Source organism: Neoroseomonas rubea, from assembly GCF_016106015.1.
Taxonomy (GTDB): Bacteria; Pseudomonadota; Alphaproteobacteria; order Acetobacterales; family Acetobacteraceae; genus Neoroseomonas; species Neoroseomonas rubea.
Genome location: NZ_JACADQ010000005.1, coordinates 1 through 56,584, shown reverse-complemented (window position 1 = coordinate 56,584; position 56,584 = coordinate 1). Strand labels below are relative to the sequence as shown.

Genomic DNA, 56,584 nt, shown 5'->3' with positions numbered 1-56,584 from the left:
CCGTGCAGCGCGCGCTGCGCGGCGAAGCGCCGGTGGCGCCCGTGCATGGCCAGGCGCCGGCGCCGGACTGCCCGGCGCTGCTCGCGCTTGCCGTGGCCGCGCGCGCATCACCGCAGCGCTTCGCCCATGCGCGCGGGGCGGGCTTTCCCGACATCGGCGCGGTACCCTGCCCGCAGGTGTTCCTCGACCATCCGGACCTGCCGGTGTTCCTGATCGACCAGGCGGTGGTGCTGACCGGGGAGGCACGGCGGCCGGGACTGTTCCCGATCGTCGAGGATACCGGGCTTGACCTGCTGATCGCCGCCGCCGGCGGGCTGTCGGATGCCGCCGACCTGCGCGTGGTGGAGTTCGCGCGCGAACCGCCGGAACCCTCGGGCGCCATTCCGCTGGCGCGCACGCGGCTCGACCTGGCCAGCCGCAATTTCGCCGCGATCCGGCTTTCGCCGCGCGACACGGTGCGCATCCCGCGCGGCTTCGGCGACCGGGACGCCGGGCCCGTGACGCTGGTGGGCGAATTCCTCCGCCCCGGCACCTACGACATCCGCCGCGGGGAGAGGCTGTCGGAAGTCATCGCCCGCGCCGGCGGGCTGACGCCGCAGGCCTATCCCTACGGCGCCGTCTTCACGCGCGACAGCGTGCGGCTGCGCCAGCAGGAGGGCTTCCAGCGCACGGCACGCGAGTTGGAAACGAGCCTGATCCAGACCGCGGCGGGGCAGGCCGTGGCGGGTACGCGCGGATCGACCGTCGATCTCGGCTCCGCCATCACCGCCGGGCGCGAGCTGGCGAACTCGCTGCGCGAAGCCCGCGCCTCCGGGCGCATGGTGGTGGAGGCCAATCCGGTCATCCTCGCCGCGCGGCCCGAACTCGACGTGCTGCTCGAGCCCGGCGACCTGATCGCCATGCCGAAGCGGCCGAGCGAGATCACCGTCGTCGGCGCGGTGCTGAACCCGGGCTCGCTGCAATTCCGCACGGGGTGGCGGGCCTCGGACTACGTGCGCGCTTCCGGCGGCGCGCAGCGCTTCGCCGACCCGCCGCGCGCCTTCATCGTGCTGCCGAACGGGCAGTCCACCGCCGCGGGGCTGTCCGCCTGGCAACAGGGCGGGCCGCCCGTGCCGCCGGGCAGCCTCGTCGTCGTGCCGCAGGACCCGAGCCCCTACGAGACCTGGGGCTTTGTGCGCGACCTGACGCAGGTGCTGGGACAGGTCTCGGTCTCCGCCGCCGCGCTAGCCGTGATCGCGCGCGAGGCGAACCGGTAGGGCGTGGACGGTGGCGACGCGACGGGGAGGGCGCTGCCCTCCCCGAACCCCACCCGCCAAGGGCCGAAAGGCCCTTGGAACCCAATACATGGGCGGGCGGTGGGAGAGGCTCAGAGCGCGCGCGGTGCCCGGTGGTCGCGCCACGCCCCTCCCACTGCCCGCCCATCTGATGGTGTCCAGAGGCCTTTCGGCCTCTGGCGGGGGGTGCAGGGGGGCGGCGCTCCCCTGCTGCTGTCCGCCGCCCTCCTCGCCTTCCCGCTACCCGCCCGTGCGCAGGACGGCACCGGCTCGAACTGGGGCGGGGTCGGCCTGGTCGAGATGCGCAATGCGCGCTTCCGCGCCGATGGCGTGGTGGAGGCGGGCGGGTCCTTCCGCCACCAGCGGCGCTTCTGGTTCCTCGGTTTCCAGGCGCTGCCCTGGCTCGAGACGACCTTCCGCGTGGCCGAGCGGCTGAACGGCACGACCGGGGAGGGGATCGTCTCCGACCGCGCCTTCGACGTGAAGTTCCGCCTGTGGGAGGAGAATGACTGGCGGCCCGCGCTCGCTATCGGCATCCAGGACATCGCCGGCACGGGCCTGTATGGCGGCGAGTACATCGTCGTCTCGAAGCGCTTGTGGGATGTGGACCTGACGCTCGGTCTCGGCTGGGGCCGGCTGGGCACGCGGGTGGATGGGAACAATCCCTTCCTCGACATCTCGCCGCGCTTCGGGGAGCGGGCGCGCGATGTCGGCCAGGGCGGCACGCTGCGCACCGGCAGCTATTTCCGTGGTGAGGATGTCGCGCTGTTCGGCGGCATCGAATGGAGCATGCCCGCCTTCGAGACGCCCTTCGGCTGGGTCGAGGGGCTGCGCGCCAAGGTCGAGATCAGCGGCGACGCGCTGCGCGACGAGCGCGGCGGCTACCCCGCGCGCACGACGAACCTGCGCGGGGAGGCGCGGTCGCGCGTGAATGCCGGGCTGCAATGGTCGAATGACTGGCTCGAGCTCGGCGTGCATTGGGTGCACGGGACCGACCTGGTGCTGCGCGCCTCGGTGCGGATGGACCCGGCCGATCCGCCGCGCGCGCCGCTGGCGCCGCCGCCGGCCATGGCCCCGCGCGGCGGCGTCGCGTTACCGGCCGATCGCGTGTTTGCCGCGCTGGAGGAGGCCGGGCTGCGCGGCATGGCCTTCGGCGTGGCGGGGCAGGAAGCGCGCATCGCCGTCGCCGGCGGGCCGTATCGCACGCTCGCGCAGGTGGTGGGGCGCGTCGGGCGCGCCGTGCAGCCGCATCTGCCGCGCGAGGTCGAACGCCTCGTCATCGCCTGGCAGCGGGAAGGGGTGGAGATTGCGCGCGTGCTGGTCCCACGCGCGGCGCTGGAAGCCGCCGCCCGCGGCCATGGCAGCGCGGAGGAGGTCTTCGCCACCGCCATCCTGATGCCGCCGGAGGACGGGTTCGAGGGTGCGGCGTCGGCGCGTGGCCCCTTCCTCGATTGGTCGCTGGAACCGCGCCTCCGCGTCGTGCTCGGCGATCCGTCGCGCACGCTGCGCTGGCAGGCGGCACTGGTGGCCGGCGGGCGGCTCGGCTTCGGACATGGGCTGGCGCTGGGCGGCAGCGTCTCGCAGGTGGTGGTGCAGAACCTCGATGGCGCGGCGGCGTCCGATTCCGTGCTGCCGCGCGTGCGGTCGGATTATGCGCGCTATGCGGATGAGGGGCGGGACCTCGCCCTGCCGACGCTCTATGCTGAGCGCCTCTGGTCGCCGGCGCCGGATGTCTTCGCGCGCGTCACCACGGGCTATCTGGAGCCGATGTTTGCGGGCTTGTCCGCGGAGGTGCTGTGGCGGCCGCATGATGGGCCCTTCGCGCTTGGACTCGATGTCGCGCATGTCGCGCAGCGGGAATTCGACCAACGCTTCGGCCTGCGCGACTACAGGGTCACCACGGGGCATGTCTCGCTGTATGCCGACCTGCCCTGGTGGAACCTGACGGCGCTGGTCCGTGGCGGGCGGTATCTCGCGGGGGACTGGGGCGGCACCGTCGAGGTGGCGCGGCGCTTCGACAGCGGCATCGAGGTCGGCGCCTTCGCGACGCTGACCGACGTGCCCTTCGCACGCTTTGGCGAAGGATCCTTCGACAAGGGGCTGTTCATCCGCGTGCCGCTCGACCTGTTCGGGGCGCGATCGCGGTCCTCGGTGGGCGCGGTGATCCGCCCGACGCAGCGCGATGGCGGGCAGCGCCTGGCGGTGGACAATCCGCTGTGGGAGGTGACGCGCGACGGGCGGGCGGAGGCGCTGGCGCGCGGCGCCTCCTGGTTCATCAGATAGGCGTCACACGGTCAGCAGGGGCCGGACGGCGTCTTCCTGCAACTGGTCGGCCGGGCCGTCCAGCACGACTTCCCCGCGCACCATGACGGCGATGCGGTCGGCGAGTTCGCGGGCAAAGTCGTAGTACTGCTCGACGAGCACCACCGCCATGCCGCGGTCGCGCGAGAGGTGCCGGATGACGCGGGCGATGTCCTTGATGACGGAGGGCTGGATGCCCTCGGTCGGCTCATCCAGGATCAGCAGGCGCGGCCTGGCGCAGAGCGCCCGCCCGATCGCCAGCTGCTGCTGCTGCCCGCCGGAGAGGTCGCCGCCGCGCCGGCGCAGGAAGTCGCGCAGGATGGGAAACAGGTCGAAGATCTCGCCCGGCACCTTCGAGCCGCGCGGGGCGGCGGCCAGCGCGGTCTCGAGGTTTTCCTGCACCGTGAGGAAGGGGAAGATCTCCCGCCCCTGCGGCACGTAGCCGATGCCGGCGCGGGCGCGTTCGGCCGGCGGCAGGCGCGTCACGTCCCGCCCTTCCCAGGTGATGGTGCCGCCCTGCACGCGTTCGAGCCCCATGATGGCGCGCAGCAGCGAGGATTTTCCGACGCCGTTGCGGCCGAGCACGGCGGTGACCTTGCCCGGTTCGGCAACCAGCGAGACGCCGCGCAGGCAGCGCGACGCGCCGTAGGAGAGGTCGATGGAGGCGACGGTCAGCATGGTTCAGCGCCCGAGATAGACCTCGACCACGCGCGGGTCGTTCTGCACATGGTCGATCGAGCCTTCCGAGAGCACGCTGCCTTCGTGCAGCACCGTGACGCGGCAGCCGAGCGCGCGGACGAATTCGAGGTCGTGTTCCACCACCACGACGCTGTGCTTGCCGGCGATGCGCGCGAGGAGTGCCGCGGTGTGCTCGGTCTCGGCATCCGTCATGCCGGCGACGGGTTCGTCCACCAGCAGCAGTTCCGGGTCCTGCATCATCAGCATGCCGATCTCGAGCCACTGGCGCTGGCCGTGGGAGAGGATGCCCGCCGGGTCCTGCGCGCGGTCGGCGAGGCCCGTTTCCTCCATCACCTCCTCGACCCGCGCGCGGCCTTCGCCGGAGAGGATCCAGCGCAGGCAGGCGATTGGGCCGCGCGGGGCCTTGAGGGCGAGCTCCAGGTTCTCGAACACCGTCAGCGCGTCGAAGACGGTCGGCTTCTGGAACTTGCGGCCGATGCCGAGATTGGCGATCGCGGCCTCGTCCATCCGGGTCAGGTCCGCATCGCCGAAGCTGGCGACGCCGGCGGTCGGGCGCGTCTTTCCGGTGATGACGTCCATCATCGTCGTCTTGCCGGCGCCGTTGGGGCCGATGACGGCGCGCATCTCGCCCGGTTCCACGACCAGGGCCAGGTTGTTCAGCGCGCGGAAGCCGTCGAAGACGACCGAGACGCCGTCGAGATACAGCCGCCGCCCCTTCACTTGCCGCGCCCCTGCAGCAGGCCAATCAGCCCCTTCGGCAGAAACAGCGTGACGGCGACAAACAGCCCGCCGAGCACGAAGAGCCAGAGGTCTGGCGCGGCGCTGGTCAGCCAGGTCTTGAGCCCGTTAACGGAGAAGGCGCCGAGCACCGCACCGACCAGCGTCCCGCGGCCGCCGACCGCGACCCACACCACGGCCTCGATCGAGTTGCCGGGGCTGAACTCGCCAGGGTTGATGATGCCGACCTGCGGCACATACAGCGCGCCGGCGAGCCCGGCCATCATGGCGGAGGCGACGAAGGCGAAGAGCTTGTGCCGCGTCACGTCGTAGCCGAGGAAGCGGACCCGGCTTTCGGCGTCGCGGATCGCGGTCAGCACGCGGCCGTACTTCGTGGCCGTCATCCAGCGGCACAGCAGGTAGCAGACGACGAGCGAGACAAGGGACGCGTAGAACAGCGTCGCGCGCGCCGCGCCCGTGTTCAGCGGCATCCCGAGCAGCTCCTTGAAGTCGGTGAAGCCGTTGTTGCCGCCGAATCCCATGTCGTTGCGGAAGAAGGCGAGCATCAGCGCATAGGTCATGGCCTGGGTGATGATCGAGAGATAGACGCCGGTGATGCGGCTGCGAAAGCACAGCCAGCCCAGCACCAGCGCGAGCATCCCCGGCACCAGCAGCACCATCAGCATGGCGAAAGCGAAACTGTCGAAGCCGAGCCAGTACCAGGGTAGTTCCCGGTAGCCGAGGAAGACCATGAAGTCTGGCAGCACCGGGTGGCCATAGACCCCGCGCGGCCCGATCAGCCGCATCAGGTGCATGCCCATCGCATAGCCGCCGAGGGCGAAGAAGGCCCCATGGCCGAGCGAGAGGATCCCCGCATAGCCCCAGGCGAGGTCGAGCGAGAGGGCGAGGATGGCGTAGCAGATCCACTTGCCCGAGACCGAGACGAGGAAGTCCGACACATGCAGCGCATGCGTCTCCGGCAGCTGGTTCAGCACCGGGAAGGCGGCGAGCAGGCAGACCGCGCCGATCATGCCCGCGCGCAGGCCAAGCCGCAGGCGGGACGGCGCGGCGTCGAGCGTGGTCGCGCTCATGCTTCCGCCGCCCGGCCCTTCTGCGGGAACAGCCCGCGCGGGCGCCGCTGGATGAAGACCATCACGGCCACCAGCACGAAGACCTTCGCCAGCACCGCCCCCGCCCAGGGTTCCAGCACCTTGTTGATCAGCCCCAGCCCGAAGGACGCGATCAGCGTTCCCGCCAGGCTGCCGACCCCGCCGAACACCACCACCAGGAAGCTGTCGATGATGTAGCCGGTGCCGAGATTGGGGGAGACGTTGTCGATCTGGCTCAGTGCCACGCCGGCGATGCCCGCGATGCCTGATCCGAAGGCGAAGGTGAGCGCATCGACGCGCCCGGTGCGGATGCCCATGGCCGCGGCGATCGGGCGGCGTTGCGTGACTGCCCGCATCTCCAGCCCGAAGCGGGTGAAGCGGATGGCCGCGACGATCAGGACGAAGAAGGCCAGGCTGAACAGCAGGATCCACAGCCGATTGGCGGTGACGGGAATGTCGAAGGGCAGCAGCAGCGTGCCCTGCATCCAGGGCGGGCTCGTGACCTCCCGGTTCTGCGCGCCGAAGGCGAGCCGCACCGCCTGCTGGATCATCATGCCGACGCCGAAGGTCAGCAGCAGGGTTTCCAGCGGCCGGCCATAGAGGTGCCGGATCAGCCCGCGTTCCATCAGCAGGCCGCCCAGGCCCGCGACGAGGAAGGCGGCCGGGATCGAGAGCGGCAGCGCGAAGGGTGCGAGGCCGGGGATGTCCCGCAGCGCCTGCTGCACTAGGAAGGTCGTGTAGGCGCCGAGCATGACGAACTCGCCATGCGCCATGTTGATCACGCCCATCACGCCGAAGGTGACGGCGAGCCCAAGGGCGGCGAGCAGCAGCACGGAGCCGAGCGAGAGCCCCTGGAAGAAGGTTTCCGCCGCGCGGCGGACGGCGAGCCGCCGGTCAATTGCCGCGACGGCGGCCTCGATCTCGGCCAGCAGGTCGGCGTTCTGGGCGCGGGCCTCGAGCAGGATCGCGCGCGCCTCGGGGGAGGAGGAGGCGCCGAGCGTGGCGATCCCCGCGCGCTTCTGCGCCGCATCCGTCGCGACGAGGCGCGAGGCGGCGAGCGCGAGTTCCATCCTTTCGCGGATGCGCGGCTGCGTCTCCCGCGCCAGCGCGGCGTCCAGCAGCGGGACGTTCTCCGCCGAAGGGCTGCGGAAGACTGCCTCGGCCGCGGCCAGCCGTTCCCCGGCATCGGGCGAGACGAGCTGCAGCTTGCCAAGCGCGCCGCGCAGCGCCACCCGGACGCGGTTGTTGATGCGCACCGTCTCGGCGCCGGTGGCGTCGGCGGGCGCGCCCGTCGCGGCCTCGATCGCGCCGCCATCGGTGCGGATGATCAGCGTCCCGTCGGCGCGGCGCAGCAGCCGCCCATCGGACAGTGCGCGCATCGGCGCGATGGCGCGCGGGTCGCCGAGCGTGCCGAGCCGGTCGGCTGCCTCGGCCTGCGCGCCGAAGCCGCCACCGAGCCCGGCCAGCGCATCAATGAAGGCATCCTGCGCCCGCGCCGGCAAAGCTAGCGCGAGCATCAGGAGAATGGCGAGGAGCCTTGCCATGTCAGTCGGCGGCGGGGCGGCGCGGGGCCGCCCCGGTCGCGTCACCCACGACGCCGGTTGGCGTTCTCGGGGATGAAGGGGGACCAGTTCTCGGCCACGATCGGGCCAGGCGTCTTCCAGACCGTGTTGAACTGCCCGTCGGCCTGCACCTCGCCGATCATGACCGGCTTGGACAGATGGTGGTTGCGGTGCATCTCCAGCGTGAAGCCGGACGGCGCATCCACCTTCTGCCCGTACATCGCCGTGCGCACGGCATCGACGCCCGTGGTGCCGGCCGCTGCCACCGCCTGTGCCCACATCTTGAAGCCGACATAGGTCGCTTCCATCGGGTCGTTGGTGACGCGGCGCGGGTTGTTGATGTAGGCGCGCCAGAGGTTCAGGAACTCGGTGTTCGCCGGCGACTGCACCGACATGAAGTAGTTCCAGGCCGCCAGGTGGCCAACCAGCGGGCGGGTGTCGATGCCCGCGAGCTCCTCCTCACCCACCGAGAAGGCGACCGAGGGGATGTCCTCCGCCTTGATGCCCTGGTTGCCGAGCTCCCGGTAGAAGGGAACGTTCGCGTCGCCGTTGATGGTGGAGACGATGGCGGTCTTCTTGCCCTCGCCCGCGAAGCGCTTCACCCGCGCGACGATGCCCTGCCAGTCGCTGTGGCCGAAGGGGGTGTATTCCTCGAGGATGTCGGCATCGGCGATCCCCTTCGAATTGAGGAAGGCGCGCAGGATGCGGTTGGTCGTGCGCGGATACACGTAGTCCGTGCCGAGCAGCGCGATGCGGCGCGCGCCGCCGCCATCGGCGGACATCAGGTATTCCACCGCCGGGATCGCCTGCTGATTCGGCGCGGCGCCGGTGTAGAAGATGTTCCGGCTCTCCTCCTCGCCCTCGTACTGGACGGGGTAGAAGAGCATGCCGTTCAGCTCCTCGAACACCGGCAGGACGGACTTGCGGGACACCGAGGTCCAGCAGCCGAAGGTCACGTCCACGCGGTGCACCTGGAGCAGTTCGCGCGCCTTCTCGGCGAACAAGGGCCAGTTGGAAGCGGGGTCGACAACCACCGCCTCGACCCGCCGGCCAAGCAGGCCGCCGCGGCCATTGATCCAGTTCACCATCATCAGGACGGTGTCGCGCAGCGCCGTCTCGCTGATCGCCATGGTGCCGGACAGCGAGTGCAGAACGCCGACCTTGATCGGCGCGCCCTGGCCGAAGGCCGGGCCGATCGCCGGGGCAGCGAGCGTCGCGCCGAAGCCCATCAGCGCAGCGCGGCGCGAGATCCTTGTCACGTCGGTCATGGGGCTTCGCCCTCCTCCTGCGGCGCAGGATGCACCCCGGCGCGACCGGGGATCGGCGCGCCACGTCCTGCACGGGGGGTGGGCAAAGCGAACCGCGTGCCATGGACAAGCCGGGCATTCCGCGGCCGGAGCGGGCGCTGCTGCCCGCCGGCGCGGCAGACTTCGCGTGCCGGCGGGTCGTTCTGCGTGGTGAATGGGCACATGACGTTCCGGCCATGGCCCGTCCATCGTCACTTCACCGAGGAAAAGCCCGTCGGCTGCAGGATGGCGTTCGTCACTTGCGCAACGATCGCGCCGTCCTTTTCGGTTTCCGCCCGCGCCTTGAGCCATTCGGGATCGGCGGCGAAGGCGTTCCACTTTTCCTCCCGCTCCGCCAGCGACTCCCACGCCAGCAGGTAGTGCAGGTCCTGGTTCGATTCGCCGATCAGCGTCGTCCAGAAGCCGGCCTGGCGGATGCCGTGCTTCTCCCAAAGCTTCAGGGTGATGGTCTCGAACCGGTTGAGCAGCGCGGGCAGGCGGCCCGGCACGCAGCGATAGATGCGCAATTCGTGGATCATGTCTCGTCTCCTCCCGCCCGCGTGGCGGCGAGGCCAGCATGGCTCGCGCGTCGCCACGCGCAAGGCCGCGCCCTGGACGGGCGCGCGCCGTCGCCGTCTACTGAAGGCCGATGAGGAAACGCCCATGACCCAAGATGTGCTCGCGGCCCTGGCGCCGCGCGGCGTGCTGCGCGCCGGGATCAACCTCGGCAATTTCCTGCTGGTGAATGGCCGCGGCCCGCATGGCGATCCGGAAGGCGTGGCGCCGGGCATGGCGCGCGCCATCGCCCACCGTCTCGGCGTGCCGCTGCGCTGCGTGCCTTATCCGCGGCCCGGCGACGTGGCGGATGCGGTCGGCACCGATGCCTGGGACATCGCGCTGATCGGCGCCGAGCCGCAGCGCGCCGAGCACATCGCCTTCACCGCCGCCTATGCCGAGATCGAGTCGACCTACATGGTCCCGCCCGGCTCCCCCATCACGGCGATCGACCAGGTGGACCGGCCCGGCGTGCGCATCGCCGTCACGGCGCGCGCCGCCTACGACCTCTGGCTCGAGCGCAACATCCGTCAGGCGACGCTGGTGCGGGCCGAAGGGCTCGACGGCGCCGCGAAGCTGTTCGCGGAGCAGGGCCTGGAAGCACTGGCCGGGCTTCGTCCGCGGCTGATCGCCGATGCCGCCGCCATGCCCGGCGCGCGCATCCTGGATGGCCAGTTCACGGCCGTGCAGCAGGCGGTCGGCATGGCGCGCGGACACGACGCGGCGGCGCGCTTCCTGGCCGACTTTGTCGAGGAGGCGAAGGCGTCGGGCCTCGTCGCGAGCCTCATCGCGCGCCACGGCGTCCAGGGCCTGAGCGTCGCCGGGCCGGCGGAGCGCGCCGCATGATCGAATCCACCAAGGACATCCCGACCCGCGACGGAGCGATGGAGACCTTCGTCGTTCGTCCCGATCGCGGCCTGCATCCGGCCGTGCTGATGCTGATGGACGCGCCCGGCATCCGCGAGGAGTTGCACGACATGGCGCGGCGGCTCGCCACCGCCGGGTACTGCGTGCTGCTGCCGAACCTGTACTACCGCGCGGGGCGCGACACGAAGTTCGGCCCCGGCGTCATGACCGAGGGCGATCCGGAGCGCGCTCGGATGCGCGCCATCCGCACCCGCATGACGATCCCGCCGGCGATGGAGGATGTGGGTGCGATGCTTGCCTTCCTCGACCGCGCGGGCATCGCGCGGCATGGGCCGGTCGGCGTGCATGGCTATTGCATGAGCGGCCCCTACGCGCTCGCCGCCGCCGTGCGCTATCCGGGGCGCATCGCCGCCGCGGCCTCGATCTACGGCACCTGGCTGGTCAGCGAGGCGGAGGAAAGCCCGCATGCCACGCTCGGCCACGGACGCGCGGAACTCTACATCTGCTGCGCCGAGCATGACGACCTTGCGCCCCTGCCCATGGTCGCCGAACTGCGCACGCTGTTCGAGGCCTCGGGCGCCGAGGGCGAACTCGAGATCCATCCCGGCGTCCATCACGGCTTCGCCTTCCCCGGTCGGTGGTGCTACGACAAGCCAGCCGCGGAGCGGCATTGGGAGAGGCTGATCGCGCTCTATCGCCGGCGGCTCTGAGCGGATGAAGCCGATGCCGCCCATGCCCTGGGCGCTGCTGGCGGCGGGATGCTTCGCGATGTTCGCGGCCTCCTCCTCCGGCACCACGCGCGCGCCCTTCCTGCTCGACATGGCGCGCGACCTGGCGTCCTCGCTGCCGATGGTCGCGAACCTGATGGCGGCGACGTCGATCTCCTGGGGCGTGGCGTCGATCCTGGCGGGGGCTGGATCGGACCGCTGGGGGCGGCGGCCCTTCCTCGTGCTCGGCCCGCCGGGGCTGGCGCTGAGCCTGGTCGGCGTGGCGATGGCGGAGGGCTACTGGGCAGTCGCGCTCTGGGTCACGCTGGGCGGCTTCTGCGCCGGCGGCTTCACCGGGGTGATCATGGCCGAGGCCTCCGCGCGCACCGTCGATCGCCAGCGCGGGCGCGCGCTGGGGTGGATCATGGCGGGGCAGTCCGTGACGCTGCTGGTCGGCGTGCCGATGGCGGCCTGGATCGGGGCGCATGTCGGCTGGCGCGGCGTGCATGTGGCGACCGCGGGACTCGCGCTGCTGGCCGGCCTGTTGCTGTTCCTCGCCACGCTGCGCCCGGCGGGCGATGGCGGCGGCGGGGGGGGCGCGCGGCCGAGCCTTGCGGGGGCGATGTCCGGCCCGGTGCTGCGGCTGCTCTCGATGGGTGTGGCGGAACGCGTCTGCTACGGGCTGACGGCGGTCTACTACGCGACCTTCCTGCAGGCGACGCACGGGCTGTCGGCCGCGGGCGTCGCGCTGCCGCTGTTGGTCTTCGCGCTCGGCCACATCCTCGGCACGGTGATCGGCGGGCAGCTGGCGGACCGGTTGCCGGACCGGCGGAGGACCTTCGGAGTCACGCTGGTCCTGTCCGCCGCGGCGGCGCTGCTGCTGTTCGGCTGGACGCCGTCCCTGCCCGTGACGGTGGCGGCGGGGTTTGCCTATGCGCTCGTGATCGCGGTGGCGCGGCCCTGCCTGATGGCCGCGCTGGCCGAGGTGCCGGAGCATGTGCGCGGCACCGTGCTCGGGCTGAACGTGACGTCGGCGAGCGTCGGCTGGCTCGCTGCGGCGGCGCTTGGCGGCGCGGTGGTGGGCGCCTTCGGATTCGCGGGATTCGGGCCCTTCGCGGCGGGCTTCGCGCTGCTCGGCGCGGTGCTCGCGCTGCGGCGCTGACCTACGCGGCCCGCGCCGACTCCCGCGCGATCACGGCGGCCAGCATCCGCCGCATCAGCACGCCCGGGCGGTCGGAGGGCATGTTGAACTCGATGCCCGCCTGGTCGAGCGGCACGTCCGGGTCGGTGCTTTCCAGGATGTCGCGATCCTCGTTCGTCACGATGCGGTCGAAGGCGATCACGTCCTCCGCCTTCGCATCGGCCTCGGTATCGTTGCGGAAGACGAACTGCACCACCTGGCTGGTGGCGTCGTCGATGGGCGTCGCGCAGGTGACGATGCTGTGGGACAGGCCGTTGGGGTAGCGGATGCGCAGCTTGCGCAGGAAGGGCATGTACCAGCGGCCGCGCATGGAGCGGACGGTCTCGTCATGGTCCATCCGCAGCACCTTCTTCTGGATCTCCGGGTTGCGCACCGGCACCTCGGTGATCATCAGGAAGCCGTCCAGATGCTCCTCGATCTCGAGCTTCGCGGGTTCCGGATGTCCCTGGTCGCCGAAGGAGGCGCGGTGGACGAAGGAGAAATGCGCGTTGTCGAAGGAATTCTCCATCAGCCGCAGCCCGGCGCAATTCCACGGCTCGTAGAATTCGTCGATGCGGCGGAAGCCTTCGGCCTCTTCCTCGAAATCCGGGATCGGAAATAGAGGATCGTCGAGCGCGACCCAGAGATAGCCGTAGCGCGCCGCCGCGCGATAGGCGGGCGTGCCCATGCGGATCGCGCCCTGGCGTTCGGGCGGGCGCTGCGGAATGCGCAGCACAGTGCCGTCGCGGCCGAATTCCCAGCCATGATAGCCGCAGGCGAGCCGCCCTTCCGTGTAGAAGCCCTTCGAGAGCTTCGCGGTGCGGTGGCAGCAGCGATCATCCATCGCCGCGGGCTCTCCATCCCCATCCACCCACAGCACCAGGTCGCGGCCGAGCAGGCGGAAGGGCTTTGGCCCGTCGGCCAGCATCGCCATGGGCATGACAGGGTACCAGAAGCGGGTGAGCAGCGGCGTGGCGGTGGCAAGCATGGGCGGGCTCCGGTCCTGCATGGGGCGGAGCAAATCGTGGGCCGAGCCGCCGCCGGGCGTTCGTGGTCGGACTGCCTTCCGCTGCGGCAGGCCTCGATCATTCTCCGCACAGAAAGCGGGCAGCGGCACGGCCGGCCGGCGGGTCCCCGGCTGGTCCGCCGCTTGCAGGCCCGCGCGCAACCTGTCCGGGACGCTCCGGACATATGCCGGAGACACGCCATGGAACGTCGCCTCGCGCTCAAGACCCTTGCCGCCGCGACCGTCGGCCTCGCCGCGCCGGCGGTGCAGGCCCAGGCCCTGCTGCCTGTCCGCTTCTCCCTGGACTGGGCGCTGCAAGGGCCCCAGGCGGCCTTCCTGCTGGCACTCGAACGCGGATACTTCCGACGCGAAGGCCTGGCGGTGACCATGGACCGCGGCTTCGGGTCCGGCGACGTGCCGGTGAAGATCGCGGGGGGCGCCTACGATGTCGGCGTCGCCGACCTCAACCCCACCATCCGCATGAAGCTGGAGCGGCCGGAGGTCGACCTCTTCACCCCCTTCATCGTCTATGACGCGACGGCGGCCGCGGTAATGACGCTGCGGCGGGAGAACATCACGCGCCCGGCCGACCTCATGGACAAGATCGTGGCAGCCCCCGAATCCGATGCGGGCCGCCAGCTCTTTCCCGCCTTCGCCAAGGCGACCGGCATCGACGCCACGCGCATCCGCTGGCAGACGGTGACGCCCCAACTGCGCGAGACGATGCTCGCCCAGGGACGTGTCAACGCCATCACCGGGTTCATCACCTCCGGTGTCTTTTCGCTCCGCGGCCTCGGCGTACGGGCGGAAGACATCGTGACGATGCGCTTCAGCGAGGTGGGCGCCAATTTCTACGCCACCTCCCTCATCACCTCCCGCCGCTGGGCGGAGGCGAACCCCGCCGCGGTCACCGCCCTGATCCGCGGCCTGGTGCGTGCCCAGTACGACAGCCTGGCCGATCCGTCCGTCGCGATCGCCGCGCTGCGTGCGCGCGAACCGCTCACCGACGTGCCGCTCGAGACCGAGCGGCTGCGCATGGCGTTGAACGAGCTGACCTTCACCCCGCATGTCCGCACCAGCGGCTTCGGCCAGATCGACACCGCGCGGCTGCAGCGCGGCATCGACATGGTGCGGGACGCCTTCGCCATCGCCCGCCCGATGCCCTGGGGCGAGGTGTACGATCCGCGCTACCTTCCGCCCGCCACCGACATGAGGCTCGCCTGACGCATGCCGCTTCCCACGCGCTACTGGCAGGACCTGCCCTGGCCAGCCTTCCGCACCCTGCCGGCCAACACCGTCGCCGTCCTGCCTGTGGCGAGCATCGAGCAGCACGGGCCGCATCTGCCCGTCTCGGTCGACACCACCATCAACCAGGGCGTGGTGGGACGCACGCTGAAGGTCATCCCGGCCGACCTTCCCGTGCTGGTGCTGCCGACGCAGTCGGTCGCGCTGTCGGTGGAACACCTGCGCTATCCCGGCACGCTGACGACCAGCGCGGAGACGCTGCTCGCCCTGGTCTACGACATCGGCGCATCTGTCGCGCGCGCGGGCGTGAAGCGGCTGGTCTTCGTCAACAGCCATGGCGGCAACGTCTCCTGCCTCGACATCGCGGCGCGGCGGCTGCGGATCGAGCACGGGATCTTCGCCGTCAACGCCATGTGGGCGCGGATGGGCAAGCCGGAGGCGCTGCGCGACCCGGTCGAATCGCGCTTCGGCATCCATGCCGGGCGGGACGAGACATCTGTGATGCTCGCGCTGACGCCGCACCTGGTTCACATGGACAAGGCACGGAACTTCGTCAGCCGCTGGCAGGGCGTGTCGAACGCGACGCCCGCCATGGCACCCGATTTCGGCGCCCCGCTCGCGTGGCAGGCGCAGGACCTGCACCCCGCGGGCGCGGTGGGCGATGCCTCCGCCGCCACGGCGGAGATCGGCGAGATGCTGCTCGACCATGCCGCGCAGAAGATGGCCGCGCTCTGGGCGCAGGTGGCGGCGATGGATGTGGAGGCGTTCCTGGCCGGCGCACCTGACCCCGATGCCTGACGTCACGGCTTTCGCGGCCGCGCTCGACGGCATCGAGCAATCGGCCGACCCCGCCCTGCTGCGCCAGAAAAGCCGCGACTTCTACTGGTACAGCCCCATCCTGAAGGCGCAACTGGACGGCAAGCGCGCCGACCTGTGGCTGCGGCCGAAAGATGAAGGCGAGGTGCTGCGGATCCTCGCCGCGGCGCGCGCGCAGGGCGTGCCCGTCACGGTGCGCGGCGGCGCGACCGGCAATTACGGGCAATGCGTGCCGCTGGCCGGCGGCGCAGTGCTCGACACCACGGCCATGACGGCGCCGATCGCGCTCGAGGACGGCGTGCTGGAAGCCGAGGCCGGGGCGCGGATGATCGACCTCGACCTCTGGGCGCGTGAGCGGGGCTGGGAGCTGCGGCTGTGGCCCTCGACCAAGCGCACCGCGACGATCGCGGGTTTCGTCGCCGGCGGCGGCGCGGGGGTGGGCGGCATCGTCCACGGCACGATGCGCGAGCGCGGCAACCTCAACGGCGTGCGCGTGGCGACGCTGCAGGACCCGCCCGCCTTGCTCGACCTGTCGGGCGACGAGGCCGCGCCGGTCAACCGCACCTACGGCACCACGGGCGTCATCACCCGCGTGCGCATTCCTCTGGCGCCGGCCCAGGCCTGGCGAGACATGGCGGTGACCTTTCCGGACTTCCCCGCCGCGGCGCGCTGCGCCCTGGCGCTGGCCTTCGCCGACGGCATCCCGAAGAAGATGGCGGCGGTGTTCGACGACCGGCTGCCACCCTTCTTCCGCGGCCTGGCCGATGCGGTGCCGGCGGGCCACGCGCTGCTGCTCGCGATGATCGCGCCCGCGGGCCTTGTCGGCTTCCGCGACCTGGTGCGGGAGCATGGCGGGACGATCGTCGCGGACCAGGACACGGTGGCGGCCGAACGCGACCCGGATGAGACGCCCTTCTACGAATACTGCTGGAATCATACGACGCTGCAGGTGCTCAAGCGCGACCGCGGCGTCACCTACCTGCAATGCCGCTTCCCCTTCGAGGACACGCTGCGCGCGGTCGAGGCGGTGCGTGAAAAGTTCCGCGAGGAGGTCTGGATGCACACCGAATGCGTCCGCTTCGGCGGCCGCACGACCATGACCGCGCTGCCGGTCATCCGCTGGACGGACGAGGCACGGCTCGCCGCTATCGTAGCGGGCTTCGAGGCCGAGGGCATCGGCATCGCCAACCCGCATGTCTTCACCATCGAAGGTGGCTCGGGCTATCGCCGCGTGCCGGGCGACCAGCTCGGCTTCAAGCGCCGCGTCGATCCGCTCGGCCTGTTCAACCCCGGCAAGATGGCGAGTTTCGACGCCCCGGAGACCGACGCCGCATGATCGCCGAGCTGATCGCCGCCCTGCCGGGCATCGAGTTCCTGACGGATGCCGCGCTGGTGCGCCAGCGCAGCCGCGACTTCTTCTGGTATTCGCCCGTGCTGAAGCGGCAGCTGAACGGCGTGACGGCGGATGCGGTCGCCGTCCCGAAGGATGAGGCGGAGGTGATCCGCATCCTGGCCGCCTGCCATGCGCGGCGCATTCCCGTCACACCGCGCGGCGCGGGTACGGGCAATTACGGCCAAGCCATGCCGCTCAACGGCGGGATCGTGCTGGACCTCTCCACCATGGATCGCGTGCTCTGGGCGAAGCCCGGCGTGCTGCGCGCGCAGGCGGGCGCGAAGCTGATCGTGATCGACGAGCAGGTGCGCCGCGAGGTCGGCGGCGAGTTGCGCTTCCATCCCTCCACCAAGCGCACCGCGACGATCGGCGGCTTCATCGCCGGCGGGTCGGCCGGCGCGGGGTCCTGCATGTGGGGCTCGTTGCGGGAACCGGGGAACATCCTCGGCCTGCGCGTGGTGACGATGGAGGCCCAGCCCCGCGTGCTGGAACTGCGCGGTGCTGAGATCGACAAGGCAAACCACGCCTACGGCACCAACGGCGTGATCACAGAGGTCGAGGTCCCGCTTGCCCCCGCCCATGAGTGGGTGGACGTAATGCTCGGCTTCCCGACGCTGATGGAGGCGGCGCGCTTCGCCGACGCGCTGACGCGCGCGGACGGCATCGTGAAGAAGCTCGCCTGCGTCGTGGCCGCGCCCGTCCCGCAGCAGTATTTCCGGCACTCCGAGGGCGTGATCCCGACGGGGACGCATGTGGTGCTGGCGATGGTCGCTGCACCCTTCCTCGAAGCGCTCCCGCCCTATGTCGAACGCCACAACGGAAGCGAGCTGTATCGCTGCCCGACCGAGCAGGCTTCGGTGCCGCTCTACGAGCATTCCTGGAACCATACGACGCTGCAGGCGCTGAAGGTCGACCGGTCCATCACCTATTTGCAGACCCTCTTCCCGCCGCCGGGGCACCTCGCGCTGGTCGAGAAGATGGCGGCGCTGTTCGGCGACGAGGTGCCGATGCACCTGGAATTCGTGCGCTTCGGCGGTGAGGTGGCCTGCTTCGGCCTTCAGATCGTGCGCTACACCACCGAGGAGCGGCTGGCCGAGATCATCCGCTTGCATGAGGAGAATGGCTGTCCGATCTTCAACCCGCATGCCTTCACGCTCGAGGAAGGCGGGATGAAGCGCGTCGATGCGCGGCAGCTGGCCTTCAAGAAGGAAGCAGATCCGCTCGGCCTGCTGAATCCGGGAAAGATGCTGGCCTGGGACAATCCCGCTTGGTCGCCGGACGCGCCGCGCACCCACTACATGTTCGGCGACCCGGATGCGCCGGAGATGGAGGAAGCGCTCGAATAGCGCCTCAGCCGAAGCGCGCCATGCGGTCGCGGACTCGCGCGACGAAGGCTTCGCGCCGCGCCTGAGTCGCGCGGTTCATGTCGTACAGCGCGAGGTACTCGGCCTTGGCCTTCCAGCCCGTCAGCACGCGCAGGTAGCGGGTGACCGCCATGCGCGGCGGGTCGCCCATCAGCAGCGCGGTCCACCAGGGGCGGCCATAGGTGACGATGCCGGCGATGCGGCGGATGTTGGTCAGCGCCGGCTTCGCTACGCCATTCTCCAGCCGGAAGGAGACGCCGGGCAGGAACACCCGGTCAAAGAAGCCCTTGAGGATCGCCGGCGGGCCGAAGCACCAGGTCGGGAAGACGCAGACGATCGCCTCGGCCTTCTGCACCCGTTCCACCCAGGGCGCGACGAGGCGGCTGTTCAGCGCGGGGTCGTGGTAGTTCCGGCGCTCCTCCGCGGAGAGCACTGGGTCGAAGCCTTCGGCATAGAGGTCGCAATCGTCGATTTCGTGCCCCGCCCGCGCCAGCCCTCCGAGCGCCGCCGCGTGCAGCGCAGCGTGAAAGGAATCGGCCAGCGGATGGGCAAAGAGCACGAGCACACGCATCAGGCGCGGCCCGTCAGCACGGCGATGTCCTCAGGCGCGAGGTCGACCGCCGTGCCGTTGCGGATCAACTCGGCGAAGCCCTCGTTCGGCGTCATGAGCGTAAGGCAGTAGAGCTTCGTCGCGCCGGTGTTCTCCACCACATGCTCGACGCCGGGGCGCAGCACGAAGCAGTCGCCGGGCCCGATCGGCATGGTCTGGCCGTCTGCCATGGCAATGCCGCTTCCAGCCAGGACGAAGAAGCATTCCTCCGCGGCCGTGTGGGTGTTGGGCGGCGTCTTGCCGCCCGGCTCGAAGATCTCGACGACGAGGGTGAAGGAGACGCCGTCCGCGAGGGGATCGAGCAGACAGGCGAAGTAATTGCTGTCGCCAGGCGCGATGCGGAAGCCGCGCAGGTCGGCCGCGCGCTTGCCGATGACGGGTGCGCTCATCATGGGCTCATCGCCTCCATCAGGTCGGTGGATGCCAGGGTGAAGCCGAAGATCTGGTGGATGTTGAGGATGGTGGCGTCGTGGCAGAAGCGCGGATTGGTCGTGGCCGCGCAATCCTCGACCAGCAGTGTGTCGAAGCCCGCGAAGTTGGCGTCCGCCAGGGTGTGCAGCACGCACTGGTCGAGGTTGACGCCCGCGAGCAGCAGCGTCTCGACGCGCAGGTTGCGCAGGATGCTGTCCAGCGGCGTGTCCCAGAAGCCCGACATGCGGTGCTTGTCGACGCGGATGTCGCGCGGGTCGGGCGTGAGTTCATCCACCACCTGCGCGGACCACGCGCCGGCCTGCAACACGGGACTGCCGGTGGCCGGCAGCGGATCCCCCAACCCGGTGCCTGCGCCAGACCCGTTGTAGACATGCAGCAGCGCCGGCGAGAGGTTCAGCCGGTCCGGGCGGCTGCCCCAGTTCACCCAGACGACCGGGACGGAGGCCGCGCGCAGCGTCGGCAGCAGCACGGCGAGCGGCGCGATGGGCGCGCGGGCGGGTTCCACATCCACGCCGATCGACGCCAGCCAACCGTCGCGGTGGCAGAAGTCGTTCTGCATGTCGATGACGAGGATCGCGCTGCGCGCGAGGTCGAAGGTCACGCGCTTCGGCCGAGCCGCGACGGTGACGGGCCGCGGCGCTACAGCCGGCCGCGTCAGCTCCGCCGCCTCGGCCGACACGCGCCAGGTGTTGCGCGGCGATGGCCCGATCGGGATCATGCGAAGATGCTCCAGCGGAGGGGATGATGCGAATCCTGATGATCCATGCCCATCCGCGGAGCGACAGCTTCTCCGCCGCGCTGCGCGACGCCGCGCGTGCCGCGCTGGAAGGCACCGGGCACGCCGTCACGGTTCGCGACCTCCATGCCGAAGGCTTCGATCCTGTGCTGGGCGCGGAGGAACGGGCGCGCTACCACACGGAAGGCGCGAACGAGGAAGGGATCGAATCCCACGTTGCGGACCTGCGCGAGGCCGAGGCGCTGGTCCTCGTCTACCCCACTTGGTGGTACGGGCTGCCGGCGATCCTGAAGGGCTGGTTCGACCGCGTCTGGTCGCCTGGCGTCGCGTTCAGGCTGGGGGAAGGCGCGATCGAGCCGCTGCTGACCAACATCACGCGCATCGCCGTCGTCACGACCTATGGCTCGCCGACCTGGCTGCTCTGGTACATCGGCTGGCCGGACAGGAAGCTGATCGGCCGCGGTATCCGCCGGCTCTGCGCGAAGGGCTGCCGGCTCGACTGGCTGTACCTGAACGGGATGGACCGGCGCGAGCCGGCGGAACTCGACGCCTTCCTCGCGAAGGTGCGCCTGCATTTCAGCCGCTGGTGAGGACGGGGTCGAGCTCCCGCCAGTCCGGCAGTTCCGCCGCCAGGACGCGGCCCGCGCGCAGCACGATGCGATCCGCCTGGGGGCGGGAGAGCAGCTCCGTCATGAAGCGCGCGCGGAACAGAATGAGGTCGGCAGCGGCGCCCGGACGGATGATGCCGTGCTCCGGCAGCCCCATCGCGGCGGCCGGCGTTGCAGCCGCGGCGCGCGGCCAATCCCCGAAGGGATGGTCGAGATGCAGGATGCGCGTCGCGGCGCGGAACACCTCGAGCATGTCGAGGTCGCCATAAGCGTAGAAGGGATCCCGCGTATTGTCGCTGGCGACGGAGACGGGAATGCCCGCCGCCCGCATCTCATGCACCAGCGTCACGCCGCGCCAGCGGGGGGTGCGGCCCGGCACGCGGTCCTGCAGGTACATGTTGCACATGGGCAGGACGATGATGGCGATGCCCGCCTCCGCGCAGAGACGGATCGTCTCCTCGGCGAACTCATCCGGCTGGAGCGAAAGCGCGCAGCAATGCCCGCACTGGATGGGGCGGGAGAAGCCGCGGCGGAGCGCGGTTGCCGCGATTTCGCGCAGTGCGCGCGCCCCCGTCTCCCCGCTTTCGTCCACATGGAGATCGAGGGCGAGGCCGCGCTCCTCGGCCAGCGCGAAGAAGCGGTCCAGCATGGGCTGGAAGTCCGCGGGCAGCTCGTCATGGATGCCGCCCGACAGGCGCGTGACCATGCCGAGCACGCCGCCCGAATCGGCGACGATGTCGGCGAGTGCCGCGCCTTCGTCCCCCGCGAAGCGGTCAAGCGGCGCGATGGACGAAGCCTGCAGTGCGATCCGCCCCGCCCACTTCTCCCGCAGCGCGCGGAACATCGCCCAGGCATTCGGCGCATGCGGCATGTAGCTGTCGAGATGCGTGCGCAGCGCGACCGTGCCGTGCGCATGGGCGGCCCGCAGAGCGAAGTCGGCGCGCGCGCGCATGTCGTCGATGGACCAGTTGGCGCCACGATCGGCCATCACCGCGCCGATCGCGCCGCCGAAGGTGCCGTCCGGGTTCGGCATGCGCTGCCAGATGTGGCCTTTGTCGATGTGCGTGTGGCCATCGACCAGGCCCGGCCAGAGCTGGCCGCCATCCAGCGAGGGCCCTTCGGGGGCGCTGCCGGCAGGTGCGATGGCGGCGATACGACCGGCCTCAATGCGCAGGTCGATGCGCGCAAGCCCTTCGCCATCCGTCGGCAAGGCCGGAGCACCCTCCAGCAACTCGGCGGAAGCGCGAGCGTCCCGCAGCCAAAAGGACGTCCCCGCGCCATCCAGCGCCGCCCGCAGCCGATCCATCGCAATGCTCATCGCCGATCCCCCCGCCCCATGGCGCTCTCATGCCATTTCCGCAGCAGCAGGTGCGAGAGCAGCGTCAGCGCGAGGAAGATGGCGATCCCCGTGCCGCTGACCAGCACCAGCGCCGCGAACATGCGCGGGATCTGCAACTGGTAGCCCGCTTCCAGGATGCGATAGGCCAATCCGGACGCGCTGCCGCCCGTTCCCGCCACGAATTCCGCGACGATTGCCCCGATCAGCGCGAGCCCGCCCGAGATGCGCAGCCCCGCGAGGAAATAGGGCAGCGCTGAAGGCAGCAGCAGCCGCACGAGCACCTGCCAGCGGTTCGCGCGATAAAGCCGGAACAGGTCGATCAGGTTGTGGTCGGCCGAATTCAGCCCAACCGTGGTGTTCGACAGGATCGGGAAGAAGGCGACGATCCAGGCGCAGATCAGCAGGGAGAGCGTGACGTCATTCACCCAGATGATGATCAGCGGCGCGATGGCGACGATCGGCGTCACCTGCAGGATGACAGCGAAGGGAAACAGCGACATCTCAATGATGCGCGACTGCGCGAACAGCACCGCCAGCGCGAGGCCCAGCACGGCGGCGACCGACAGCGCCATGAACGTGATCTTGAGGGTGATCAGCAGCGAGGTGGACAGCGTGCCCCAGTCCTTCAGCAGCGTCTGCCCGACCAGCAGCGGCCCGGGGAGGATGTAGTGCGGGATGCCGTTGACGCGCACCACCGCCTCCCAGGCGCCGAGGAAGAGGAAGGCGATGACGGTCGGCGCCACCACGCGCATCCAGGCGGCCGCGCCAGGCAGGGCGCGTTCCGGGGTCGGTTCCTCGCTCATGCCGCGGGCGCCATGGCGCGCGACAGGGCGTGCGAGACGGTGCGGCATTGCGCGGCATAGTCAGGGGATGTCCGGAACTCCTCGCCACGCGGCGTCGGCGCCTCCACCGCGATCTCCTCGGCGATGCGGCCCGGGCGCGGGGCCATGACGACGATGCGCTGGGCGAGGAAGACGCTCTCGAAGACGGAATGGGTCACGAACACCACGGTGAAGCGCTCGGCCTCCCACAATTGCAGCAGGTCGTTGTTGAGGCGGAAGCGCGTGATCTCGTCCAGCGCCGCGAAGGGCTCGTCCATCAGCAGAAGGCGCGGGCGCGTCACCAGCGCACGGGCGATGGACACGCGCATCCGCATCCCGCCCGAGAGCGCGCGGGGATAGGCGCGCTCAAAGCCCTTCAGCTCGACGCGGGCGAGCCATTCGGCCGCGCGGTCCTCCGCCTCGCTGCGCTTCACCCCGGCGAGTTCGAGCGGCAGCGTCACGTTGCGCATGACCGTCGCCCAGGGCATCAGGGTCGGCTCCTGGAAGACGAAGCCGATGTCGCGCTGCGGGTCGCCCGCGGCATCATGCGTCGCGCCCGGCCAGTCGATCGTCCCCCCGGTCGGACCGGACAGGCCCGCGAGGATGCGCAGCAGCGTCGACTTGCCGCAGCCGGAAGGCCCCAGCAGCGCCACGAAGTCGCCCGGCAATATGTCGAGGTCGATGCCGGTCAGCGCCAGCGTCCCCGTGGCGTAGCGCTTCGCGACCCCGCGCAGCGCGACGAGCGGCCGCGTCGGCGTCACCCCAGCCCGACCCGCTTGTTCACGAATCGCAGCGTATAGGCGCGCTTGATGTCGAGGCCCGGAGGCATCGCACCCGCGTCGCGCATGGTGGTGTAGAAGGTCTCCCAGCGCTCATCCGTCATGGCGCCGATGCCCAGGCGCTCCGCATCGCCGGACAGGACGATGCCGCGCTCGTTCATAACCCGCACGGCGTAGGTGATGCGCTCCAGCGTCATGTCGGGGTTGTCGCGCATGATGAGGCGGTTCGCTGCCTCAACGTCCTGGCTGCGCATGTACTGCGTCCAGCCTTCCATGGTGGCGTCGACGAAGCGCTGCACCAGGTCGGTCTTCTCCTCGGTCATGCGGCGGGAGATGTCGATGGTGGTCTGGTAGTTCGGAAAGCCGGCGTCGGCGATGAGGTGCACGCGCGGCCGCGCGCCGCCCGCCATGGCCGAGAAAGGCTCGGATGAGAGGAAGCCCTGCTGGATCGCACCCTTGTCGGCCAGGAAGGGCTGGATGTTGAAGGTGTAGGGACGGATCTGGTCGTCCGTCAGGCCGAAGCGCGCGCGCAGGAAGGGCCAGTAGGTTACGCGCCCGCCGGCGCCGATCAGGATCGGCCGGCCGCGCATCTGCTCGAAGCCGGTGATGTTCGCTTCCTCGTGGCTCATCAGGATCTGCGGATCCTTCTGGAAGATCGCCGCGATGGTCAGGAAGGGCACGTTCTCCCGCACGAAGTTCAGCGCCTGGAAGCCATTCGACATGGTCATGTCGACGCGGCCGGCAAGCAGCAGCTGCGCCGGGTTCTGCTGCGGCCCGCCCATGCGCAGGTCGCATTCGATGCCGTAGCGGCGATAGATGCCGGCGGCCACCGCCTGGTAGTAGCCGCCATGCTCGGCCTGGGCGCGCCAGTTCGTCTGGAAGGAGACCCGGTCGAGCGATTGCGCGAAGGGCACGCGCGCGCCGGCGACCGCGGCCAATGCGTAGCCGACGCCGCCGCCGATCAGCGCGCGCCGCTCGATCCTGTATCTGGTGCGCATGGCTTCCTCCGCCCGTCTTCGACGACGCCGTGGGCAGCAAGCGACATGCCACGCCCTGCGGCGCCATACCGCCGCCGGGACAGATGGGTGCTGCACACGGGTTGTGCAGCCCCGCCGTGAATGCCTGCCCAAGTCGCAGGCGCCTCGCCGCGCAGAAGGAGGTGCACCCGCTCCCGCCCTGGCACGCTTCTTGGACCCTCGACGCCGGGCATCGTGTCGGGACATCGTGGCGCATCTCCTGCTGGACCAGGTCACCAAGCGGTACGGCGCGCAGGCCGTGGTCGATGGGCTTACGCTCGCGGCCGAGGCCGGCGAATGCATTGCGCTGCTCGGCCCGTCCGGGTGCGGCAAGACGACGACGCTGCGCATGGTGGCCGGCTTCGTGACGCCCGATGGCGGACGCATCGTGATGGAAGGCCGCGCCATCGAGCGCACGCCGCCGCACCGGCGCGGCATCGGCATGGTGTTCCAGAACTACGCCCTGTTCCCGCACATGACCGTCGCGGGGAATGTCGGCTTCGGGCTCGAGATGCGCGGCCTGCCGCGCGCCGAGCGCGACGCCCGCGTGACCGAGGCGCTGTCCATGGTGGGGCTTGCCGCCTTCGCCGCGCGCTACCCCGCGCAATTGTCGGGCGGCCAGCAGCAGCGCGTGGCACTCGCCCGCGCCCTCGTCATCCACCCGTCGCTGCTGCTGCTGGATGAGCCCCTGTCGAACCTCGATGCCGGCCTGCGCGTGGAGATGCGGCAGGAGATCGCCGCGTTGCGCCGGCGCACCGGCATCACGACCCTGTTCGTGACGCATGACCAGGAGGAGGCGCTGGCGCTGGCCGACCGGATCGCAGTTCTCAACCACGGGCACCTGGTGGAATGCGCGACACCGGCGGAACTGACGGAGCATCCGCGTCGCGTCTTCACCGCGAGCTTCCTCGGCGCGCGCACCGTGCTGCCGGGGCGGCTCGAAGGCGGCATGTTCATGCTGGCGCCCGGTCTCGGCGTGGCGCCGCCCGCGGGTGCGCCGCGGCAGCCCTCCCATCTTGTCCTGCGGGCCGCACGGCTGCGGCTCGTGCCGCGGGCTGGCGCGCTGCTCGCCGCGCCTGGCCGCGTCGCCGAGGCTGCCTGGCTGGGCGACGAGGTCGCCTATGAGGTCGAACTCGACAGCGGGCCGCGCATCCGCGTGCTGCGCCCGACGACCGAGCCCGCTTTGCCGCCCCGCGCGCCGGTGACGCTTTCGGCCGGCGCGGACGCGCTGACCTTCCTCGAGGACCCCACGGGAGAGCCCGCATGACCTGCCTGACCCGCCGCCTGATCCTCGGCGCCGGCGCCGCCGCGCCCTTCGCCTTCATGCGCAGCCCCGTCGCGCAGATCCAGCGCGGCCAGGAACTGACCGTCGGCGTCTGGGGCGGCGCGCAGGAACGCATCCTGCGGGAGTTTGTCGCGACACCGCTCGAGCAGCAGCATGGGGTGAAGATCAACTTCGTGCTCGGCGGCACGCCGGAACGCCGCGCGCGCGCATATGCCGAACGCGGCCGCCCGTCCTTCGATATCGTCTACCTGAACATCTTCGAAAGCCGCCAGGCGGTGCGCGACGGCGTCACGCAGGCGCCGACGGACCGCGTGCCGAATGCGGCGAACCTCTATCCGGCCGCGAAGCTCGGCGGCTATGGCGTCGCCTTCAATCCGGTCACGATCGTCTATGACCGGCGCAAGGTCGATGCGCCGATGACGTCGTGGAAGGATTTCTGGCGCGCCGACCTCCGCGGCAAGGTGATCTGGCCGACCTATCCCGGCGCGCAGGGCACCTCGGCGCTGCTGATGGCGGCGAAGATTTGGGGCGGCAGCGAGAACGACATCGAGCCCGCTTTCCGCCAGATCGCGGCGCTGAAGCCCTTCGCCGCCATCCAGGGCAGCCAGGACCAGTTGTTCACCATGTTCGACCAGCAGGTCGGCGCGGCGAGCGTCGAGTTTGGATCCTTTACCCGCGCCTATGCGGAAGCGCGCAACCCGAACATCGTCATCGCCGACCCCACGGAGGGCCAGGCGCTGGCAACCAACGTCGCCTGCATCACCGTCGGCACGCAGAAGCAGGCACTTGCCGAGGCCTGGGTGAACCTGCACCTTTCCCCGGAATGCCAGCGCGCCTATGCCGAGCGCATCTACTACAGCCCGACCATCCGCAACCTCGATCTGCCGGCCGACCTCCGCGCCAAGCTGATCATGGGGGAGGAAGCGGTCGGGCGGCTGGTGGATTTCGACTGGGACGTGGTGATCCGCAACCAGCCCCGCTGGTCGAGCCGCTTCACGCGCGAGATCGCCGGGTGAATTCGCGCGCCGCGGCGCCGCTGCTCGCGACGCCGTACCTGCTCTGGATGCTCGCGGCCTTCGCCGCGCCGCTTGGCGTGGTCGCCCTGCTGTCCGTCCAGGAAAGTCCGGAAATCTTCGCGCCGCTGTCCTTCATCCCGTCCGGCGTCCAGTACACGGACCTCGCGACGGACCCGTTCAGCCGACGCACCATCCTGCGCACCCTCGCGCTTGGCGCAAGTGTCACGCTGGCAAGCGCGATCCTCGGCTATCCGATCGCGCTGTGGCTGACGCGCCTGCCGCCGCGCTGGCGGCCGCTGGGCTTCGCCTGCGTGCTCGTGCCGCTGCTGACCAACGTGGTCGTGCGCAGCCTCGGCATCATCTTGCTGCTGGCGCCGGGCGGGCTCGTCTCGAACCTGCTGGCCTTCCTGGGCCTGCCGCGGGTGAACCTGCTGTTCGGCTGGTTCGCTGTCGGCCTCGCGCTGACGCAGGTCTTCCTGCCCTACATGGTGCTCGCACTCTATGACGTGCTGGAGGCGCAGGAGAAGCGGTTGGCGGAGGCCGCCGCGGGCCTGGGGGCCGGGCCGGCCGTCACCTTCTTCCGCGTCACCCTGCCGCTCTCGCTCCAGGGGCTGCGGGCGGGGCTGGTGCTGGTCTTCCTGCTCGCCTCGACCGCCTATGTGTCGGCGACGCTGGTCGGCGGGCGGCAGGTGATGGTCAGCGGTATGGTGGTGCTGAAGGAAGGGCTCGAGATCCTGAACTATCCGGCCGCCTCGGCGCTGGCGATGGTGATGCTGGGGGCCTCCGTGCTCGGCACGCTGCTGATCGGCCGCGCGATCCTGCTCGCGACGCCCTGGACCGTGGGCCGCGCACCCCGCCGCCTGCCCGCCCTGCCGCCGGCGCTACGGCGGGGACTGGTCGTGGCGCTGGAGGCGATCGGGCCGCTCGTGTCGCGCCTGCTGCTTGGCATCGCGCTGCTGCTGCTGCTGTTCCCGCTGGTCCTTGTCGCAGTTTCCTCCTTCAACGACAGCCCGCAGGCGACGGTGGCGCAGTGGCTCGGCTTCACCTGGCGCTGGTACGCGGCGGTGCTGGGCAATGAGCGCTATCTCGGAGATGCCTGGGTCAGCCTGCAGCTTGCGCTTGCCGCGACCGGCGTGTCGCTGCTGATCGCCCTGCCTGCGGCGCTCGCCCTGGCGCGCGGGACATTCCCGGGGCGGGAGGCGCTCGCCGCCTTCTTCATGCTGCCGCTGGCGCTCCCGGGCATTGCGATCGGGCTTGGCATGCTGCGGCTGCTGCAATGGTTCACGCTGCTGCCGGCCTTCCTCGGCATCCTCGCCGTACACGTCGTGCTGGTCGCGCCCTTCATGCTGGCGATGTTGCGCGCCTCCGTCGCCGGCCTAGACCGCGGGCTGGAGGAAGCGGCGTCTGGCCTCGGCGCGCCGCCCTTGCGCGTCTTCCAGCGCGTCGTGCTGCCGCAGCTCGCACCCGGCATCGCCGTTGCCTGCCTGATCGGCTTCCTGATTTCCTTCGGGGAGGTGACGGTAACGGCCTTCCTGACCACCGCGCGGCTTCAGACGCTGCCGGTGCGCATCTATGCGGAAGCGGCCTTCAGCCTGGAGAACACCGTGAATGCCATCTCCACCGTCTTCATCCTCGTGACGGTGCTGCTGCTGCTGGCGATGCACCGTCTTGTCCCGCTCGACCGCGTCTGGCGCCGGTGAGAGGATGTCGTCCATGCTGAACGAGACCGACACGCGCCTGCTGCGGCGGGCGATCACCCTGGCGGGGGAAGCGCGGGCGCGCGGCGACCGCCCTTTCGCCTGCGTCATCGCCGATGCGGATGGTGTCGTCATCGCGGAAGCAGGGTCGATGCAGGGCGCGTCCGGCGCCGGCACGCTCGCGCATTCCGAGATGAACGCGCTGTCTGCCGCGCTGGCCGCGGGCACGCCACGCGCGAGGATGCGCGCGGGGACCATGTATTCCTCGGGTGAGCCCTGCGCGATGTGCGCCGCGGCGGCCTTCTACGCGGGCGTCGGGCGCGTGGTCTACGGGCTTTCCGCCGGCGCGATCCTGGATCTGCGCAACGCGCAGGCGCATACGGCAGGGCTATCGCTCTCCTGCCGCGCGGTGCTGGACACGGCGGCCGAGCCGGTCGCCGTGGTGGGCCCCTGCCTGGAGGCGGAAGCGGCGGTGCCGCACCAGGGCTACTGGACGGACGGCGCGGCATGAGCGGTCGCCCCTTGTGGATGGGACGGAATTCCGTGCACGCTTGCGCGGCGGCCTGTATCGTCGGGCAGGGATGATGGGCTGGCCATCCGGAACAGCGGCACGTGAAGGCCGCGACGGGGCAGGGCCCGAGGCAGGACTGGGAGACATGACATGACGGAAGACCATCTGCGCGAGATGATCGGGCGCGTGAAGCGCGGCACGTTGACGCGGCGCGGCTTCGTCCGGCGCATGGCGGCGCTGGGCCTGACCGCGCCCATGGCGACGCAGCTGCTGGCCATCACGGGCGCCGCGCCCGCCGCGGCGCAATCCGTGCCTGCCTATCGCCCGATGCGGCGGGGTGGCGGCGGGGCGCTCAAGATCCTCTACTGGCAGGCCGCGACGCTGCTGAACCCGCACTTCGCGGCCGGCACGACGAACCAGGACGCCGCGCGCGTCTTCTATGAACCGCTTGCCGGCTGGGCTTCGGACGGCACGCTGCACCCGATCCTGGCAGCCGAGATCCCGTCGCTCGAGAATGGCGGCCTGGCGCAGGATGGGCGGTCGGTCACCTGGAAGCTCAAGCGCGGCGTGAAGTGGCACGACGGGCAGGACTTCTCGGCCGACGACGTGGTGTTCAACTGGGAATATGCGCGCAGCGCCGCCGTCGCGGCCGTCACCTCCGGCTCCTATCGCGACGTGAACGTCGTGAAGGTCGACGACCATACGGTGCGCGTGGAGTTCGCCCAGCCGACGCCCTTCTGGGCGGATGCCTTCGTCGCCGCGACTGGCCAGATGATCCCGAAGCACATGTTTCAGGGCTTCGCCGGCGCCAATTCGCGCGACGCGCCGGCGAACCTGCGCCCGGTCGGAACCGGCCCCTACCGCTTCGTCTCCTTCGCACCGGGCGACCTGCTGCGCGGGGAGCTGAACCAGAACTACCACATGGACAACCGCCCGTTCTTCGACACGCTCGAGATCAAGGGCGGCGGCGACGCAGTCTCGGCCGCGCGCGCGGTGCTGCAGACCGGCGATTTCGACTATGCCTGGAACATGCAGGTGGAGGACGAGATCCTCAAGCGCCTGGAAGCCGCCGGCCGCGGCAAGGTGAACATCGTCGAGGGTGGCGGCATCGAGTTCGTGCAGCTCAACGCGACCGACCCGAATCGTGAGATCGACGGCGAGCGCGCGCATATCAGCACCCAGCACCCGGCCTTCCGCGACCCGGCGGTGCGCGAGGCGATGGCGCTGCTGATCGACCGCAACGCGCTGGAGCAGTTCATCTACGGCCGCGGCGGCCCGGCGACGGCGAACTTCCTCAACAACCCGCCGCGCTTCCGCTCGGAGAACATGCGCTGGGAATTCAGCATCCAGAAGGCGAACGACATCCTCGATCGCGCCGGCTGGGCGCGCGGGCGCGACGGCATCCGTGCCAAGGACGGGGTGCGGCTGCGCTTCGTCTACCAGACGTCCGTCAACGCGCCGCGCCAGCGCACCCAGGCGATCTACAAGCAGGCGGCGCAGCGCGCGGGCATCGACCTGGAGCTGAAGTCGGTCGTCGCCTCCGTCTTCTTCTCGTCCGATGTCGCGAACCCGGACACCTACACGAAGTTCTACGCCGACGTGCAGATGTACACGACGACGATGCCGCAGGCTGACCCCGAGCGGTTCATGAACCAGTACGTGTCGTGGGAGATCTCTTCCAAGGCGAACAGCTGGCAGGGCCGCAACATCGTCCGCTGGCGCAGCGAGGAATACGACCGCATCTTCCGCGCTGCGCAGTCCGAGCTCGACCCGGTGAAGCGCGCGGCGATGTTCATCCAGCTGAACGACCTGGTGGTCGGCTCGAACCACATCATTCCGCTGGTGCGGCGCCCGACGGTAAGCGCAAGCCTGAACAACCTGCGCCACGTGCTCAGCGCCTGGGATGGCACGCTCTGGCTGCTCGGCGACTGGTGGCGCGAGACCTGATCCGTCCCGCGTGACCCAGTATCTGATCCGACGGCTGCTGATCGCGATCCCGAGCCTGCTCGGGATCAGCGTCATCCTCTTCACGGTGCTCGCCCTGGCTCCGGGCGACCCGTTCGAGGAGCTGGCGACGAACCCTGCCGTGCCGCCCGATGTCCGCGCGCAGCTGCGCGCGAGCCTCGGGCTCGATGACCCGATCCACGAACGCTACGTCAGCTGGCTGCTGGCGATGCTGCGGGGCGACTGGGGCTATTCCTTCGTCAGCCGTATTCCGGTGGATCAGCTCATCATGCAGCGCCTGCCGACGACTGTCGCGGTGATCGGCGCATCCCAGGTGCTGGCGCTGTGCATCGCGCTGCCGGTCGGCGTCTATGCCGCGACGCGGCCCTATTCGATCTTCGACCAGATCGCGAACACGCTCGCCTTCGTCGGATTCTCGCTGCCCACCTTCTTCACCGGGCTGCTGATGATCCTGCTGTTCTCGATCACACTGGACTGGCTGCCCTTCGTCTATTCCACGAACATCACCTCCTCCGGCTGGCGCTGGTGGTGGGACCACATCCGCCAGGCGATCATGCCCGTGCTCGTGCTGGGTCTGTTCCAGGGCGCGGCCTGGACGCGCTACGTGCGCTCGGCTGTCCTGGACGTGATCCGTCTTGATCACGTGACGACGGCGCGCGCGAAGGGGCTGCCCGAATCGCGCATCACCATGCGCCACGTGGTGCGCAACGCGATGATCCCGGTGGTCACGCTGGTCGCGCTGCAGATGCCGGCCGTGTTCGGCGGCGCGATCGTGACGGAGCAGATCTTCCGCGTGCCGGGCATCGGCTCGCTGCTGATCAGCGCCATCCTGGCCAACGACACGCCGGTCATCATGGCCGTGACCTTCGTCTTCGCCGGCCTTGTCATCTTCTTCAACCTGATCGCGGACATCCTGTATGGCTGGCTCGATCCCCGCATCAGCTACCGCTAGCGCCCCCGCCCGCCCGCGGATCGGGCCGTGGGAGGAGGCATGGCGCCGCTTCCGCAAGCACCGGCTCGCGGTCGTCAGCGCGGCCGTGCTCCTGATGCTGATCCTGGCCGTGCTGGTCGGGCCGTTCATCTGGCGCGTGCCGATCGACGAGATCGACTTCACCGCGCGACTGCAGGGCCCCTCGTGGGACCATCCACTGGGGACGGACGATCTCGGACAGGACCTGCTGGCGCGCATCCTCTATGGCGGGCGGATCTCGCTCGCGGTCGGTTTCACGGCGATGCTGGTCGCCGTCTTCCTCGGCACCTTCGTCGGTGCGGTCGCCGGCATGGCGGGCGGCAAGCTCGACGCCGCGCTGATGTGGCTGACCGACCTGTTCCTGTCGCTGCCGCAGCTGCCGCTCCTGCTGCTGATCATCTATCTGTTCCGCGATTCGCTGAAGGATGTGGTGGGGCCGGAGATGGGGGTCTTCATCCTCATCGTGGCTGTCATCGGCCTGTTCAATTGGATGCCCGTGGCGCGACTGGTGCGCGCGCAGTTCTTCTCGCTGCGGGAGAAGGAGTTCGTCGAGGCCGCGCGCGCCCTCGGCGCGTCGCGCCTGCGCCTTGTCATGCGCCACATCCTGCCCAACGCGCTCGGGCCGGTCATCGTTGCGGCGACCATCGACGTGGCCGCCGCGATCATCGCGGAAAGCACGCTGTCCTTCCTCGGCCTCGGCTTCCCGCCCGACATCCCGACCTGGGGGCGGCTGCTGTTCGATGCCAAGGACAACCTCGATTTCGCGCCGCATTGGGCGCTGTTCCCGGGGCTCGCGATCTTCCTCACCGTCGTCAGCATCAACTTCGTCGGCGACGGCCTGCGCGACGCGCTCGACCCGAGGCGCGTGAAGTGAGCGGCCGACTGCTCGAGATCTCCGGCCTCAAGGTCCACTTCCGGACCGATGACGGCATGGTCCGTGCCGTGGACGGCGTGGACATCGGCGTCGACGGCGGAGAAACCGTCTGCGTCGTCGGCGAATCCGGCTGCGGCAAGACGGTCACGGCCAAGACCGTGCTGAAGCTGATCGACATGCCGCCGGGCAAGATCGTCGCCGGCAGCATCCTGTGGCAGGGGCGGGACCTGGTGCCGCTGCCGCCGGTCGCCATGCGCGCCATCCGGTCGAAGGAGATCGGCTTCATCTTCCAGGAACCGATGACCTCGCTGAACCCCGTCTACACTGTGGGCGACCAGATCGCCGAGACGGTGCGCCAGCATGAAGGGATGTCCCGCCGCGCGGCGATGGACCGGGCGGCGGAGATGCTTTCCCTGGTCAACATCCCGAACGCGTCGCGCCGCGTGCATGACTATCCGCACCAGTTCTCCGGTGGCATGCGCCAGCGCGTGATGATCGCCATGGCGCTGTCCTGCAATCCGAAGATGGTGATCGCGGACGAACCCACCACAGCGCTCGACGTCACGATCCAGGCGCAGATCCTCGACCTGCTGAATGAGATGAAGCAGCGGCTCGGCATGGCGGTGCTGCTCATCACCCATGCGATGGGTGTCGTGGCCGAGACCGCGCAGCGTGTCATCGTCATGTATGCCGGCAAGGTGGTGGAGGAAGCGACCGTCCATGAGCTCTTCGCCCGGCCGATGCATCCCTACACCCAGGGGCTGATCCGCTCGATCCCGCGCCTGGATCTGGCGGCAACCGAGCATCGGCGGCTGGAAGCCATCCCCGGCACGGTGCCGAGCCTGCTCAACCCGCCCGTCGGCTGCCGTTTCGCGGCGCGCTGCCGGCATGCGACCGCCGAATGCAGCGCCGCCGAACCACCACTGCGCGAAGCCGTGCCTGGCCACAAGGTCGCCTGCATCCACGCCGAGGCCATCGCCGCATGACGCAGCCCCTGCTCCGCGTCGAGAAGCTCGTGAAGCGTTTTGCCGTGAAGGGTGGCGTGCTCCGCCGTACGGTGGGGGAGGTGCATGCCGTCTCCGGCGTCTCCTTCGACCTCGCACCCGGCGAGACGCTCGGCTTGGTGGGCGAGTCGGGCTGCGGGAAGTCGACCACGGGCCGCCTCATCCTCCGCCTGATCGAACCCACCGCCGGCCAGGTCTGGTTCGAGGGCAAGGACATCACGGCACTGGACGAGAAGCAGATGATCGCGCTGCGCCGCGACATGCAGATCATCTTCCAGGACCCCTACGCCTCGCTGAACCCGCGCATGACGGTGGGTGCCATCATCGGGGAGGCGCTGGTCATCCACGGCCTAGCGAAAACGGCGCGGGAGCGGGAGGAGCGCGTCGTCGATCTGCTCGAGACGGTCGGCATGAACGCCGATCAGATGCGCCGCTTCCCGCATGAATTCTCGGGCGGCCAGCGCCAGCGCATCGGCATCGCCCGCGCGCTCGCCGTCTCCCCCAAGCTGATCGTGTGCGATGAGCCCGTCTCGGCGCTCGACGTCTCGATCCAGGCGCAGGTGGTGAACCTGCTCGAGGACCTGCAGGAGAAATACGGCCTCACCTACCTGTTCATCGCCCATGACCTGTCGGTCGTGGAGCATATCAGCGACCGCGTCGCGGTGATGTATCTCGGTCGGATCGTGGAGATCGCCTCCGCCCGCGGGCTCTACACCGATCCGCTGCACCCCTATACGGAAGCGCTGCTGTCGGCCGTGCCGATCCCGGACCCGACGATCAGGCGCCAGCGCATCCGGCTGGAAGGCGATGTGCCGAGCCCGCTCAACCCGCCCCCCGGCTGCAACTTCCACACGCGCTGCCCGATCGCCGATGCCGGCGCCTGCCGGACCGAGGTGCCCGAGTTGCGCGAGGTGCGCCCGGGGCATTTCGTCGCCTGCCACAAGCGCGGCTGACGGCCGGCCGTAACCTTCGGGAAAGGCCGACGCGCGAGACTGCGGCGTTTTCCGCTGCAGGAGGCAGCCCATGGTCGCCCTTTCCTTCCGCGCGCTGGCGCGCGGTGCCGCACCCCGCGTCAAGGTCGTGGATATCGGCGCCAATCCGATCGATGCCGACCCTCCCTATGCGGGCATGCTGCGCGCGGGCGAGGCGGAGGTGGTGGGCTTCGAGCCGAACCCTGCGGCGCTTGCCACGCTCGATGCGCGCAAAGGCCCGCTGGAACGCTACTTCCCCCACGCCGTCGGGGATGGCGCGCGCCATACGCTGCGCATCTGCCAGGCACCGGGGATGACGTCGCTGCTCGAGCCCGACCCCGCCGTGCTGTCGCTGTTCCACGGCTTTCCCGACTGGGGCCGCGTGATCGCGACCGAGGAGGTGGACACCGTCCGCCTCGACGACGTGCCCGAGACCGCAGGCGCGGACATGCTGAAGCTCGACATCCAGGGCGCCGAGCTGATGGTGCTGCGCAACGCGGAAGCACGGCTTGCCGACGCGCTGGTGATCCAGGCGGAGGTGGAGTTCCTGCCGCTCTACAAGGGCCAGCCCCTGTATGGGGAGATGGAGGGCTTTCTCGCCGGCCACGGCTTCCGCCTGCATCGCTTCTTCCCGACCGTCAGCCGCGCGATCCAGCCGGTGATGGTGAACAACGATCCCTATGCGGGCATGGGACAGCTGGTCTGGGCCGATGCGGTCTTCATCCGCGACCTGACGCGGCTCGACGCGTTGTCAGACAGGCAATTGTTGGCGATGGCGGCGATCCTGCACGAATGCTACGGCGCCGCGGATGTCGTGTTCCGCTTGCTGGCCGAGCACGATGCGCGCCAGGGCGGCGCACTCTCCGGCGGCTATCTCCAGGGCATGCAGAAGCAGGCGGCGTGACCGCCCGCGCCCGTCAGGGGCACAGGCGGATCCGCTCATAGGCGGCCTCGATGCGGCGGGCAAAGCCGGCCGCATCGCCGATGGTCCGCGCCCAGGCATCGCCAGCCAGCGCCGCCTTCACCCGCGCATGATGCGCGGAATCGAGCGCATGGGCGCAGGCGATCTCCACATATTCGTCCACGCTCGTCGCGGCATTCCCTGGAAGGCCGATCGCGCGCAGCAGCGCGGTCGCCATGCGTGACGCGAAGGCGCGCCCGGCGAGCGTCACGATCGGCAGACCCATGCGCAGCGCGTCGCTCGCCACCGTGCCGGCATTGTAGGGTGTGGTGTCGAGGAACAGGTCCGCGAGGCCGAGCCGCGCGCGATACCGCGCCGGGTCGCAGCGTGTCGCGAACAGAATCCGCGCCGGATCGACGCCGGCCGTCTGTGCTTCCCGCCGAAGGTTGGCGATGCCGGTCGCATTGTCCTCGGTCAGCCACAGCACGCTGCGCGGTGCGCGCGCCATGATGCGCATCCAGGCACCGAAAACCCTGGGCGTGATCTTGTAGAAATTGTTGAAGCAGCAGAGGACGAAGGCGTCCTCGGGCAGGCCCTCGCTTGCGCGCGTCACCGCGGGCAGGGCGGGCGGCTGGCCGTCATTGGCCTGGTAGAGCCCGTCGAGCGGCAGCGGCCGCGGCGCGTAGCCTGAATCCTCCGCTTCCGGGACCACGTCCCGGTCGCAGATCATCCAGTCGAGCTCGGGCAGCGGCACGGGGCCGACATAGCCGAGATAGGTCGCCTGCACCGGCGCGGGCTTCCAGCGCAGCGCGCCGAGCCGCGCACCGCGCGTCAGGCCGTTGAGATCGACGAGGATGTCGATCTCGTCGGCACGGATGCGGCGTGCCAGCTGTTCGTCCGTCAGCTGCCGAACCGGCACATGATGGTCGAAGGCGGCGAGGATGCGCGCGCGCAACTCGCTGCTATCCTCCTCCGTGGTGCAGTAGCCGAAAACCTCGAAGCGGCTGCGGTCGTGGCGTTCGAGCAGTTCCACGATCAGCGTGCCCATCGCATGGCGACAGAAGTCGGAGGAGAGGTAGCCGACGCGGATGCGGTCATGCGCGTAGCCCTGAGTCGGTGCAAGCCGCTCCGGCGCGGCGGGGACCTTGCGCTCGATCCAGGCGGCGCCGATGCGCGTCTGCAGCGCGGGGTCGTCGGTCAGCGCGAGCGCTCCGAGCGGCCCGCCCATCAGCGCCAGCGTCTCCGCATCGAGTCCCGGGATGCCGCCGCCATCGAGTGGCCACATGCAGCCCTTCTGGCGCAGATGCGACCAGTGCTGCACCACGTCGGGCTGCTGGGGGTCCAGGTGCAGGCTCTGCCGCAGCGTCGCCTCGGCCTCGGCGTAGCGCTTCTGGTTCTCGAACAAACGGCCGCGGTGGTTGAGCAGCGGCAGCCGCGCCGCGACCGGCTGCAGCGCGGCATCCCAGGTCGCGAGCGCTTCCTCTTGCCGGCCTTCCGCTTCCAGCGCGAGGCCAAGATTCACCGCCGCCTGGTGCAGGTCCGGCTTCATCGCCAGCGCCTGGCGATAGGCGATCATCGCGCCCTGCCGGTCCCCACCGGCGCCGAGCTGTACGCCGAGGTTGAACCAGGCCGCGAAGCGCTGCGGCGATGCGGGATTTGCGGTCAGCCAGGCGCGATACAGCCCGATCGTCTCGGCCGGCGGCAGTTCTTCGAGGCGCGGCATCAGCGCCTCCAGCCCCATGCCGGCCAGCGGGACCGGGGTCGCGGTATCGAGCGGGGCCATGGCTCAGCCCTCCTGCGCAGAAGGATGGAAGCGGCGGTCGGGCGCGAGGGAAGTGAAGGCGTGGCGCCGCGCGACCGCGTCGCGCCAGCGCGCCTCGTAGTCGGGGCGGAAGCCCGTCTCGACCATCGGATCGTCGAGTTCCGCGCCGAGTTCGAGATAGGTGTCGAGGTTCGTCACATCCGGCCGCGGCAGCCGGCCTTCGGCGAAATCCTGCCACATGCCGTGGAACAACCCTTCGAGTTCCCGGACCAGGCGCGGCGTATCGAACAGCGTCGCCGTCGCGCGCCCTTCCAGCAGCCTTTCCCGTAGCGCCGTAAGCGCCGCGCGGTCCTGCCCAAGTGCGACGGCGCGCGCGACATATTCGTCAGGCGTGGCGCAGATCAGGTCCGTCAGGCCCGCCGCATGCACGAGGCTGCCGCAGACCCGCGCGGCGAAGGACCGGCCTGGCACCGTCAGCACCGGCACGCCCATCCAGAGCGCGTCCGACGCCGTGGTGTGCGCGCCATAGGGCACCGTGTCGAGGAACAGATCCGCCAGCGCGTAGCGCGCGAGGTGGTCATGCGCGCCGACGACGGGCGCGAAGACCAGGCGCTCCGGCGCGACGCCGGCCTCGGATGCCGCGTGGCGGAGCCGCGCCTCGACCTCCTCGCTGCTCTTCAGCAGCCACAGCACGCTGCCGGGCACCTGGCGCAGGATCGCCATCCAACGCCCGAAGACGAAGGGCGTCAGCTTCTGCGTCCCGTTGAAGGAGCAGAAGACGGTGCCCTCCGCGGGCAGGCCGGCGGCCTCGCGCGTCGGCGCCCGGTCGGTCGCGGTCGGGCGCAGCCGGTCGTTGGGCTGGTAGCAGGGCAGGCGCACCACCGTCTCGCTGTAGTAGCGCTCGCTGCCCGGCGGGACGATCTGCGCGTCGGCGATGATGTAGTGGTGGAAGGGGCTGCCCATGCTGCCGGGATAGCCGAGCCAATTGACGATGATCGGCGCCGGCCGGCGCGACAGCAGCCGCGTCCGCGCGCTGCGCGTGTGGCCGTTCACGTCGATCAGGATGTCGACGCCATCGGCCAGCATCATCGCCTCGGCCGCATCGTCGTCGATCGTGCCGATATCGCGCCAGTGCTCGACGGATCCTCGGATGCGCGCCTTGGTCGCATCCTCCTTCGCGATGCCGCAGTAGTAGGCGAAGACCTCGACCTTCTCCCGGTCGTGCAGGCCGAACATCTCGGCCATCAGCGACCCGATCGCGTGCTCGCGAAGGTCCGAGGAAAGGTAGCCGATCCGCAGCCGCCGCCCGGGGACCTGGCCGATGCGGTCGGCGAAATCCGCGGTGGTGCGGAAGCGCGCGGGCCAGCCCGCATCCTCCCTGCAATGCGCGTAGGACACGGCGAGCTGCATCATCGGGTCGTCCGCATGGCAGCAGATGGTCAGCGGCGCCATCCGGCGGAGCATCGCCGGACGATCGAGCCCGGCGAGCGGGATCACCGCCGGCCACTGGCACTGGCGCTGGCGCAGCGCGATCCAGTGCTGCGCCACGTCGCGCTGGCCGGGCGAAATCTCGATCGCCTGGCGCAGCACATCCTCGGCCGGGGCCAGCTGGCGGCTGCCCTCCAGCATCGTCGCCATCTGCTTCAGCGCCGCGACCTTGTAGGCCAGGCCGTCGGCGGTGACGGCCGAAAGGCTGCCGGTGACGTGCGACCACTGGGTGAAGGCCTCGACCGCCGCGCCCATGCGCTCATAGGTCGCGCCGAGGTTAATATAGGGTGGCAGGAAGCCCGGATTGCGCTGGATGGCCGCGGTGAAGGCCTCGGCCGCGCCGCGCAGGTCGTCGAGCGAGGAGAGCAGCACGCCCTGGTTGAACAGGGCGACATGCAGCAGCGGATCGTCAGGATTGAGCGCCGCGTAGTCGCGATACAGTTCCGCCGCCAGCGCCACCTGGCCAGAGGCGGAGAGCGCCTGCGCGCTCGCCACCAGCTCGGCAATGTCCATTCTGGCCATGCCCGCTTCTCCCAGTTCTTGGGTCTCGCGCGGCCCATCCCCGGGCCGCGCGGCAGCGAAGCACGCCTCAGGTAAACAAGGCGTTTACCTGATCGTTGGTCATCACCCCGATCTGGGTGGAGGAGAAGCCCGCCACCTGGGTGTCGGTCAGGGCCGCGATATCGGCCGTTTCCAGCGCGGCGACCTGCGTCGTGCTGAAGGCGGCGATCTGCGTCGTGCTGAACCCGCCCATCTGCGACGTGGTGAGCGCCGCGATCGAGGTGGTGCTCAGCGCAACCACCTGGGTGGTGTTCAGCGCCGCGACCTGGCCCGTTTCGAGACCGACCTGCTGGGTCGTGGACAGGCCGGCGATCGCCGTGGTGGTCAGCGCGACCACCTGTTCCGTCGTCAGCGCGGCCAGCTGGCTTGAGGACAGCGCGCGGATCTGGGTCGAGGAGAGGACATTGACGTCCGCCGTCTCCATCCCCGGCAGTTGGCCTGTGCCGAGTGCGGCCACCTGCGTGGTGGTGAGTGCTGCGACCTGCGTCGTGCTGAGCGCGGCCAACTGCGCCGTGGTCAGCCCGCCCATCTGGGTCGAGCCGAACCCACCGATCTGGGTCGTGGTCAGTGCGCCGACCTGGGTCGTGGTCAGCCCCGGCACCTGCGTCGTGGTCAGCGCGGCGAGCTGGGTCGTGGTCAGCGCGCCGGTCTGCGTCGTGGTCAGGGCCCCAAGCTGCGCCTGGTCGAGCCCGCCGATCTGCGTGGTGCTGAGGACGGCGAGGTCCGTCGTCTCCAGCGCCCGCATCTGCGACGTGGTCAAGGCGCCGACCAGGGTCCGCGTCAGCGCGCCGACCTGCGTCGTCGTCAGCGCGGCCAGGTCTACCGTTTCCATCCCCACGATCTGGGTGGAGGAGAGGGCCGCGACCTGCGTCGTGCTGAGGGCGCCGATCTGCGTCGTGGTCAGCGCCGCCACCTGCGCCGTGGTCAGGCCGCGCACCTGGGTGGTGCCGAGCCCGCCCACCTGCGTGGTGCTGAGCGCACCCAGCTGCGTCGTGGTCAGTGCCGCGATCTGCGTCGTGTTCAGTCCGAGCAGCTGGGTCGTCGATAGCGCACCCACCTGGGTGGTGGTCAGGCTCGCCATCTGCGTGCTGGTCAGGCTGCGCATCTGCACCGTGCCGAGCGCGGCGAGGTCGGTCGTCTCGAGCGCCGCGATCTGCGTCGTCGCGAAGGATCCGAGCTGCACCGAGGTCAGGCCGGTGGCCTGCGTGCTGGTGAGCGCCGCGATGTCCGTCGTATCGAGCCCGCGCAGCTGCGTCGTGCTGAGCGCGCCCACCTGGGTGCTCGTCAGCGCGCCGATCTGCGTCGTGGTCAGCGCGCTGACCTGCGTCGAGGAGAAGCCGACCACCTGGGTCGTGCTGAGCGCACCGACCTGGGTGGTGGTCAGGGCCTCGACCTGTGTCGTGGTCAGTGCCCCGACCTGATCCTGGTTGAGCGCGCGGATCTGTGTGGTGTTCAGCACCGCGAGGTCTGTCGTCTCCAGCGCCCGGACCTGGGTCGTGTTGAGCACGTCCAGCTGCGTGGTGTTGAAGGCCCCCATCTGGGTGGTGGAGAAGGCTGCGATGTCGGCCGTCTCCAGTCCCAGGATCTGGGTCGCGGTCAGGGCGCCGACCTGGGTCGTCGTCAGCACGCCGACCTGCGTCGTGGTAAGGGCGCCAACCTGTGCGCTGGTCAGGCCGCGCAGCGCCGTGGTCCCGATGGCACCGATCTGCGTGGTCGTCAGAACCCCCACCTGCGTCGTCGTCAGGCCCGACAGCTGGGAGGAGTTCAGCGCATTCACCTGCGTCGTGGTCAGCGCACCCAGCTGGGTCGTGCTGAAGCCGCCCATCTGGCTCGAGCCGAGACCGAGGATCTGCGCCGTGGCGAGCGCCGCGACATCCGTGGTCTCCAGCGCACCCACCTGGGTCGTTGCAAGACTGCCGATCTGTGCCGAGGCAAGACCGCGGATCTGGGTCGTGGAGAGCGACGCGATGTCCGTCGTGTCCAGCGCCCGCAGCTGCGTCGTGGTCAGCGCGCCGACCTGGCTGCTGGCCAGCGCGGCCAGCTGCGTGGTCGTGAGCGCGGACACCTGCGCCGTCGTCAGGCGGGCGACCTGCGTGGTGTTGAGTGCTGCGACCTGCGTCGTCGTCAGCGCATCGACCTGCGTCGTCGTCAGTGCCGCGATCGCGGAACCGCCGAGGGCGCCGATCTGCGTCGTGGTCAGCACGGCGAGGTCGGTGGTCTCGATTGCAGCGACCTGGTTGGTCGCCAGCGCGCCGACCTGCGTCGTGGTCAGGGCGCTGACCTGGGTCGTGCTCAGCGCGGCGATGTCCGCCGATTCCAGCGCCTGGATCTGGCGGCTGGACAGCCCGCGGATCTGCGTCGTGGTCAGCGCGCCGACCTGCGTCGTGGAGAGCGCCGCGACCTGCGTCGTCGTCAGTCCGCCGATCTGGGTCGTGTTGAGGGCGGCGACATCCGTCGTCTCCAGCGCCGCCACCTGAATGGTCGAGAGGCCGGCGACCTGGGCCGAGCCGAGCCCGCCAACCTGTGTCGTCGTCAGGGCGGCGATGTCGGTGGTCTCGAGTCCGCGCAGCTGCGTCGTGGTCAGCGCGCCGACCTGCGTGCTTGTCAGGGCGCCGAGCTGCGTGGTCTCCAGCGCTGTGATGGCGCTGGACGTCAGACCGAGGACCTGGGTCGTGGTCAGCGCGCCGATCTGGGTCGTGGTGAGTGCCGCGACCTGCGTCGTCGTCAGGCCGCTGATCTGGGAGGAGGTCAGGCCGCGCACCTGCGTCGTCGTCAGGACGGCGAGGTCCGTCGTCTCCAGCGCCCGCAGCTGCGTCGTGGACAGGCCGATGATCTGCCCGGTCGTCAGCGCACCCACCTGGGTGGTGCTGAGCGCCGCAATGTCGGCGGTGTCGAAGCCGCCCACCTGGGTCGAGGTGAGGGCACCGACCTGCGTCGTGGTGAGGGCCGCGACCTGCGTCGTGGTCAGGGCGCCGACCTGGGAGGTGCCGAGGCCGCGGATCTGCGTGGTGTTCAGGGCTGCGACATCGGTGGTCTCGAGCGCCGCGACCTGCGTGGTGGCGAGACCGGCGATCTGGGCGCTACGCAGCCCCGCGATCTGCGTGGTGCTGAGCGCCGCGATGTCGGTCGTGTCGAGTCCGCGCAGCTGCGTCGTTGTCAGCACATTGACCTGCGTGCTGGTCAGGGCGCCGAGCTGCGTCGTGGTCAGCGCCGCGACCTGCGTCGTGGTCAGGGCCGCCACCTGGGCGGTGGTCAGCGCGCCGACCTGGGTCGTGGTCAGCGCATCGACCTGTGTGGTGCTGAGCGCGGTAATGGTGGTGACGCCGAGCGCCCGGATCTGGGTCGTGGTCAGCACGGCGAGGTCGGTCGTCTCCAGCGCCGCGACCTGCGTGCTGACGAGGCCGGCGACCTGTGTCGTGGTCAGGGCATCGACCTGCGTCGTGGTGAGGGCAGCGATGTCCGCGGTCTCGAAGGCCTGGATCTGGCGGCTGGACAGGCCACGGATCTGGGTGGTGGTCAGCGCCGCGACCTGGGTCGTGGAGAGCGCCGCGATCTGGTTGGTTGCAAGCCCGCCCAGCTGCGTGGTGGTCAGCGTGGCGAGGTCGGTCGTCTCCAGCGCCGCGACCTGGGTCGTGGACAGGCCGGCCACCTGGCTGCTGCGCAGCCCGCTCACCTGCGTGGTGGTCAGCGCGGCGATGTCGGTGGTCTCAAGGCCGCGGAGCTGCGCCGTTGTCAGAACGCCCACCTGAGTGCTGGTCAGGGCGCCCAGCTGCGTCGTGTCGAGGGCACCGATCGCGGTGGAGCTGAGGCCCGGCACCTGCGCCGTGGTCAGGGCGCCGATCTGCGTCGTGGTGAGCGCGGCGACCTGTGTCGTGGTCAGGCCGGCCAGTTGGGTGGAGGTAAGGCCACGGATCTGCGTGGTGTTGAGGACAGCGAGGTCGGTCGTCTCCAGCGCCCGCAGCTGCGCGCTGGTCAGGCCGGCGACTTGCGTCGTGGTCAGGGCGCCCACCTGGGTCGTGCTGAGCGCCGCGATATCCGCCGTGTCGAAGCCGGCGACCTGCGTCGCCGTCAGGGCGCCGATCTGCGTCGTGGTCAGGGCCGCGACCTGCGTCGTGGTCAGGCCACCGAGCTGGGCGGAGGTCAGGCCGCGGATCTGTGTCGTGTTGAGGACGGCAAGGTCGGTCGTCTCCAGCCCGCCGATCTGGGTCGTCGTCAAGCCGGCCAGCTGCGCGCTGCGCAGCCCGGCGACCTGCGTGGTGGTCAGCGCGGCGATGTCGGTGGTCTCGAGCCCGCGCAGCTGCGTCGTCGTCAGCGCGTTGATCTGGGTGCTCGTCAGGGCGCCGATCTGGGTGGTGGTCAGTGCCGCGACCTGCGTCGTGGTCAGCGCCGCGACCTGGCCGGTCGCGAGCGCGCCGATCTGCGTCGTCGTCAGGGCGTCGATCTGCGTCGTGGTCAGCGCTGCGATGGTGGTTGGCGCCAGGACCCGGATCTGCGTGGTGCCGAGGACCGCGAGGTCGGTCGTCTCGAGCGCCGCGACCTGGGTGCTCGTCAGGCCCGCAACCTGCGTCGTGGTCAGCGCATCGACCTGCGTGGTGGTCAATGCGGCGATGTCTGCGGTCTCGAAGGCCTGCATCTGCCGGCTCGACAGGCCGCGCAGCTGAGTCGTGGTCAGCGCGCCGACCTGCGTCGTGGACAGGCCGACGATCTGCGCGGTGGTTAGGCCCGCGAGCTGGGTGGTGTTCAGCGCGGCGAGATCGGTCGTCTCGAGCGCTGCGACCTGCGTCGTGGTGAGGCCGGCGATCTGGCCCGTCCGCAGTCCGGCGATCTGAGTCGTCGTCAGGGCGGCGATGTCGGTCGTCTCAAGCCCGCGGAGCTGCGCGGTCGTCAGCACGCCCACCTGTGTGCTCGTCAGTGCGCCGAGCTGCGTCGTGTCAAGCGCGCCGATGGCGGTCGAGTTCAGCCCCGGTACCTGCGCCGTGGTCAGGGCGCCGATCTGGGTGGTGGTCAGCGCCGCGACCTGCGTCGTGGTCAGGCCGGACAGCTGGGTGGAGGTAAGGCCACGGATCTGGGTGGTGGTGAGGACGGCGAGGTCCGTCGTCTCCAGCGCCCGGAGCTGCGCGCTGGTCAGTCCCGCGATCTGCGTCGTCGTGAGCGCGCCGACCTGCGTCGTGTTGAGCGCGGCGATATCGGTCGTCTCGAGGCCGAGGATCTGCGTCGCCGTCAGGGCGCCAAGCTGGGTCGTCGTCAGCGCTGCGACCTGGGTCGTGCTCAGCGCGCCGATCTGGGCGGAGGTCAGGCCGCGGATCTGTGTGGTATTGAGCGTTGCGAGGTCGGTCGTCTCCAGCGCCGCGACCTGGGTCGTGGTCAGTCCGGCCAGCTGATTGCTGCGCAGGCCCGCCACCTGGGTAGTGGTCAGGGCCACCACGTCCGCGGTCTCAAGACCTCGCAGCTGCGTCGTCGAAAGCGCATTGACCTGCGTGCTGGACAGCGCTCCGATCTGCGTCGTCGTCAGCGCCGCGATGCCGGAGGAGGTGATGGCCGCGGTCTGCGTCGTCGTCAGCGCGCCGATCTGGGTCGTCGTGAGTGCCTCGACCTGCGTGGTCGTCAGCGCGCCGATCGCGGTCGCGCCGAGCGCGCGGATCTGCGTGGTGTTGAGCGCGGCGAGGTCGGTCGTCTCCAGCGCGCGGACCTGGGTCGAGTTCAGCGCCGCCACCTGCGCCGAGCCGAGTGCCGCGACCTGCGTCGTGCTGAGTGCCGCGATGTCGTCCGTGCCGAAGCCCGGGATCTGGCGGGAGGAGAGGCCGGCGACCTGCGTCGAGGTGAGGGCCGCGACCTGGGTGGTCGAAAGTGCCGCCGTCTGCGTGGAGGTCAGCCCCTGCAGCTGGGTCGTCGTCAGCGCAGCGAGGTCGGTCGTCTCGAGCGCGGCGATGCTGGTCGTCGTCAGGCCGGCGACCTGGCCGCTGCGCAGCCCGGCCACCTGGGTGGTCGTCAGCGCCGCGATGTCGGTCGTGTCGAGGCCACGCAGCTGCGCGGTGGTCAGCACGCCGACCTGCGTGCTGGTCAGGGCCCCGAGCTGGGTGGTGGTGAGTGCCGAGATCGAGGTCGAGCTCAGCCCGCCCACCTGGTCGGTGCCGAGCGCGCCGACCTGGGTCGTGGTCAGGGCGCCGACCTGGGTCGTCGTCAGCGCGGCGATCTGCGTCGAGGTGAGCCCACGCATCTGCGTCGTGCTCAGCGCGGCGAGGTCGGTCGTCTCCAGCGCGCGGAGCTGGGCGCTGGTCAGCGCCGCGACCTGCGTCGTGCTGAAGGCGCCCACCTGGGTCGTGGACAGCGCCGCGATGTCGGACGTTTCCATGCCCCGCAGCTGCGTGGCGGTCAGCGCGCCCACCTGCGTGGTCGTCAAGGCGTCGACCTGCGTGGTTGAGAGGGCGCCGATCTGGGCAGAGGTCAGTCCGCGCACCTGCGTGCTGTTCAGCACCGCGAGGTCCGTTGTCTCGAGCGCGCCGACCTGCGTCGTGCTCAGCGCGGCGATCTGGGAGGTTCGCAGCACCGCGACCTGGGTCGTCGTCAGCGCCGCGATCTGCGTTGTCGCCATGCTTCGGATGGCGGTCGTCGTCAGGCCGGCGATCGTGGTGGTGGTCAGCCCCTGGATCTGCGTCGTCGTCAGGGAGGAGATCACGGTCATCGCTGGCTCCAAGCCGGTTTAGCGTCGTGCGGGCACCGCTGTGCCCGCCATGCGGGCAGCGACGCCAAGACGTGCCAGGACCTTCTGTCGGCACGGCGTCTCTGGCGAAGGATGCGGGCGGTGTACTTGAGCAACAGTTAAGAGGAGGAAAGTTGACGTCCCGCGACAGATCACGGTTCGCGGAGACTCTCCTGAACGCCGCGCAGCACCGGCGAGAGGAAGTAGGACAGGACGCTGCGCGTGCCGACGCGCACTTCCGCCGTCACCGTCATGCCGGGGGTCGGCGCGGCGCCTTCCGGCAGGCCGACCAGCGCGGGCGCGTCGAGCGTGACCTGGGCGCGATGCACCGCGCCGCCCGACATCTGCCCTGGTTCCGGTCCCTCGGCGCCTTGTCGTGGCGGGCCGGATTCCTGCGCGATGGCGCGCAGGCGGCCGGTCAGCAGGCCATGCCGCTGGAAGGGAAAGGCGTCGATCTTCACCACCACCGGGTCGCCGGCGCGGGCGTGGCCGATATCGGCCGAGCGCAGCGTCACCTCGGCGATCAGGGGCGCGCCGGCGGGCACGAGGCTGACCAGCGGCTCCGCTTCGCGCATCACTGAGCCGACGGAGCGGCGTGCCACCTCCAGCACCGTGCCGTCGGCCGGCGCGGTGACGACCGTGAGCTCGGCCAGCCGCGTCGCCTTGGTCAGCGCTTCCTCGACACGCGCGAGCTCGCCGCGCAGGCGCGCCACCTCCTCTAGGATCTGGCGACGCCAATCGTCCAGGAACCCCTGTCGCTCCGACCGCTTCGATTCCAGCGCGTGCCGCAACTCCTGCATCCGGCCGCGATCCTGGTCGCGCTGCTGTTCCGCCTGCAGGCGGCGGGCGCGTGCCTCCAGGAACTGCAGGCGGGAGCCGATCTGCCCTTCGAGCAGCCGCGCGCGCAGCGCTTCCACGTCGCGGGCGATCGTCACCTGCTCGGCCAACGCGACGTCGTTCTCCTCGAGCGTGCGGATCGCGGTTTCCTGGCCGCGGATCTCCTCGTCGAGCGCGCGGAGCCGCGCGGCGAGGAAGGCCTGGCGCTGCGCGTGCAGGCTGGCCTGGATCAGCGCGTCGCGGTCCTCGCCGGCGGGCGGCGGCAGGCCGGCGAGCTCCGCCTCCATGCGGCCGAGCTGGGCGGCGATCGCGCGCCGCTGGCCCGACAGCGCGGCGCGATCGGCCTCGGCGAAAGAGGGATCGAGCACGGCGAGCACCTGGCCCTGGCGCACCACCTCGCCAGGACGGACGCGGATTTCCCTGATCACGGCGCGTTCGATCGGCTGCAGCACGATTGGCGGGGCATCGGGCGCGAGCCGCCCGGTGCCCGAGACGACCATGTCGACCTTCGCAACGCCGGCGATGCCGACGAGCCCCGCGAACATGGCGGCGACGACCCAGTGCATGCCGCCCAACATGCGCGGCGGCGGCTCGGCGATCAGCGCCTCGAGCTCGTCCTGGAACGGCACGGCCTCGGCCACGGGCGGCGCGACCGCGGGGTCGCGCCGCGGCGGCGCGCCGCGTTCGCTGCGCCGTGTCCGGGCGGCTAGCGCAGGTGCTGGGTCTGCTGGTGCCATAGGTGCCGATAGACGTCACAGCGTCCGAGCAACACGTCATGCGGGGCGAAGTCGACCGCGCGACCTTGCTCGAGCACGAGGATGGAGTCCGCCCGCACGAGCGAGGACAGGCGGTGGGAGACGATGACCATCGTCCGGCCGCGGCCGATCTCGGCGAGGTTCGCCTGGATGATCGCCTCGCTGTCCGGGTCGAGCGCGCTGGTCGCCTCGTCCAGGATCAGCAGCGGCGGGCGCGTCAGCAGGGCGCGCGCGATGGCGATGCGCTGGCGCTGGCCGCCGGAAAAGTTGGAAGCCCCTTCCTCGACCATGGTGTCGTAGGCCATGGGCAGGCGCTCGATGAATTCCTGCGCGCCGGCCAGCCGGGCGGCCTCCAGCACCTCCGGCAGCGGGGCGTCGGGGCGGGCGGCGGCGATGTTGTCGCGCAGCGTGCCGCGGAAGAGCAGGTTCTCCTGCAGCACCACGCCGACATGGCGGCGCAGGTGCTCGAGGTCGATGGTGCGGATATCCGCCTCGCCGAAGCGGATCAGCCCTTCCTGCGGCGCGTGGATGCCCTGGATCAGCCGCGTGACAGTGGTCTTGCCGGAGCCCGAACGGCCGACCACGCCGATCATCTGGCCCTGTTCCACGGTGAAGGAGACGCGGTCGAGCGCGGGGCTCGCCGCGCCGGGGTAGCGGAAGGTGACGTCCTCGAAGCGGATGGCGCCGGACAGCGGCGGGCGCGCGAGACGTTCCTTCGCGCGTCCCTCGGGCTTGGCGTTCATCACCGTGCCGAGCATCCGCACCGACAGCGCCGCTTCCTGGTACTCGTTGATCAGCGTGACGATCTGCACGAGCGGCCCCGTCACCTTGCCCGAGAGCATGGTGAAGGCGACCAGCGCGCCAACGGTCAGGCTGCCCTCGAACACCAGCGCCGCGCCCAGGCCGAGCACGGTGATCTGCATCAGCCGTTCCAGCACGCCGGTCGCGACCGAGCCGAAGGCGGAAATCCGGCCGACATCGGCATGCGCGCGCACCGCGGTCGCTACCTGCCCGTCCCAGGCGCGTTGGCGCACCGGTTCCAGCACCAGGGACTTGACCGCGCGCATGTTGTGCAGCGTCTCGACCAGATGCGCCTGGCGCGCGCCTTCGGCGGCGTAGAGCCCGTTCAGCCGGCCGCGGAAGGAGGGCACCATGGCGCCGATCACCACCGCGATGGCCAGTGAGAAGCCGAGCACCACGAGCGTCAGAACGCCCGAGTAGATCGCGAGCAGCACAAGCAGGACCGGCAGCAACGCCGCGTCCAGCAGCGTCTGGAACAGCCGGCCAGTGAGGAAATGCCGCAGCTTCTCGGTCTGCTGCATGTGGCGGACGACCACACCCGCCGCATGCGTCTCGAAGAACGACAGGGGCAGCGAGAGCAGGTGGCGGAAAGTCCGCGCACCGAGCCGCGCATCGACCTTGTTCGATGCCAGCAGCATCAGCCTTTGCCGGGCATAGGTGAAGAAGCCGTCGAACAGGGCGAGCACGATGAAGACGGCGACGACCACATAGAGCGTCTGCCAGGCCTGGTGCGCCACCACCTTGTCGATCAGCACCTGGAACAACAGCGGGATGGCGAAGGCGATCAGGTTCGACAGCACCGCGGCGATGGCGACGCCGGTGAAGAAGCGTCGGTGGCGGGCGATTTCCGGCAGGAACCAGGAAAAGCCGAAGGGGCGGTCGTCTTCCGCCAGCGCGGTGGCGCGGCGGCAGAGGATCAGCGTGCCCGACCATTCCGCCATGAAGCGATCGCGCGGGACCAGGCGGACGCCTTCCGCCTCCTCCGCCGGGTCGAGCACGGCGGCGGCGAGTTCCCCGTCCGGCCCGGGGACGACGTGCACCAGGATGACCCAGGAGCCGTCGCGGCGCACGGCGAGCGCGGGATAGGCGCTGCCAAGCCGCGTCGCCTTGTCCCAGGAGCAATGCGACAGCGCGCGCGCCTTCAGCCCGAGCCGGCGCATGGAGCCGAGCACGGCCGGCAGCATGTCCGGCCCCTGGGCCGTCGGCAGCTCGTCCGGTGCCATCTGCAACCCGTGGTGCATGGCGATCAGGAAGAGGCTCCGCAGGGCTGTCAGTTCTGGCGCCAAGATGCGTTCCGCCGGGGATAGGGGGCGAAATGTACCGGAGCACCCTTGCGGTCGCGTTAAGCCGGGGCGCTTGGCCTATCCGGTCGGCGCGAATGTTCAGAATCTAGGCATTGGCGCCGAAGAAGAGCGAAAAATCACCAGTGCCGACTCAAAAGATGAAAAATTACGCAAATTCTGATGGCGAGATGATTGCTGCGCACGCTCACAGGGACCTAGCCTGAGGCCTTCGGATCGTGGAGACGGCGATGAAGCTCGGGGTCTTCCTTCCCATCGGGAACAACGGGTGGCTGATCTCCACCACCTCCCCCCAGTACATGCCGACCTTCGAGTTGAACCGAGAGGTAACGCTCAAGGCGGAGCGCTTCGGGTTCGATTTCGCGCTGTCGATGATCAAGCTGCGCGGCTTCGGCGGCCCAAGCCGCTACTGGGACTTCAACCTGGAGAGCTTCACGCTGATGGCCGGCCTCGCGGCGGTCACGACGCGCATAAAGCTCTTTGCCTCGGTCGCCATCCTCTCGATCCCGCCGGCGCTGATCGCGCGCATGGCGACGACGATCGACGCCATCGCACCCGGGCGCTTCGGCGTGAACATCGTCACCGGCTGGCAGAAGGCCGAGTACGAGCAGATGGGAATCTGGCCTGGCGAGGCGCATTTCGCGCGCCGCTACGAATACGCCGAGGAATACGCGTCGATCCTGCAGGACCTCTGGGACGACGGCGTGTCCGACCACAAGGGCGAGTTCTTCCAGATGACCGATTGCCGCGTCGCGCCGACGCCGTCCGCCAAGGTCGACATCATCTCGGCGGGGCAGTCCAACCGCGGCATGAAGTTCGCGGCCGAATACGCCGACTACAACTTCATCAGCGTGGGCGGCATCAACGACGTCGCCCAGGTGGCGCCGCACACCGAGCGCCTGCTCGCCGCCAACGCCGCCGCCGGGCGGTCCTGCGAGGCGATGCTGCTGATGATGATCATTGCCGACGAGACGGACGACGCCGCGATGGCCAAGTGGAACCATTACGTCGAAGGCACCGACATCGAGGCGCTGGCCTGGCGCGACGGCCAGGCCGCGGCGGACGTGAAGGCGGAAGCGCATTCGACGGTCGGCCGCATGGTCCGCTCCGACCGCGTGCCCACCAACATGCTGCGGCTGATCGGTTCCTACGAGACGATCGCGCGGCAGATGGACGAGCTTTCCGCCATTCCCGGACTGGCCGGCGTGATGCTCACCTTCGATGACTACCTCGTCGGGATGGAGCAGTTCGGCACGCGCATCATGCCGCTTATGACATCGCGCCTGCCGGTCGCCGAGGCGGCCTGACGATGCCCGAGGGGCCGATGATCGCGCAGCTCGACCTGGAGCTGCGCGGCATCCGCAAGCGATACGGCAGCTTCCTCGCCGTCGACGACGTGTCGCTCAAGGTCGAGAAGGGGTAGTTCGTTTGCCTGCTCGGCCCTCCGGCTGCGGCAAGACGACGACGCTGCGCTGCGTCGCGGGTCTCGAGGAGCCTGACGAGGGCGACATCCTGATCGCCGGGCGGGAAGTGACCGGCGATCCGCCCTGGAAGTGCGACATCGCCATGATGTTCCAGGACTTCGCGCTGTTCCCGCAATTGAGCGTCGCCAAGCAGGTCGGCTTCGGGCTCGAGATGCTGAAGAAGCCAGGCGCCGGGATCGCCAAGGGCGTGGCCGAGCTGCTCGCGGCCTTCGAGATCGCGCATCTGGCCGACCGCCGCCCGGCGTAGCTTTCGGGCGGGCAGAAGCAGCGCGTGGCTCTCGCGCGCGCCATGATCACCGAGCCGCGCATCCTGCTGCTCGACGAGCCGATCGGCGCGCTCGACTACGCGCTGCGCGAGGCGGTGATTCTGGAGCTAAAGGCGCTGCAGAAGCGCTCCGATATCTCCTTCATCTGGGTGACGGATGATCAGAACGATGCCTTCTCGCTCGGCGACCACGTCGTCGTGATGAACCATGCGCGGATCGACCAGCAGGGCCCGCTCGAGGAGTTGCTCGCGCGCCCCCGCACCGCCTTCGTCGCGGGCTTCATCCAGGGCAACAACGTACTGCGCGGCACGGCGGGCGCGACGCAGGGCGGGGTGCTGCCGGTCGAGACCGCGGATGGCCGCTTCCTCGTGCCGTTCATCGGTGGCGCGCCCGCCCCAGGCAGCGACGTTTCCTTCTCGGTTCGCGCCGAGCGGATGGAGGAGGGCGAGACCGACCTGCCCAACGCATCGTCGTTCGCTGCACCACGGTCGAGTATTTCGGCGCCTTCCGTCGCCACGATGGCGGGGAGGGGCGCGACGGCGGGTCGCTCGAGGATCGTTCCCAACGCGTCTTTGTCTGGAACACGCGCCCATCCAACCTTGAATACTACACGGAGAAGTGGAACGAATTCCTCGCCGCCTGAGCGGAGGGGACAGCGTGATCGAGGAAGGCAAGACGGCGCGGCAGCTCTACGCCGAGATGAAGGCCGCACCCACGCGCCGGCGCTTCGGCTTCGGCCGGCGCGCCGCGCTGATCAACATCGACGTGCAATGCGCCTACACCCAGCCACAGACTTACGTCACCGCCTATGAGACCGACCCGCGGCAGATCGAGCACATCAACGCGCTCGCCCACGCCTTCCGCGCGCGGGGCTGGCCGGTCGTCTGGACCTATGTCTCCTACCTGCGCTCGGGCGAGGATTGCGGCGTCTGGGGCACGCGCTCCGACACGCCGGACAGCCTGCAGAACATCAAGGAAGGCTCGCCGCGCGCGGCACTCGACCCGCGGACGGACCGCGCGGCCTCCGACATCCTGATCAACAAGCGCATGGCGAGCGCCTTCTTCGAGACGAACCTGCGCTCCCTGCTGACCTTCCACGGCACGGACACCGTCATCGTCACCGGCGGGTCGACCTCCGGCTGCGTACGTGCGACGGTGGTCGACGGGTTGTCCTGCGGCTACCGCATGATCGTGCCGGAGGAATGCGTGGCCGACCGCCATGAAGGCCCGCATTTCGCGAACCTCTACGACATGGCGGTGAAATACGCGGATGTGCTGCCGGTGGCCGAGGTCCTGGCCGCCATCCCGCGCCTGGAGGGCTGACGCTATGCTGAAGACCCCCGGCCACTACGCCTACATGCCCTGGCGGCGCCGGCCGCGCATCACCTGGCCCGGCGGCGCGCGCATCGCCGTCTGGGTCGCCCCCAATATCGAGCACTACGAATACGACCCGCCGCCCAACGCGCGCCGCATGCCCTGGCCGCGGCCGGTGCCCGACATCCTAGGCTATTCCTGGCGGGACTACGGCAACCGCGCGGGCTTCTGGCGCATGGCGGATGTCATGGCGCGGCACGGCGTGCGCGGGTCCGTCTCGCTCAACGTCGCGGTCTGCGACCACTACCCCGAGATCATCGAGCGCTGCTGCGAGCTGGGCTGGGAACTGTTCAGCCACGGCACCTACAACACGCGCTACTTCTACGGCATGAGCGAGGACCAGCAGCGGGACGTCATCCGGGAGAATCGGGAGACCATCCTGCGCGCCTCCGGCCAGTCCATGGATGGCTGGCTGACGCCGGCGATTTCCAACGACGAAACGACGCAGGACATCCTGGCCGAGGAAGGCATCCTCTACACGCTCGACCTGTTGCACGACGACCAGCCGACGCCGATCCGAACCCGGTCGGGCAAGCGTCTCGTCTCCATCCCCTATTCGCTCGAGGTGAACGACGTGCCGCTGCTCGTGATGCGCAATACGCCGCCCGAGCGCTACGCCGCCATCTGCAAGGCGCAGTTCGACCAGCTGTATGAGGAAGGGGAGGAGAGCGGCACCGTGCTCTGCCTGCCGCTGCACCCCTTCCTGATCGGCCAGCCGCACCGGATCGCAGCGCTCGACGACGTGCTGCGCCACATCACCGCGCACGACAAGGTCTGGCTCGCGACGGGGCGGGAGATCGCGCAGCACTACATCGACCATCACCTCGCCGCGCATGAGGCCTGGATCGTGGAGGGCACGCCATGACCGGCCTTCCGCCCGACTACTTCGTCTATCCGCACCGCCGGCGCGGGATGGACCATGCACGGTATCCCTATCGCATCCTGCCCCGGACCACCCCCTTGGCCTGGCCGGGCGGGGCGCGCGTGGCGCTCTGGATCGCGGTCCATCTCGGGCATTTCCCGATGGACATGCCGCTCAAGCCCGTCGTCGCGCCGGGCGGGATGGAACGTCCCTATCCCTCCTTCTGGGACTTCACGCAGCGGGACTACGGCAACCGCATCGGCATCTACCGCATGATGAAGGCGATGGCGGCGCGCGGCCTGCCGGCCACGGCGCTGATCAGCGCCACGCTTGCGCGCGAATACCCGGTGCTGATGAATGATATCGCCGCAGCCGGCTGGGAACCTGCCTGTGCCGGCCTCGACATGGCTCATATCCATCACGGCCAGGTGGCGGAGGCCGAGGAAGCCGCCTGGATCACCGAAGCGACCGGCCTTCTCCGCGCCCGCTTCGGCGATGCGCTGCGCGGCTGGCATTCACCGGCGCATTCCGAATCCCACCGCACGCCCGACCTGGTCGCGAAGGCGGGGTTCGCCTGGACCAGCGGCTGGGTGAACGACGACCTGCCCTACGAATTCGCGACCGAAGCGGGGCCGATGATGGCCATGCCGCTGCCGCAGGACCTGTCCGACCAGCGCATGCTGCACCAGCAGAACATGGCAACCGAGGACTACGTCACCGCCATCCTCGCCGCGCATGCGGCGCTGGATGCCGAGGCCGCGGCGACGGGCTCGGGACGCATCCTGACACTTTCGGTCACGCCCTGGCTGATGGGCCAGGCGCATCGCATCGGCGCCTTCGCGGGGATGCTCGATGCCATCCTTGCCCGTGGCGGGGTCTGGCCCGCCACGGCGTCGCAGATCCTGGCGGCCTATTCCGGCAGCCGGTAGCGGACATAGACGCCGGTGCGGCCCTCGTTCCAATCGGCCGAGCGGTCGTAGCGGAAGGTCGCGCCCAGCGCGAGTTCCGGCGTCATCGCGTATTCGATGTCGGCGCGCACGCTGCCGATCAGCCCGGCCTCGCTCTGTGAGGCGTAGAAGGCCTGGATGCGCGGGTCCTGTCCGGTTCGCGCGGCAAGCGCGCCCTGCAGGCCCGGATCGTTCGGGAAGACCGGCGCGCGGTCCTCCGACCACACCGCGTAGCCGACCGAACCGCCAAGCCTCCACGACCAGTCCCCCGACCGTGCCCGCCAATCCACCGGTACGTTCACCGCCGTGTAGTTCTGCGGGCTGAAATAGCCGCCATGGCCCAGCGAGAAGAAGCGCAGGTTCTCGTCATAGGCGAAGTAGACCAGGTCGAGCCCGACCGTCACTTGCTCGTCCGGCCGGCGCAGCACCGCGTAGTTCATCCCGGCGCCGGCTTCGACCCGTGCGTTGTCGCGCACGTTCTCGCCCTGGAAGATCGAGTAGCCGCCGCCGGCATAGAAAGTCGCCGCGCCCTGGGAATACTCCACCTGCGCGCGGCCCCCGGTGCGTACCACGCCGCCCCAGGTCTGGCCGGTCAGCCCGTCCCGCGCGCCGGACCACGACAGCAGGCTGTCCGTCACCGCCCGGCGTTCCCCGGTCATGCGGACGCGCCAGCCGCCGCCGAGCCCGGGCGCCACCTCGACCCCGCCCACCACGTTCTGCGTCCGGAAGCCGAGCGGCGTGCTGCCGACATCGGCGCGGAACCAGTCGCGCTGGTAGGAGAGCCCGAGGGCGACGCCGCTCGCCGAGTCATCGAGCGGCCGGCGCATGTTGCCCGGGAAGGCGACCGCATTGCCGCCGAAGGATTGCAGTGACGTCAGGTCGCCGGGCAGCGTGCCGGTGCTGATCGAGACCGGCGTGACGTTCGCGGCGAGCCGCCCGCCAACGCCCCGCGGCGACAGCGACGCCTCGAGCGGGATCGACACTTCCTCCAGCCGGTCGAGGCCATTGGTGCCCGATCGGCCGCGCATCGTCGGCGACACCACGAAGCGGGTCGAGGCGGCCTCGCGCGCCCGCTCCACCTCCCGCGCGATCTCGGCCGAGAGCGGGTCGCGCGACGCCGGCGCGCCCACCGTCACCCCGGCGCTGCGGAACGGATTGGCGCTCGCCATGCCGCCCGGCGTGTAGGATATCGGTACCACCTGGCCGATCTGCGCGCTGCGCTGTTCCTGCGCCAGCTGCGCCGCGCGCAGCGCGCCGCGCTCGTCGCCGCGCGCGCGTGCCAGGCGGGCCTGCATCAGCGACACGCGCGCCTCGTTGGGTGCAAGCACGCGCGCCTCATCGACCAGCGCCTCGGCGCGGCGGTAGTCGCGCGCCGCGATCGCGGCATCGACGGCGCCGGCCCGCGCCTCGAGGTTGCGCGGATCGCGCGCGAGCACGCTCTCGGCGATCTGCTGCGCTTCCTCCGGCCGCCGCGCGCCGGCATAGAGCCGCGCGAGCGCCATGTTCGCCGCCGGATCCTGCGGATTGCGCGCGAGGGCCGGCCGCAGTCGCTCGAAGCCCGTCGCCTGGTCGCCGGCCTCGTTCGCGCGGTCTGCGCCGCGCACGGCGATCCCCGCCAGCAGCGCCTCCGCCTGGCGGCGGCTGTCGGCGGGCAGGGAGGGGTCGCCCTCCACGCCGCGCACCAGCGTCATCGCCATCTGTTCCTGGCCGGCTTCCAGCAGCGCGCCGGCGATGGCGAGCCGTGCCGGGGCCGATGGCGCGCGGTTGACAGCGAGCGCCACGCGCGCCGCCTCCTCCGCGCCGCGGGCATCGCCGATGCGGCCGAAGGCT

The 56,584-nt window shown here is 70.1% G+C and carries 44 protein-coding genes and 1 pseudogene; 25 read left to right on the top strand and 20 right to left on the bottom strand.

Features of this window, described 5'->3' with window-relative positions; genetic code table 11:
- The coding region (locus tag HW577_RS01600) for an SLBB domain-containing protein (protein WP_198374296.1) at nucleotides 1-1,256 on the top strand (1,256 nt) is incomplete at its 5' end.
- 204 nt (nucleotides 1,257-1,460) lie between these two features.
- Entirely contained in the window at nucleotides 1,461-3,557 is a 2,097-nt protein-coding gene (locus HW577_RS01595) for a YjbH domain-containing protein (RefSeq protein ID WP_332837317.1), read from the top strand.
- 3 nt (nucleotides 3,558-3,560) lie between these two features.
- On the opposite strand, the gene urtE is transcribed toward HW577_RS01595, so the two are convergent.
- The 6 genes from urtE to HW577_RS01565 all read right to left on the bottom strand — a co-directional run bounded on the left by urtE (nucleotide 3,561) and on the right by HW577_RS01565 (nucleotide 9,487).
- Entirely contained in the window at nucleotides 3,561-4,253 is a 693-nt protein-coding gene (urtE, locus tag HW577_RS01590; RefSeq protein ID WP_198374295.1) for an urea ABC transporter ATP-binding subunit UrtE, read from the bottom strand.
- 3 nt (nucleotides 4,254-4,256) lie between these two features.
- Nucleotides 4,257-4,994, bottom strand: a complete 738-nt coding sequence (urtD, locus tag HW577_RS01585; RefSeq protein ID WP_198374294.1) for an urea ABC transporter ATP-binding protein UrtD — start codon at nucleotides 4,992-4,994, stop codon at nucleotides 4,257-4,259.
- Nucleotides 4,991-6,082 carry an urea ABC transporter permease subunit UrtC gene (gene urtC, locus HW577_RS01580; RefSeq protein ID WP_198374293.1) on the bottom strand — a complete coding sequence of 364 codons (1,092 nt, stop codon included), beginning with the start codon at nucleotides 6,080-6,082 and terminating at the stop codon, nucleotides 4,991-4,993. Before urtC ends, urtD begins: the two co-directional genes overlap by 4 nt.
- A complete protein-coding gene (gene urtB, locus HW577_RS01575) occupies nucleotides 6,079-7,644 on the bottom strand; it encodes an urea ABC transporter permease subunit UrtB (protein ID WP_198374292.1) in 1,566 nt (521 codons plus the stop codon). The genes urtC and urtB overlap by 4 nt, the downstream gene beginning before the upstream one ends.
- A gap of 41 nt (nucleotides 7,645-7,685) precedes the next feature.
- Nucleotides 7,686-8,930, bottom strand: a complete 1,245-nt coding sequence (gene urtA, locus HW577_RS01570; protein WP_198374291.1) for an urea ABC transporter substrate-binding protein — start codon at nucleotides 8,928-8,930, stop codon at nucleotides 7,686-7,688.
- Nucleotides 8,931-9,160: 230 nt separating this feature from the next.
- On the bottom strand, nucleotides 9,161-9,487 hold the full coding sequence (locus tag HW577_RS01565) for an NIPSNAP family protein (protein WP_198374290.1): 327 nt from the start codon (nucleotides 9,485-9,487) through the stop codon (nucleotides 9,161-9,163).
- A gap of 124 nt (nucleotides 9,488-9,611) precedes the next feature.
- On the opposite strand from HW577_RS01565, the gene HW577_RS01560 reads away from it, so the two are divergent.
- The 3 genes from HW577_RS01560 to HW577_RS01550 are packed head-to-tail and all read left to right on the top strand — an operon-like array spanning nucleotide 9,612 to nucleotide 12,239.
- Complete coding sequence (locus HW577_RS01560; protein ID WP_198374289.1) at nucleotides 9,612-10,349, top strand: transporter substrate-binding domain-containing protein; 738 nt, start codon at nucleotides 9,612-9,614, stop codon at nucleotides 10,347-10,349.
- The gene (locus tag HW577_RS01555) at nucleotides 10,346-11,080 is read left to right on the top strand and encodes a dienelactone hydrolase family protein (RefSeq protein WP_198374288.1); all 735 of its coding nucleotides are present in this window, start codon (nucleotides 10,346-10,348) and stop codon (nucleotides 11,078-11,080) included. Before HW577_RS01560 ends, HW577_RS01555 begins: the two co-directional genes overlap by 4 nt.
- 13 nt (nucleotides 11,081-11,093) lie before the next feature.
- Entirely contained in the window at nucleotides 11,094-12,239 is a 1,146-nt protein-coding gene (locus HW577_RS01550; RefSeq protein ID WP_198374287.1) for an MFS transporter, read from the top strand.
- Nucleotide 12,240: 1 nt separating this feature from the next.
- Here HW577_RS01550 and HW577_RS01545 read toward each other — a convergent pair whose 3' ends face one another.
- A complete protein-coding gene (locus HW577_RS01545) occupies nucleotides 12,241-13,245 on the bottom strand; it encodes an aromatic ring-hydroxylating oxygenase subunit alpha (RefSeq protein ID WP_198374286.1) in 1,005 nt (334 codons plus the stop codon).
- Between the two features lie 219 nt (nucleotides 13,246-13,464).
- Here HW577_RS01545 and HW577_RS01540 point away from each other — a divergent pair, with 219 nt between their 5' ends.
- From HW577_RS01540 to HW577_RS01525, 4 genes are read left to right on the top strand one after another with little or no spacing between them, the layout of a single operon-like run.
- Nucleotides 13,465-14,487 (top strand): ABC transporter substrate-binding protein, encoded by a 1,023-nt coding sequence (locus tag HW577_RS01540; RefSeq protein WP_198374285.1) that lies wholly within the window; start codon nucleotides 13,465-13,467, stop codon nucleotides 14,485-14,487.
- A gap of 3 nt (nucleotides 14,488-14,490) precedes the next feature.
- Nucleotides 14,491-15,306 (top strand): creatininase family protein, encoded by an 816-nt coding sequence (locus HW577_RS01535; protein WP_198374284.1) that lies wholly within the window; start codon nucleotides 14,491-14,493, stop codon nucleotides 15,304-15,306.
- On the top strand, nucleotides 15,299-16,660 hold the full coding sequence (locus HW577_RS01530) for an FAD-binding oxidoreductase (RefSeq protein ID WP_198374283.1): 1,362 nt from the start codon (nucleotides 15,299-15,301) through the stop codon (nucleotides 16,658-16,660). The genes HW577_RS01535 and HW577_RS01530 overlap by 8 nt, the downstream gene beginning before the upstream one ends.
- Nucleotides 16,657-18,063 (top strand): FAD-binding oxidoreductase, encoded by a 1,407-nt coding sequence (locus tag HW577_RS01525; protein ID WP_198374282.1) that lies wholly within the window; start codon nucleotides 16,657-16,659, stop codon nucleotides 18,061-18,063. The genes HW577_RS01530 and HW577_RS01525 overlap by 4 nt, the downstream gene beginning before the upstream one ends.
- A gap of 4 nt (nucleotides 18,064-18,067) precedes the next feature.
- Here the strand turns inward: HW577_RS01525 and HW577_RS01520 are convergent, their stop codons facing one another.
- From HW577_RS01520 to HW577_RS01510, 3 genes are read right to left on the bottom strand one after another with little or no spacing between them, the layout of a single operon-like run.
- Nucleotides 18,068-18,652, bottom strand: a complete 585-nt coding sequence (locus HW577_RS01520) for an NAD(P)H-dependent oxidoreductase (RefSeq protein ID WP_198374281.1) — start codon at nucleotides 18,650-18,652, stop codon at nucleotides 18,068-18,070.
- On the bottom strand, nucleotides 18,652-19,080 hold the full coding sequence (locus tag HW577_RS01515; protein WP_198374280.1) for a cupin domain-containing protein: 429 nt from the start codon (nucleotides 19,078-19,080) through the stop codon (nucleotides 18,652-18,654). Before HW577_RS01515 ends, HW577_RS01520 begins: the two co-directional genes overlap by 1 nt.
- Nucleotides 19,080-19,841: a cysteine hydrolase family protein gene (locus tag HW577_RS01510; protein ID WP_198374279.1), complete on the bottom strand. Its 762-nt coding sequence runs from the start codon at nucleotides 19,839-19,841 to the stop codon at nucleotides 19,080-19,082. Before HW577_RS01510 ends, HW577_RS01515 begins: the two co-directional genes overlap by 1 nt.
- A 26-nt stretch (nucleotides 19,842-19,867) precedes the next feature.
- Between HW577_RS01510 and HW577_RS01505 the strand changes: the two genes are divergently transcribed.
- A complete protein-coding gene (locus tag HW577_RS01505; RefSeq protein WP_198374278.1) occupies nucleotides 19,868-20,449 on the top strand; it encodes an NAD(P)H-dependent oxidoreductase in 582 nt (193 codons plus the stop codon).
- Here HW577_RS01505 and HW577_RS01500 read toward each other — a convergent pair.
- The 4 genes from HW577_RS01500 to HW577_RS01485 are packed head-to-tail and all read right to left on the bottom strand — an operon-like array spanning nucleotide 20,436 to nucleotide 24,404.
- On the bottom strand, nucleotides 20,436-21,785 hold the full coding sequence (locus HW577_RS01500) for a cytosine deaminase (protein ID WP_232474598.1): 1,350 nt from the start codon (nucleotides 21,783-21,785) through the stop codon (nucleotides 20,436-20,438). The two genes, HW577_RS01505 and HW577_RS01500, sit on opposite strands and share 14 nt — an antisense overlap.
- Nucleotides 21,782-22,609, bottom strand: coding sequence for an ABC transporter permease (locus HW577_RS01495; protein ID WP_232474597.1), 828 nt, complete (start codon nucleotides 22,607-22,609; stop codon nucleotides 21,782-21,784). The genes HW577_RS01500 and HW577_RS01495 overlap by 4 nt, the downstream gene beginning before the upstream one ends.
- A complete protein-coding gene (locus HW577_RS01490; protein ID WP_198374277.1) occupies nucleotides 22,606-23,388 on the bottom strand; it encodes an ABC transporter ATP-binding protein in 783 nt (260 codons plus the stop codon). Before HW577_RS01490 ends, HW577_RS01495 begins: the two co-directional genes overlap by 4 nt.
- The gene (locus HW577_RS01485) at nucleotides 23,385-24,404 is read right to left on the bottom strand and encodes an ABC transporter substrate-binding protein (protein WP_198374276.1); all 1,020 of its coding nucleotides are present in this window, start codon (nucleotides 24,402-24,404) and stop codon (nucleotides 23,385-23,387) included. The genes HW577_RS01490 and HW577_RS01485 overlap by 4 nt, the downstream gene beginning before the upstream one ends.
- Nucleotides 24,405-24,630: 226 nt before the next feature.
- Here HW577_RS01485 and HW577_RS01480 point away from each other — a divergent pair, with 226 nt between their 5' ends.
- The 10 genes from HW577_RS01480 to HW577_RS01435 all read left to right on the top strand — a co-directional run bounded on the left by HW577_RS01480 (nucleotide 24,631) and on the right by HW577_RS01435 (nucleotide 35,619).
- Complete coding sequence (locus tag HW577_RS01480; protein WP_332837313.1) at nucleotides 24,631-25,689, top strand: ABC transporter ATP-binding protein; 1,059 nt, start codon at nucleotides 24,631-24,633, stop codon at nucleotides 25,687-25,689.
- On the top strand, nucleotides 25,686-26,723 hold the full coding sequence (locus HW577_RS01475) for an extracellular solute-binding protein (RefSeq protein ID WP_198374274.1): 1,038 nt from the start codon (nucleotides 25,686-25,688) through the stop codon (nucleotides 26,721-26,723). Before HW577_RS01480 ends, HW577_RS01475 begins: the two co-directional genes overlap by 4 nt.
- Nucleotides 26,720-28,423, top strand: coding sequence for an ABC transporter permease subunit (locus tag HW577_RS01470; protein WP_198374273.1), 1,704 nt, complete (start codon nucleotides 26,720-26,722; stop codon nucleotides 28,421-28,423). The genes HW577_RS01475 and HW577_RS01470 overlap by 4 nt, the downstream gene beginning before the upstream one ends.
- 13 nt (nucleotides 28,424-28,436) lie before the next feature.
- Nucleotides 28,437-28,931, top strand: a complete 495-nt coding sequence (locus HW577_RS01465) for a deaminase (RefSeq protein ID WP_198374272.1) — start codon at nucleotides 28,437-28,439, stop codon at nucleotides 28,929-28,931.
- Nucleotides 28,932-29,081: 150 nt separating this feature from the next.
- Nucleotides 29,082-30,878 (top strand): peptide ABC transporter substrate-binding protein, encoded by a 1,797-nt coding sequence (locus HW577_RS01460; RefSeq protein WP_198374271.1) that lies wholly within the window; start codon nucleotides 29,082-29,084, stop codon nucleotides 30,876-30,878.
- Between the two features lie 10 nt (nucleotides 30,879-30,888).
- Nucleotides 30,889-31,848, top strand: coding sequence for an ABC transporter permease (locus HW577_RS01455; protein ID WP_198374270.1), 960 nt, complete (start codon nucleotides 30,889-30,891; stop codon nucleotides 31,846-31,848).
- The gene (locus HW577_RS01450) at nucleotides 31,814-32,740 is read left to right on the top strand and encodes an ABC transporter permease (protein ID WP_198374269.1); all 927 of its coding nucleotides are present in this window, start codon (nucleotides 31,814-31,816) and stop codon (nucleotides 32,738-32,740) included. Before HW577_RS01455 ends, HW577_RS01450 begins: the two co-directional genes overlap by 35 nt.
- Nucleotides 32,737-33,726, top strand: a complete 990-nt coding sequence (locus HW577_RS01445) for an ABC transporter ATP-binding protein (RefSeq protein ID WP_419956570.1) — start codon at nucleotides 32,737-32,739, stop codon at nucleotides 33,724-33,726. Before HW577_RS01450 ends, HW577_RS01445 begins: the two co-directional genes overlap by 4 nt.
- On the top strand, nucleotides 33,723-34,697 hold the full coding sequence (locus HW577_RS01440; RefSeq protein ID WP_198374268.1) for an ABC transporter ATP-binding protein: 975 nt from the start codon (nucleotides 33,723-33,725) through the stop codon (nucleotides 34,695-34,697). Before HW577_RS01445 ends, HW577_RS01440 begins: the two co-directional genes overlap by 4 nt.
- A 70-nt stretch (nucleotides 34,698-34,767) precedes the next feature.
- A complete protein-coding gene (locus HW577_RS01435; RefSeq protein ID WP_198374267.1) occupies nucleotides 34,768-35,619 on the top strand; it encodes an FkbM family methyltransferase in 852 nt (283 codons plus the stop codon).
- Between the two features lie 13 nt (nucleotides 35,620-35,632).
- On the opposite strand, the gene HW577_RS01430 is transcribed toward HW577_RS01435, so the two are convergent.
- The 5 genes from HW577_RS01430 to HW577_RS01410 all read right to left on the bottom strand — a co-directional run bounded on the left by HW577_RS01430 (nucleotide 35,633) and on the right by HW577_RS01410 (nucleotide 49,806).
- The gene (locus HW577_RS01430; RefSeq protein WP_198374266.1) at nucleotides 35,633-37,399 is read right to left on the bottom strand and encodes an O-linked N-acetylglucosamine transferase, SPINDLY family protein; all 1,767 of its coding nucleotides are present in this window, start codon (nucleotides 37,397-37,399) and stop codon (nucleotides 35,633-35,635) included.
- 3 nt (nucleotides 37,400-37,402) lie between these two features.
- Nucleotides 37,403-39,388, bottom strand: coding sequence for an O-linked N-acetylglucosamine transferase, SPINDLY family protein (locus HW577_RS01425; RefSeq protein ID WP_232474596.1), 1,986 nt, complete (start codon nucleotides 39,386-39,388; stop codon nucleotides 37,403-37,405).
- A 67-nt stretch (nucleotides 39,389-39,455) separates the two neighbouring features.
- Complete coding sequence (locus HW577_RS01420) at nucleotides 39,456-46,109, bottom strand: hypothetical protein (RefSeq protein WP_198374303.1); 6,654 nt, start codon at nucleotides 46,107-46,109, stop codon at nucleotides 39,456-39,458.
- A gap of 170 nt (nucleotides 46,110-46,279) precedes the next feature.
- Nucleotides 46,280-47,605 (bottom strand): HlyD family type I secretion periplasmic adaptor subunit, encoded by a 1,326-nt coding sequence (locus HW577_RS01415; protein ID WP_198374265.1) that lies wholly within the window; start codon nucleotides 47,603-47,605, stop codon nucleotides 46,280-46,282.
- Between the two features lie 65 nt (nucleotides 47,606-47,670).
- Nucleotides 47,671-49,806: a peptidase domain-containing ABC transporter gene (locus HW577_RS01410; RefSeq protein ID WP_232474595.1), complete on the bottom strand. Its 2,136-nt coding sequence runs from the start codon at nucleotides 49,804-49,806 to the stop codon at nucleotides 47,671-47,673.
- A 245-nt stretch (nucleotides 49,807-50,051) separates the two neighbouring features.
- Between HW577_RS01410 and rutA the strand changes: the two genes are divergently transcribed.
- The 5 genes and pseudogenes from rutA (at nucleotide 50,052) to HW577_RS01380 (ending at nucleotide 54,736) form a co-directional block, all read left to right on the top strand.
- The gene (gene rutA, locus HW577_RS01405) at nucleotides 50,052-51,128 is read left to right on the top strand and encodes a pyrimidine utilization protein A (protein ID WP_198374264.1); all 1,077 of its coding nucleotides are present in this window, start codon (nucleotides 50,052-50,054) and stop codon (nucleotides 51,126-51,128) included.
- 121 nt (nucleotides 51,129-51,249) lie between these two features.
- Nucleotides 51,250-52,383: pseudogene (locus HW577_RS01395) on the top strand (ABC transporter ATP-binding protein).
- Nucleotides 52,337-52,894 (top strand): isochorismatase family protein, encoded by a 558-nt coding sequence (locus tag HW577_RS01390; RefSeq protein ID WP_332837318.1) that lies wholly within the window; start codon nucleotides 52,337-52,339, stop codon nucleotides 52,892-52,894. Before HW577_RS01395 ends, HW577_RS01390 begins: the two are co-directional and overlap by 47 nt.
- A gap of 4 nt (nucleotides 52,895-52,898) precedes the next feature.
- Nucleotides 52,899-53,810 carry a polysaccharide deacetylase family protein gene (locus HW577_RS01385; protein WP_198374260.1) on the top strand — a complete coding sequence of 304 codons (912 nt, stop codon included), beginning with the start codon at nucleotides 52,899-52,901 and terminating at the stop codon, nucleotides 53,808-53,810.
- Nucleotides 53,807-54,736 carry a polysaccharide deacetylase family protein gene (locus HW577_RS01380; RefSeq protein ID WP_198374259.1) on the top strand — a complete coding sequence of 310 codons (930 nt, stop codon included), beginning with the start codon at nucleotides 53,807-53,809 and terminating at the stop codon, nucleotides 54,734-54,736. Before HW577_RS01385 ends, HW577_RS01380 begins: the two co-directional genes overlap by 4 nt.
- Here the strand turns inward: HW577_RS01380 and HW577_RS01375 are convergent.
- Nucleotides 54,718-56,584: cellulose synthase subunit BcsC-related outer membrane protein (locus HW577_RS01375; RefSeq protein ID WP_232474594.1), on the bottom strand; the 1,867-nt coding region annotated here is incomplete at its 5' end. The genes HW577_RS01380 and HW577_RS01375 overlap by 19 nt on opposite strands.

Excerpts from the sequence above, each read along its gene's own strand:
- urtE (WP_198374295.1), bottom strand. The coding sequence starts at position 4,253 with ATGCTGACCGTCGCCTCCATCGACCTCTCCTACGGCGCGTCGCGCTGC.
- urtC (WP_198374293.1), bottom strand. The coding sequence starts at position 6,082 with ATGAGCGCGACCACGCTCGACGCCGCGCCGTCCCGCCTGCGGCTTGGC.
- urtB (WP_198374292.1), bottom strand. The coding sequence starts at position 7,644 with ATGGCAAGGCTCCTCGCCATTCTCCTGATGCTCGCGCTAGCTTTGCCG.
- urtA (WP_198374291.1), bottom strand. The coding sequence starts at position 8,930 with ATGACCGACGTGACAAGGATCTCGCGCCGCGCTGCGCTGATGGGCTTC.
- HW577_RS01565 (WP_198374290.1), bottom strand. The coding sequence starts at position 9,487 with ATGATCCACGAATTGCGCATCTATCGCTGCGTGCCGGGCCGCCTGCCC.
- HW577_RS01560 (WP_198374289.1), top strand. The coding sequence starts at position 9,612 with ATGACCCAAGATGTGCTCGCGGCCCTGGCGCCGCGCGGCGTGCTGCGC.
- HW577_RS01555 (WP_198374288.1), top strand. The coding sequence starts at position 10,346 with ATGATCGAATCCACCAAGGACATCCCGACCCGCGACGGAGCGATGGAG.
- HW577_RS01550 (WP_198374287.1), top strand. The coding sequence starts at position 11,094 with ATGCCGCCCATGCCCTGGGCGCTGCTGGCGGCGGGATGCTTCGCGATG.
- HW577_RS01545 (WP_198374286.1), bottom strand. The coding sequence starts at position 13,245 with ATGCTTGCCACCGCCACGCCGCTGCTCACCCGCTTCTGGTACCCTGTC.
- HW577_RS01540 (WP_198374285.1), top strand. The coding sequence starts at position 13,465 with ATGGAACGTCGCCTCGCGCTCAAGACCCTTGCCGCCGCGACCGTCGGC.
- HW577_RS01535 (WP_198374284.1), top strand. The coding sequence starts at position 14,491 with ATGCCGCTTCCCACGCGCTACTGGCAGGACCTGCCCTGGCCAGCCTTC.
- HW577_RS01530 (WP_198374283.1), top strand. The coding sequence starts at position 15,299 with ATGCCTGACGTCACGGCTTTCGCGGCCGCGCTCGACGGCATCGAGCAA.
- HW577_RS01525 (WP_198374282.1), top strand. The coding sequence starts at position 16,657 with ATGATCGCCGAGCTGATCGCCGCCCTGCCGGGCATCGAGTTCCTGACG.
- HW577_RS01520 (WP_198374281.1), bottom strand. The coding sequence starts at position 18,652 with ATGCGTGTGCTCGTGCTCTTTGCCCATCCGCTGGCCGATTCCTTTCAC.
- HW577_RS01515 (WP_198374280.1), bottom strand. The coding sequence starts at position 19,080 with ATGAGCGCACCCGTCATCGGCAAGCGCGCGGCCGACCTGCGCGGCTTC.
- HW577_RS01510 (WP_198374279.1), bottom strand. The coding sequence starts at position 19,841 with ATGATCCCGATCGGGCCATCGCCGCGCAACACCTGGCGCGTGTCGGCC.
- HW577_RS01505 (WP_198374278.1), top strand. The coding sequence starts at position 19,868 with ATGCGAATCCTGATGATCCATGCCCATCCGCGGAGCGACAGCTTCTCC.
- HW577_RS01500 (WP_232474598.1), bottom strand. The coding sequence starts at position 21,785 with ATGAGCATTGCGATGGATCGGCTGCGGGCGGCGCTGGATGGCGCGGGG.
- HW577_RS01495 (WP_232474597.1), bottom strand. The coding sequence starts at position 22,609 with ATGAGCGAGGAACCGACCCCGGAACGCGCCCTGCCTGGCGCGGCCGCC.
- HW577_RS01485 (WP_198374276.1), bottom strand. The coding sequence starts at position 24,404 with ATGCGCACCAGATACAGGATCGAGCGGCGCGCGCTGATCGGCGGCGGC.
- HW577_RS01475 (WP_198374274.1), top strand. The coding sequence starts at position 25,686 with ATGACCTGCCTGACCCGCCGCCTGATCCTCGGCGCCGGCGCCGCCGCG.
- HW577_RS01465 (WP_198374272.1), top strand. The coding sequence starts at position 28,437 with ATGCTGAACGAGACCGACACGCGCCTGCTGCGGCGGGCGATCACCCTG.
- HW577_RS01460 (WP_198374271.1), top strand. The coding sequence starts at position 29,082 with ATGACGGAAGACCATCTGCGCGAGATGATCGGGCGCGTGAAGCGCGGC.
- HW577_RS01450 (WP_198374269.1), top strand. The coding sequence starts at position 31,814 with ATGGCTGGCTCGATCCCCGCATCAGCTACCGCTAGCGCCCCCGCCCGC.
- HW577_RS01440 (WP_198374268.1), top strand. The coding sequence starts at position 33,723 with ATGACGCAGCCCCTGCTCCGCGTCGAGAAGCTCGTGAAGCGTTTTGCC.
- HW577_RS01435 (WP_198374267.1), top strand. The coding sequence starts at position 34,768 with ATGGTCGCCCTTTCCTTCCGCGCGCTGGCGCGCGGTGCCGCACCCCGC.
- HW577_RS01430 (WP_198374266.1), bottom strand. The coding sequence starts at position 37,399 with ATGGCCCCGCTCGATACCGCGACCCCGGTCCCGCTGGCCGGCATGGGG.
- HW577_RS01425 (WP_232474596.1), bottom strand. The coding sequence starts at position 39,388 with ATGGCCAGAATGGACATTGCCGAGCTGGTGGCGAGCGCGCAGGCGCTC.
- HW577_RS01420 (WP_198374303.1), bottom strand. The coding sequence starts at position 46,109 with ATGACCGTGATCTCCTCCCTGACGACGACGCAGATCCAGGGGCTGACC.
- rutA (WP_198374264.1), top strand. The coding sequence starts at position 50,052 with ATGAAGCTCGGGGTCTTCCTTCCCATCGGGAACAACGGGTGGCTGATC.
- HW577_RS01385 (WP_198374260.1), top strand. The coding sequence starts at position 52,899 with ATGCTGAAGACCCCCGGCCACTACGCCTACATGCCCTGGCGGCGCCGG.
- HW577_RS01380 (WP_198374259.1), top strand. The coding sequence starts at position 53,807 with ATGACCGGCCTTCCGCCCGACTACTTCGTCTATCCGCACCGCCGGCGC.